This is a genomic window from Pseudomonas sp. W2Aug9 (genome assembly GCF_023127755.1).
GTDB classification, from domain to species: Bacteria; Pseudomonadota; Gammaproteobacteria; order Pseudomonadales; family Pseudomonadaceae; genus Aquipseudomonas; species Aquipseudomonas synxantha_A.
Genome location: NZ_SPKL01000006.1, coordinates 185,498 through 233,991, shown reverse-complemented (window position 1 = coordinate 233,991; position 48,494 = coordinate 185,498). Strand labels below are relative to the sequence as shown.

The following is a 48,494-nucleotide window of genomic DNA, read 5'->3' as shown; positions in this document are numbered from 1 at the left end:
GCGCGAGCAGGTCAGCGTCGGTGAAACCGTGGTGGTGGCTCAGGAGGGCCCGACCGGCAAGCAGTTGGTGGCCTATGTCGTGCCGCTGGACTCAACACTTCTGGACGACGCAGTCGCTCAATCAAACGGCCGCGAAACCTTGCGTCGCGCGTTGAAATCCCGCTTGCCGGACTACATGGTGCCGACGCACTTGATGTTCCTCGAACGTATGCCGCTGACCCCTAACGGCAAGCTCGATCGCAAGGGCTTGCCGCTGCCGGATGTGAGCCAGATGCAGCAGGTGTATGTGGCACCTCAGAGCGAGTTGGAGCAGAAGATCGCCACCATCTGGGCCGACGTGCTGCGCCTGCCGCAAGTCGGCTTGCATGACAACTTCTTCGAATTGGGTGGCGACTCGATCATTTCGATCCAGGTGGTCAGCCGGGCTCGCCAGGCCGGGGTGCGCTTCACGCCCAAGGATCTGTTCCAGCATCAGACCGTGCAAAGCCTGGCGACCGTCGCCCGGGAAGGCGAGGGCACGGTGCAACTGGACCAGTCGGCACTGACCGGCGAGTTGCTGCTGCTGCCAGTGCAACAAGGCTTCTTTGCCGATGACATTCCCCAGCGTCACCACTGGAACCAGTCTGTGGTGCTGCAACCGCACCAGCCGTTGCAGGCGCCGCTGCTGGTGGCGGCACTGCAGGCGTTGATCGTGCATCACGATGCCTTGCGCAGCACTTTCGTCGAGGGGCCGCAAGGCTGGAGCGCAGCTTACCGCGGCCCCGATCAGCACCAGGCTGAACAGGTGCTGTGGCAAACCACCTTGAACAGCGTCGAGGAGCTGGACGCCCTGGGTGAAGAAGCCCAACGCAGCCTCGACCTGGCTGTCGGACCGTTAGTGCGTGCTGTGTTGGCGCAGTTGGCCGATGGCTCCCAGCGCTTGTTGCTGGTGATCCATCACTTGGTGGTGGACGGTGTGTCGTGGCGCATCCTGCTTGAAGACCTGCAAAGCGCTTACCAGCAACTGGCGCAGGGCGCTCCTGTGGCGTTGCCGGCCAAGACCAGCGCCACCCGCGCCTGGGCCGCACGCTTGCAGACCTATGCCCGTAGCGCTGCGCTGCAACACGAACTGGCCTGGTGGCAGACGCAATTGCAAGGCAGCCCGGTCGGCTTGCCCGGCGCTGATCCACAGGCAAGCTTGAGCAATCAGCTGGCGCTGAGCGTGAGCACGCAGTTGGACGGCACGTATACGCGACGTTTGCTGCAAGACGCGCCGAGTGCCTACCGTACCCAGATCAACGACCTGCTGCTCACCGCCCTGGCGCGGGTGATCACACGCTGGAGCGGCGAGGCTTCGATGTTGATACGGCTGGAAGGCCACGGTCGTGAAGACCTGTTCGATGAGATCGACCTGACCCGCACGGTCGGTTGGTTTACCAGCCTTTACCCATTGCAATTGGTTCCCGCTGACTCCCTGGGTACTTCCCTGAAACACATCAAGGAGCAATTGCGCGCCGTGCCCGACAAGGGCCTGGGGTTTGGCGCATTGCGATACCTGGGCGATACCGAGGCGCAACTGGCGCTGGCGGCCTTGCCACGCCCACGTATTACCTTCAACTACCTGGGGCAGTTTGACGCCAGTTTTGACAATGGCGAACAGCCAGGGCTGTTCACACCGACCGGTGATGCCAGCGGTGCCGAGCAAAGCCAGCAGGCGCCTTTGGGCAACTGGCTGGAGATCAATGGCCAAGTCTTTGGCGGCGAGCTGAAATTGAACTGGAGCTTCAGCCAGGCGATGTTCGATGAGGCGACGGTGCAATGCCTGGCTGATGAATATGCAACTGAACTCAAGGCGCTGATCGACCACTGCTGTGAGTCGACGCACCAGGGCGTGACGCCGTCGGACTTCCCCCTGGCGCGGTTGTCCCAGGCACAGTTGGATGGCCTGGCGCTGAACGTGGCCGAGGTCGAAGACCTGTACCCGTTGTCACCGATGCAGCAAGGCATGTTGTTCCAATCGCTGTACGGCGAAGGCTCGGGTGACTACATCAACCAGATGCGCATTGATGTGCAGGGCCTGGACGTAGCGCGCTTCCACCAGGCATGGCAGGTGGCGGTGGAGCGTCATGAGATCCTGCGCAGCGGTGTTGTCTGGCAGGCGGAGCTTGAGCAGCCTTTGCAGGTGGTCTACAAGCAGGCGCACCTGCCGTTTGTGCAGTTGGATTGGCAAACGCGTGCAGACTGCAACCAGGCTCTTGATGACTTGGCCGAGTCGGCACGGGCCCAGGGCTTTGTGCTGGAGCAGGCGCCGTTGCTGAGCTTGACGGTGGTGCGCACGGGGGTATCGAGCTACCACCTGATCTACACCAATCACCATATCCTGATGGATGGCTGGAGTGGTTCGCAGCTGTTCGGTGAGGTGCTGCAACAGTATGCGGGTGAGGCGCTGCCCGCGCCGACCGGGCGTTATCGTGACTATATCGCCTGGCTGCAGGCGCAGGATAAAGCTGCCAGTCAAGCGTTCTGGAAAGACCAACTGGTCAACCTGCAAGAGCCTACGCGTCTGTCCCGTTCCGCACAGTCTGAGGCGGACGCGGTCCTGGCGGTCAATGGCGAACATCGCTTGAGCCTGGATGCCGCGCAAACCGAACAGCTTAGAACCTTTGCCCAGCGCCACAAGGTGACCCTCAATACCCTGGTGCAAGGCGCCTGGTTGTTGCTGTTGCATCACCACACCGGGCAAGCCACCGTAGCCTTCGGCGCCACGGTGGCAGGGCGTCCGGCGCAACTTCGCGGGATTGAACAGCAGGTCGGATTGTTCATTAACACGCTGCCCGTGGTGGCGACGCCGGATGCGCAGATGTCGGTCAGCCACTGGTTGCAGCAGCTCCAGCAGCAGAACGTTGGCTTGCGTGAGCAAGAACACACGCCGCTGTTCGAGATCCAGCGTTGGGCCGGGCTGGGCGGTGAAGCCCTGTTCGACAGTATCCTGGTGTTTGAAAATTATCCGGTGTCCGAGGCGCTGGAGCAGGGTGCACCGTCGGGGTTGCGGTTTGGTGCAGTGCACAGCCTGGAGCAGACCCACTATCCATTGACCGTGTTGTTGGCCCTCGGCGAGACACTGGGCCTGGAATTCAATTACGCCCGCCAGGTCTTCAGCACCGCGCATATCCAGCGCTTGGCCGAGCACTTCCAGCAGTTGCTGCTGGCCCTGGCCACCGATGGCAGTCAACGTCTTGGCGCGTTGCCGTCACTGGCGCAGGCCGAGCGTCAGTTGGTGGTGCAGGATTGGAATGCCACGGCGGTGGACTACCCGCTCGATCAAGCAGTACACCGCTTGATCGAGGCTCAGGTATTGCGCACGCCGGATGCGCAGGCGTTGGTGTTTGACGGGCAAACCCTGAGTTACAGCGCGTTGAACGCCCGGGCCAATCGGCTGGCGCACCGCTTGATGGCTGCCGGAGTCGGCCCGGATGTGCTGGTGGGCCTGGCGCTGGAGCGCTCGGTGGAAATGGTGGTCGGCCTGTTGGCGGTGCTCAAGGCCGGTGGCGCCTATGTGCCGCTGGACCCGGAATACCCCGGTGACCGCCTGGCCTACATGCTGCAAGACAGTGGCGTACAACTGCTGTTGACCCAGACCCACCTGCTGGCGCAGCTGCCGGTTCCAGCGGGTGTGAACACTCTGGTGCTGGAGCAGGGCGATGCCTGGTTGGAGGCGTTCGGCAGCCACAACCCGGATATTACCGTGCATGGCGAAAACCTCGCCTACGTGATCTACACCTCCGGTTCCACCGGCCAACCCAAGGGCGCCGGCAACCGCCATAACGCACTGACCAACCGCCTGTGCTGGATGCAGCAGGCCTATGGTCTGGACGCCCGCGACAGCGTATTGCAGAAAACCCCGTTCAGCTTTGACGTGTCGGTGTGGGAGTTCTTCTGGCCGTTGATGACCGGCGCCCGCCTGGTGGTGGCGGCGCCGGGGGATCATCGTGACCCTGCCAGGCTGGTGAGCCTGATCAACTCGCAGCAGATCACCACGCTGCATTTCGTGCCGTCCATGCTGCAAGCGTTCTTGCAAGACGCGGCAGTTGCTTCGTGCCAGAGCCTGCAACGCATCGTCTGCAGCGGTGAGGCATTGCCCGCGGACGCCCAGCAACAGGTGTTCGCCAAGTTACCCCACGCCGGGTTGTACAACCTGTACGGTCCCACCGAAGCGGCTATCGATGTGACCCACTGGACTTGTGTCGAGGAAGGCCGCGATGCCGTGCCGATTGGCCGACCGATTGCCAACCTGGGTTGCTACGTGTTGGATGACAATCTGGAGCCGGCACCGGTGGGCGTGTTGGGTGAATTGTACTTGGGCGGTATTGGCTTGGCGCGGGGTTACCATCGCCGCGCGGCACTCACCGCTGAGCGTTTTGTGACTGACCCGTTCGGTAGCGGCACACGTCTGTATCGCACCGGCGACCTGGCGCGTTATCGCGACGATGGCGTGATCGAATATGCCGGGCGCATGGACCATCAGGTCAAACTGCGTGGCCTGCGTATCGAGTTGGGAGAAATCGAAGCGCGCCTGCTGGAGCTCGACAGTGTCCGCGAAGCCGCAGTGCTGGCGGTGGACGGCACGCACCTGGTGGGTTACCTGGTGCTGCAACAGCCGCTTGAGGATTGGAAAGCGGCGGTGGTTGCGTACCTGGCCGCGCAGTTGCCGGACTACATGGTCCCGGCGCAGTGGGTGGTGCTGACGCAGATGCCGCTGAGCCCGAACGGCAAGTTGGACCGTAAGGCACTGCCCAAGCCTGAGGCTCAGAGCGCTGAGCAACACCAGGCACCTGTCACCGAGATCGAGCAGCAGATCGCGGCGATCTGGCGCGAGGTTCTGGAAGTGGAGCGTGTGGGGCTTCGCGACAATTTCTTCGAACTCGGCGGCCATTCGCTGCGGGTGCTGATGCTCAAGGAGCGGATTCGCAAGGTCAGCGGCGTGAACCTGTCCGTCAGCCAATTGATGCTTAACCCCACCGTGGCGGGGCAGGTCAAGTGCTTGCAGGGCGATAGCCGAGCGTCGTTGATCGTCAAGCTTAACCAGCAGACGCAAGGCACGCCGTTGTTCATGTTCCACCCAAGCTTCGGCTCGGTGCATTGCTACACCGCGGTTGCCTTGGCCCTGCGTGAGCAGCGCCCGGTGTACGGGGTGATGTGTCGCGCATTGGCTGAAGAGGGCGCCGCGGTGCCGCATTGGCAGGTGATGGTCGAGGATTACACCGCGCAATTGTTGGCGGCCCAACCCCATGGCGCGTTCCGCCTGGCCGGCTGGTCGTTGGGCGGTAATCTGGCCATGGAAGTGGCCTACGGCCTGGAGCAAGCCGGCCGCGAGGTTGAGTTTGTAGGCTGGATCGACGCTGCGCCGCCGCAGTGGGTCAAACCCTACTGGGATGCTGCGGAGGTCGAGGACGACCTCGAAGTCTCAGCCAATGAGCGCCGTGCCGCCTTGCTGGGGGTGATGTTCCCCGAATTTGCCGAGTCCATCCAGGGTGCCTGGCAGCAATGCCGGCGGGATACCGAGGATGAAGCGCAGCAATGGCTGGGATTCGTGAGCTGGGCTGAACAGACCTTGGGCGAAGCATTTACTGCCGTCAAAGAGGAACTGCTGCGTGGCAATGAGGCGCAGATATCCTGGGACGTTGACCGGGCACTGAGTGAGCGCTTGCTGCAGGCTGACTTCAAGCCGATCAAGGCTCCCATCAGTTGCTGGTGGGCAGCCAAGAGCCGGGCAGGGCGATTCAAGGAAGTGATTGAGCAGCAGATGGCGACGGTGATCAGCCAGGGGCGTATCGAGCGCTCGGTGATGATTGAGACTGATCATGACGGCATCATCGACAGCGCGGTGTTCATCAGCAGTTTGGTGGATGCGATGAGGTAAGCCGCCGCTTTACGAGAAGCCCGGATCCTGTATCCGGGTTTTTTGTGGGTGAGCGGCATAGTCTTTTTGGCTGATGCCGATCAATGAAGCAGCCACAGACTATTTTCGTACGAAAAAAAAACGCCCGGTGAGCGTTCAACTCTCACCGGGCGTGCGGTCGATCAAGGTGTGCGATCAGAAGTCCCAGCGGGTGCTGACCATCACGTTGCGCGGCTCGCCGTAGGCGGCCGAATTATAGAAGCCCACGTTGCTGTAGTAGGACTTGTCGAAGATATTGTTGAAGTTGACGGTGGCCGAAAGGTTCTTGGTGACCTGGTAGCGAGTCATCAAGTCCACCAACCAGTAGGATTCCTGGGTGATGTCCTGATCTTGCTTGAGCGGCTCGTTCCAGATTGAGTTCCAGCCCTTGGTCTGCCAGCGTACCCCGCCACCGATGGTGAACTTGTCCAGGTCGCCCTTGAGCTTGTAGGTGGTATTCAGGTTGACCTGATGCTCGGGCTCGAAGGTAGAGAGCTTCTTGTCGTCTTCGTCTCGTACGATCTTGTGGGTGTAGCCACCCTGCAGTTGCCAGCCTGGGCTCAACTCACCGGAGATCTCTGCTTCATATCCCTTGGTGACGGCTTTGGAGCCCTTGAACGCCCAGTTTTGCGGGGCTGGTACTTGGTTGTTATAGGCATCGTCCGAGATCGGGCGGTTGGTCTCATGCACTTCGAAGTAAGCGATGCTGGTGTTGAGGCGGCCGTCGAAAAACTCGCCTTTCAGGCCCAACTCGTAGTTCTGTCCTTCGTCCGGTTCCAGCAGTTTTTCGTTGCGGTCCTTATAGGTGCTTTCCTGGGGTTGGAAAATATCGGTGTAGCTGGCGTATACCGAGAAGTTGTCGTTGAGGTCGTAGATCACGCCGGCGTAGGGAATAAAGCGACCCGTTTCCTTGTAGGAAGGATTGTTGCCGGTGACGTGATAGTTGGCCACGCGCCCACCCAGGATCACGTTCAGGTCGTCTATCACGTTAAAGCGTGCGGTCAGGTAGTAGCCGGTCTGGCGGATGGTGTCATCGATGTGCTGTTGGGCCGGGCCGTAGATCGGCTTGGCGATATGGCCGTTCCAGTTATAGAAGTCGACCTTGTTACCGCCTGGCCATTCCGGCGTCCAGTAGCCCTTGCCTTGCCAGCGCGAGGTGCCGATGGAGCCACCCACCACCAGTTCATGTTCGCGGCCAAACAGGCTGAACGGCCCGGTGGCGTAGAGGTCAGCCGAGGTGCTCTTGGTCTCTCCGGTGTATTTCTGGCCATTAATCTCGGCGGTGCCATCGGCTGCTGGCTGGACGAATTGAATCGAACCCAGGTCGGCATGGTAGCTGTTGATCTTGTGGTCTAGCTGGAATTTGGTGACCCAGCCGTCACCCATGTCATGTTCGAGCATGGCGAAGGCGGTACGGGTGTTCTGCTCCCAGGAACTCCAGGTGGTGCCGTTGTTATACGAGCGGGGCATCTTGTTGATGCTGCCGTTGGAGTTGACCAACGGGAAGGACCCGGACCAGCTCGACCCCTGCGGAATGTTGTCCTGGTAATCGAAGCCCACCGTCAGCATGGTGTCCGGGGAGAGGTCGAATTCGGTGATGCCGTAGTAGGTCTCGGTCTTGCGCGAGTAGTGGTCCATGAAGGACTTTTTGTCCTGGTATGCCGCCACCGCACGCCCACGGACATTGCCGCTGTCGGTCAACGGGCCGCTGACATCCACTTCGCTGCGGTAGTTGTCCCAGGAGCCCGCGCCCAGTTGGACGTGGCCCTTGAAATCCGAGGTGGGTTTCTTGCGGATCAGGTTGATGGTAGCGCCCAATGAGCCCGCGCCATTGAGCAGGCCCGTGGCCCCCTTGAGGATTTCGACACGATCATAGATCGCCATGTCGCTGAGGGTGTTGCCCGCCGAATAACCAACGTTGCGCACGGTGGACGGGATACCGTCGTACTGGAAACTGTTGACCGAAAAACCACGAGAGTAGTAGTTGGTGCGGTCGGAGTCATAGGCTGACACGGTGATGCCCGGGGTGTGGCGCATCACGTCATCCATGTTGTTGAGGCCGAAGTCCTCGATGTGCTGGCGGGTGACCACGGTGATCGACTGCGGCGTTTGCCGCGGCGTCAGGGTCAGGCGCGTAGCCGTGGCAATGGTACCCGGCGTGTAGGAACCGGAACCTTCGGTGATGTTGCCCAAGTAGTTGGCGGTCACCTCAGTGGGGCTCAGCTCCAGCCCGCCACCGCTGCTGGCGGCGGCAACGGTCAAGGTATTGCCATTGAGGCTATAGGTGGTCTGGCTGCCAGCCAGCAACGCGTCAATGGCCTGCTGCGGCTGCATCTTGCCCTTGACGGCGCGGCTGTTCTTGCCCTGTACATCGCCCGGGCTGTACAGCACTTGCACATTGGTCTGGCGGCCAAATTCCTGCAGTGCGCTCCCCAGCGACTGTGCAGGAATATTCAGCTCGATCTCCTGGGCTTGCACATAACCTGCAATTGGCATCGACACAGCCAGCGCCAGGGTACTCGGCAAGAGGTTGATGTTCAGGGCCCGGCGCATGGATAGCGCTTTGCTCAGGGGGCTGAGACCGAGTCGTGCTGGCATGGATGCTTTCTCTTCTGTGTTTTAAGTGGGCAATTATAAGTGTTTATTGAGGTTAGTTCTCATTACCACTAGTGAGACGTTCCTACTTCGCAAAACCGGAAAAAATATTCCGATGCATCATGCAGGCTCCATTTCATGCACCACCTGGCCGGCGCGCAGGCGCACCAATTGGTCGGCAATGTCGAAATAACGGTCGTCATGGCTGATCACGATGATGGTCTTGCCCAGGCGTTTGAGGTCCGGCAGTAGCTCGGTGTAGAAGATGCGGCGAAAGGCCGGGTCCTGGTCGGCGGCCCATTCGTCGAACACCAGTACCGGGCGCTCCTCCAGCCAGGCATTGACCAGGGCCAGGCGTTTGCGCTGGCCGGTGGACAGGTCGGTGGTGCTGAACACACCATCCTTGACGCTGACCTTGTGGGCGATTTCCAGGCGTTCCAGGTATTTGGTCGCGCTGTCCAGGGACTGGGCTGCGCTGCCTTGTACCAAATCGTCGAACAGGTAGTAGTCAGAAAACACCGTAGTGAACAACTGCCGATAATCGTCGCGTTCAGGGTCGGTCACCGCTGTGCCGTTGAGCACAATCTCGCCAGCCTGAGGCGGATACAGGCCCAGCAGCAGCTTGATCAAGGTGGTCTTGCCGCTACCGTTTTCGCCGACGATAAATACGATATCGCCTTGCTTGATGCTGAGGTTGATCGGCCCCAGATGGAACGGCTGGCTGCCTTCTACCGCTGGTGGGCTGTAGCTGACGCCACGCAGTTCAAGGCTGTTGACCAGCGGCTTTGGCGCTTCACTGTCGTCCATCAACAAGTGGGGCTCTGGCGAAGAAAAACGCTCCGACAGTTCGCTGATGCGCCCAAAGGCAATCTTGGCCTTGCCCACGACCGGCAAGTAACCCAGCAGGTGCTCCAGCGGCCCCTTCATGTACAACAGCACCAGCACGAAGCCAGTAATCACCGTAGGGTCGGGGTTGGGGTTGTACGCCTGCATCGCCAAAGCCAGGCCGATGACCACGAAGAACAGCATCGAGCCGAAGGTCTTGGCCAGAATATAAATATTGACCGAGCGCACCTGGATGTCGCTGATGCGGTCAGCGGTTTCCTGGATGCGATGGGTGTTCATGCGAAACCGCCGCGGGCGGTGCATGCGCAATTCCTTCGCGCCGGAGGCAATCGCATTGTAATAGCGCTGCAATTCATCCTCGTGGCTGCGTGCCAGGTCGAAGCCCTGGATGCCTTTGCCGCCGGCAATGAACTGCACGGCGCTACCGACAATGATCGCGACCACCATCATCAGAAACATCGGCACCGACAGGTAAGCCAGGTAACCGAGGCAACCCAGGGTAACGGTGGCGGCGATGGCCAGGGGCGTGAAGGCAAAGGAAAAATCGCTGATGGTGTCCACGTCGTGGGTCAGCACTGGGATCAGGCGGTGGGAGCGATACTGCTCGATCTGCCCGATCGGAGCTGACAGCACCTTTTCACCCAGGTCCTTGCGCAGGGCGGCAATGATCCGTTGCCCGACATAGTTGGTGCCGATGTCGGAAATGATCGAACTGATAAGCGCCACCACGCACAAGGCGGCAAAGGTCAGGACCACGCCCTGTGTCATGCCGCCCTCGGAATGCAGAGCATTGTTGATGGTTGCCAGCAGCAGGGTGATGGCCAGGCCGCCGACCATACCGAGGGCGACGGAGACCGTCACAATGGTGCGAAAGGGCCGGAGCAATGCGAGCAAACCTTTGAAGGCGCCGCGCTTGGGGTCGGTCATAAATACTTCCCGGGAAATGAAAAAGAGGGGGCTGGGCACACAGACCCTTACCCATGACAAACGAAGCATCGGCGTGACTATTTAGCTCGGTGCGCCAGGCGGTGGCAGTGAGCGATAAATTGCCTGGGGCCTGGTTCGTTCTTGTTGTGTAGGCGCACGCGTATCGACGCTGTGCATGGCCCTTTCAGCGAGAGCGAAACAAATGACGAAGAAGAACCTGGTGTATGTCTGGTCCCTGAGAAATGCCGCTGCCGACAAGGCCGGGCAGCCGGTGGCCTACAAGGACCACGAGCGCTACATGAAGTCGGTGCTGGAGTTTCTGGTGGGCTCGCTCAACGACACGCCGCTGGGCGAGGTCTACAACCTGGTGGGCGTGGTGTATGACGACGATGAGCAAAACCCGCGTGACCAGCAGTTGGTCGCGGACTATGGCTTCTCCTGCAAGCCGGGCCGCCAGTGGTTGTACCCGGCGGATTTGCGCGTGCAGGGCAAGTTGGTCAATGACCTGCTGCTGAGCGTGCCATCCACCTATCGCCGGCTGCCACGGGGCAGCGCCGAACATATCGCCGGCAAGCAGGATTTCGAGCGGCGCCTGCATGACACCCTGGTGGAGTTGAAGGCCGACATCGTGGTGCTTGACGGTTTGCTGGTGATTCTTGATGAGTTGGTGCGTCCGGGGGCGCCGTTTGCCCGTCGCATCATGAATATCCACCCGGGCATCACCCGCATCGAATCGCCTTACGAGCGCCGTGGGGCCTATGCCACCTGGAATGCGTTGTACGGTGCGCGTGGGCAAGTGGTTGTAGATTGGGCGACCAGGCAGACCCAGCCGTGCGAGCCGCTGTACCTGACTGGGGCATCGTTCCATTACGTGGATAACGGTATCGACTCCGGTGAAGTGTTCCACGACGTGCTCAAGACAGAGATTTCGCCTGAGGACACTATCCTCGAACTGCGCTGGAACAACTTCAATAACAGCCTGTTCCCGGCGCTGCACGAAGGCTTGGAGCTGTTGGCCAAACAAGGCTGAGTACAATCTTGCTGATGCATGGGAACTAAATGTGGGAGGGGGCTTGCTCCCGATGAGGGCATGTCAGTCAATGCATGGGTGACTGACACACCGCTATCGGGAGCAAGCCCCCTCCCACAATTTAGAGCTCGCGCACGACCCGAAACCCAATCCAGTCCCCGCGCGTCTGCGGATAGATGTTGTTGCGGTTGCCCGAACGTGAAAACACCGGCGCCTCGCCCCAGTCATTGCCGCGAATCTGGTAAGCCTCACAGTTCGGCTCCACCCACGCACTGCCATCAGTCGGTGCGCCGATGTAGTTCGGGTGCTCGCAATCGGCTACCCGCTCATACACATTGCCGTGCATGTCATACATCCCGAACGCATTCGGCGGGTAGCTGCCGACCGGCGACGAATAGCTATAGCCGTCCGCCGGGCCGTAGGTGTTGGCGTGCTTGGCGATGCTGTAGCCCTTGCCCTCGTCGAACGGAAAGGGGAACGGTCCGGTGGTACCGGCGCGCGCGGCGTATTCACGCTGGGCTTCGCTGACCATGTGGTACGTGTGTCCGGTCTTCTTCGACAACCAACTCACGTATTGCTTGATGTCGTCCATGTCCATGCACACTGCCGGCTGGCGTGGGCCCTGGGGGTAGCGCGGCTTGCTGGCGATACATTCGCGGCCGGGGCGGTCGTCGCCGTTGGCGATCTTCACGCCGGTCTGGCGCACGTAACTGTCCCATTCGCCGGCGGTGATGTGGAAACGGCTCATGGCGAACGGCTTGGCGAAGGTCACCTCATGCATCGGGCCTTCATCGGGCTCGCGCCCCACTTCATCGTCCGGGGTGCCCATGGTGAAGGTGCCGGCGGGCAGCACCACCATCTCGGGGCAGTCCTTGCAGTCCTTGAAGACCTTGCCCGGCTGCGGGGCGGCAGCCTGGGCCAGGTTGGGCAGCAGGGCGCTACACAGGGCGGTGAGCGCCAGGGCGGTCAGGGGTTTGAGTCGGGATGGAGTCATGTGGGCATCTCGTTCAAAGGGAAAAAGGTCATAACCGCTGGCTCAGCAAGGTCATGAAGCGCTGGATCTCGGCCGAGTTGTTGAGCAGGCCGGGCGAGGTACGAATGACCGGGCCGACGTCACGGTCTACCGCGTCCACCACCACGCGGTTTTTCATCAGGTGGGCCGCGACTGCATCGCTGTCCTGGCCCTTGACCCGAAAGAAGGTGAAGCCCGCCGACAGCTCGGGGCTGCGTGGTGTGACCAGTTCGATCTGCGAGTGAGCCAGCAACTGGTCTTTCAGTTCGGTATTGAGCGCATGGATGCGTGCCTGTACCGGCGCCTTGCCCAACTGCAGGTGCAACTTGAAGGCTTCGTCGGCGGCCCAGCGATGTTCGAAGGCGTGGTAGCCGCCGGGTGTCATGGTCGTGGCGAAGTCCTTGTCTTCCGAGAAGGTCGGTATCATCGGTGTGACGTATTTGTTTTCGGTCTCGCGGGCGCACACCAGGCCGGTGCCGCGCGGGCCGAACATCCACTTGTGGGTGCCTGATATAAAGAAGTCGCAGTGCATGTCCGGGAAGTCGAGGTTCTCGACGCCGAAGCCGTGCACGCCGTCGACCACATAGAGAATGCGGTCCGGCTCGTCGCGGTTGCGGTTGTGTTCGTCCACCAGCTTGCCGATCTCGCCGATGGGCAATTTCACGCCGCTGCCCGACTGCACCCACGTCATGCCCAATACGCGAGTGTTGGGGCGGATATTGCGCTGGATATTGCTCAGCACCTCATCGACCGATACCTGATTGGCGTTTTCGAACAGGCGTATTTTACGAACCTGGGTCTGCTCCTTGCGCACTCTGAAATCCAGGCTGAACTCGGTGGCATAGTGCTCGTGCACGGTGGTGAGGATTTCCTGGTCGGCGCGCACCTTGATCCCGCCGTAAATCATCGCCAGCCCTTCGGACGTGCTACCGGTGAGGGCGATCTGTGCGGGTTTGGCTTTCAAATAGCGGCCGGCCCACTCGCGTACCTGGCCTTCGCGCTTCCAGGTCTCCTGCAGGTCCCAGTCCATGGCCAGCCCGGGGTTGCGATCGATCTGCTGGCGGTAGCGTTCAATGGCTTCGCGCACCGGCTTGGGGTGCGAGGCCACCAGGAAGTTGGAAAAGTGCAGGTAGTCCGGGTCCTGGTTGAACAGCTGTTTGAGTCCCGTCCATGGGTTGTTTGCAGTGGCTGCCAGTGCCTCGGGCAGCAGTGCGGCGCCCAGTGGCAGGCTCGCGGCAAAGACGCCGGCCTGCTTGAGAAATGTACGGCGGTCGGTCATGGACTTACTTCGTGCTGGTTAGCGATTGGCCAATGGTTTGGCGGCTTTTTGTACCTGGTCCCACACCCGCAGGAAGTTGCCGCCCCACAGTTTGGCAATATCGGCTTCGGAGTAGCCGCGCTGGATCAATTCGGCGGTGACGTTGCGCACTTCGCCAACGTTCTCCCAGCCCTGCAAGCCGCCGCCGTCGTTGAAGTCCGAGGCGATGCCGACGTGATCGATGCCGATCTTGCGCACGGTGTAGTCGATGGCGTCTCCCAGGTCCTTGAGGGTGGCCTTGGGTTCTTCTTCAAGGATGGCGTACAGCGCGCCGGCATACTCGCCGAAGCGTTGCTCGGGCCAGGCGGCAATGATTGCATCGCCGGGCATCAAGGCCATGGCCAGGTTGGGCAGTGGTGGCAGGTCGAAGCGTGCGCGCAGGGTGTTGAGCTTGTCCTGGGTCGGCTGGCTCAAGGGGCGCAGGTACGCGGGGAAGCCCACCACCTGCACCACGCCGCCGCTGTTCTTGATCAGTTGCAGTTCTTTGTCGCTGAGGTTGCGCGGGATATCCACCGACGCCCGAGGCGCCGAGTGGGATGCCACTATCGGCGTGCGGCTCAACTGCGCGACTTGTTCCAGGGCCTTGGTCGACATCTGCGACACATCGATGATCACGCCCAGGTCATTCAGGCGATGCACCGCCTGCCGGCCGATCGGCGACAGGCCTTCAAGGGCGTCGGGCGAGTCATTGAAAAACGGCAGCGGGCGCGAAGAGTCGGACCAGGCGTTGTTGCCGATGTAGCTGAACCCGAACATGCGCATGCCGCGTGCAGCCCACAGGTCCAGCTGGTTGAGGTCGTTGCCCAGCGGGTAGGCGTTGAGCATGCTGATAAAGATCGCGAACTTGCCTTCGCCGTGCAGGCGCCGCATATCGTCCGGGGTGTAGGCGATGCCCACCTGGTTGGGAAAGTCGCGCACCATGCCGGAGATGATCTTGTAGCGCACCTCCTGTTCGTGGCGGGCCTCTTCGACAAAACCGTCGGTGGGCTTGTGCGGGGCGTTCGCGCCGTTCCAGATTTCCGGCCAGCCGAAGATCGTCAGTGCGGCACCCGACAATCGGCCCCGCGCCGCCTTGGCCAGGTCGAACTGGCCGCTGCCATCCTTGTCGGCTTCATTGCCTGCCGTACCGAAATCCAGGGGCAGGGTGATGTGGCTGTCGAACGACAACAGGCGATCCTGCATTTCATTGGCCTGCTTGATCACCTCCAGCGGGTATCCGGCGTTGCCCTTGAACCATTGGTCCCAGACCAGAAAGCCGGCCCCGGCGCCGATAGCCAGGGCCAACGGCAGGCCGATATACAACGCCTTTTTCGAACGTGATTTTGTCATTGCCATCTCAGTCAGTTGCGGCCTTTGCTATCAGGGAAGAACGAGCGCTGACGGGGGAAATTTAGGCGGCGCTGGCGCGACGGTAAATTTCAGCGGGCTGCAAACGTTCTAGCTCTGATCAAGCTGTTTCCTAAGGTAGCCAATGACAATCTCTCGACGTGGGTTCATCGCAGGCCTGGCGCTGACCGGCGCGGCCGTGCCGGCGGCCTTTTATGCCCATCGCGAGCTGACGCGGGAAGAAGAATTCCCCATCACCCCCGGCGAAGCCACGGTGGACCTGGCCGACACCCAGGGCCAGCACCTGGCGAACACCCTGCGCGGCGTCTGGAGCCTGCGCCTGGCAGGGCGCGATGCCGGCCTTGCGGGTTTGCCGTTACACGGCCTGGAGCTGCTGCTCGACATCGCCCCTCGTGGCCGTGGGCTGCGGGGTTACCTGGATACCGCCGAGAACCTGCGTGCCGACGGCGAGCCACGCTATCGAGTCTTGGGCGACCTGCTGACGGGCGAGAGCGCCGTGCTCTATTGGCGGTTGATCGACCGCGACTCAGTCGGCGGTGTGCCGGCCTATGAGTTCAAGATGACCCTGGATGAAGTCTGGGCTGCCTTCGGCAATGCCGGCAGCGCCACGCTCAGCGGGCAAATCCTCGACCTCGATCGCCCCCTGGCGTTGATCGAGCGCGACAATCGTTTCATCGCGCACAAACAGCTGTTCCCCGAGGCTCGACAACGCATCGGTCTGAATCCCACGCTGCTGGCCTGGCTGGTTTCTCCCGAACATCGCCTGTTTCACCAACTGTGGCACGCCACGCGTGACCAGTGGCACAAGCTCTCCGAAGAAAAACGCGAGGCCCTGCGTGGCATCGGCTGGCAACCGGGGCCCCGTGGCCAGGAGCGCGATGCCCGCGGCAAACGCAAGGATCGCAATGGCTCGGGCATCGACTTCTTCTTCATGCACCGGCATATGCTCGGTACTGCGCGCTCCATGCAAGACCTGCCGTCGTGGCCGCAATTCCCCGCGCCGCAACCGGCGCTGGAGCGTGATCGCCTGGGCTTTGTGCGCTACTTCGACAACCACGACGGCTTCGCGCTGCCGCCCTGTTGGTCGGCGCCGGACGACGCCGACTACACCCAGTGGGTCAGTGATATCAAGACGGCCGAGACCTACCACAGCAACTTCCAGGTCTGGGAATCCCAGTACCGCGACCCGCGCTACCTGGCCAAGTTGACACTGGGCCAGTTGGGCTCGGAGATGGAACTGGGCCTGCACGACTGGCTGCACATGCGGTGGGCCTCGGTGCCCCGCGACCCGTCCAACGGCGCACCTGTGCCGTTCGCCCGTGACCCAGCAGACTTCTCGGCACGCTGGTATGCGCCTGAGAATGACTTCCTTGGCGATCCGTTTTCATCCCACGTCAATCCGGTGTTCTGGCACTTCCACGGCTGGATCGATGACCGCATCGAAGACTGGTTCCGCGCCCACGAGCGCTTCAATCCGGGCGAAGTGCGTCGCCTTGAAGTCAACGGTGTGGCCTGGTTTGCGCCGGGGCGTTGGGTTGAAGTGGGCGACCCCTGGCTGGGCCCGGACACCCACGGTTGCAGCACCACGCCGGGCTTGCAGCAGGGTCGCTCGATGGAAATGGACCCGGAAATCATGAAACTGGCCCTGCGTATTACCTTCGGCGCCGATGAGGACCTGCTCAAGGGGTTGTTCAAACGCGTACCGCGGCGGCCTTGGTATGCGCGGCATTTGAAGGTCAAGCGCGAGACATGACTGCGCGGTAGACCTTGACACCTTCAGGTCCGTACGCAACGATCAACTCAATTTTAATAAATTGAGTTTCGGCCATGGCTAAGATCCAGAAACCGGTTGATTTCGAGGTGTTATTAAAACGCCACGGCCTGGAAATTTTCGAGCTGGCTCGCACTTTCAAGGCGATCGACGACAAAGGTAGGTATTTGCACTGGGATGAGTTTCGCCGTTATCCCGCACCGGGCCTCAACAAAGAGGCAGCGTGGGCCGCTATCAAAATGTCCCGTGCGTGTGCGAGCAAAACCTTGGAGCTGCGCAGTGAATGCGGCAGGCCTTTTTTCCTGTACACCACTGATTTTTGCGACGCGGTGATTCATGCCGTGGAGTCAGTCACGTCCAGGCTAGGAGGGGCGACTGCTTCCTCTCCTCAATACCGCGACAACACTCAGTATCTGGTCGATTCATTGATGATGGAGGAGGCAATCTCCAGTGCCCAGTTGGAAGGCGCTGCTACCACTCGCAAGATCGCCAAGGACATGTTGGCCAAGGAGCGCACGCCGCAGAATGACGATGAGCGGATGATCCTGAACAACTATCATCTGATGAAGCGGGCCAAATACAGCAAGGATGCAAACCTCTCTATCGCGCTGATCTGCGAGTTTCACGGCATCGCTACGGCGGGGATTGAAGAGGGCGACGTTCATTCTGGGCAGCTTAGAATCGCTGACGATATTTTTGTGGGCGGGGCTGCGGGAGAAGTCGTTCACCAACCTCCTCAGGCAGCGCTGCTGCCGGACAGGCTCGAAGCGCTTTGCCGGTTTGCAAATGACCGACATGACGGCCAAGCCGGCAGGCATTTTATCCATCCCGTGGTGAAGGCGATCATCCTGCACTTCATGCTCGGTTATGAGCACCCATTCAGGGACGGCAACGGGCGCACTGCGCGGTGTTTATTTTACTGGTTCATGCTCAAAAGCGGTTACTGGCCCTTTGAGTACATCTCCATCAGCACACTGCTCAAGGAGGCACCCATGCAATATGGGCGCTCATATGTTCATACGGAAACCGACGCTTTTGATTTGACCTATTTCGTCATTTATCAATTAAGGGTTATCGAGCGCGCCATTAACGAATTCATGGCGTACTTTGAAAGCAAACGTAAAGAAGCCGTGGAACTGATGGGCTGGCTGGGTACGCTTGGATTGCAGGCTGAGCTGAATTACCGACAAGGGCATTTCTTGAAAAAAGTGCTCCACAACCCTGGGCGCATCTTTACGCCCAAGGAACTCACGCACGACTATGACATTTCGGAAAACACCGCACGCAAGGACCTGGAGAGGCTGGCCGGCATGAAGGTGCTGTTCAAAGTGCAGGAAGGCAAGAGTTTCTTGTACGTTGCCAGAGAGGATGGTCAAGCCAACTTGAAGAAGCTGAAGCCGAAAAGCTAGGGTTTTTCAATCTTGCTCCTCTGCCCGCAGTTGCGCACTCATCTGATCGCAACTGCGCGCCCAGTCGCTGAGCCATTGGGGCATAGGCGGCGAAGTCTCTTCCAGACCCAGTTCGCGCACGAAATCCGACGGCGGCACGTTGCCCTTGGCGCCGCGGAACACTCCACGGATCACCACCACGCCAATCACTCGGCCATGGCTGACGAAGCGGTGCTCCATCAGGCTCCACTTGTGGTCCCAGCCGAGCATTCGGGTGTGCACTTCAAATACCTCGAACAGCTTCAACTCGCGGCGAAACTTGCCCCAGGTATCGCCTACGATCGGCACTGCCTTGTGGCGCAGCGCTACGCGAAAGGCACCCGTGCGCAACACAAAATCCATGCGCGCCACATCTGCCAGGGTGAAATAACGACCATTGGTGACATGCCGGTTCAGATCCAGGTCCAACGGCCAAACCCTCATGCGCACCACCGTAATGGCCAGGCCGTGGACCGGTTTGCGCCAGGGGCGACGCAACAGCATGTGCAGTAATCGAAACCAGAGATTCATGAAAAGACGCCAGACAGTTGAACAATGACCGCACTGTAAAGGCGAGGAATCGGATAAGGTAGGTGCGCAAATGACTTATTTCATGCGAAAAGCGCAAACTGGTTTTTAAATGCACATTACCTTGCTTCTGGCTGACCGATGTTCCGCTGCCAATGCCACCCTTGCCATGGAAGTACTCAGTGCGGCCAACCTGTTTGCGGATAGCCCGTGCTTTGAGGTGGTGCTGGCTTCCCTGGATGGGCAGGCGGTGGTGACATGGGGCGGCCAGCGCCTGGAGGTGGATTGCAGCGTGGCGCAGGTGGCCCGGACCGACCTGGTATTGATCCCAGGCTTTCTGTTTACCCTCAAGGAAGTCTTGCCGACGTTTGCCGCTTACGGCCCTTGGTTGCGTGAGCAGCATGGTCGTGGCGCAGTGCTGGCCTCGATGTGCACGGCCGCGTTTCTCTTGGCCGAAACGGGCCTGTTGCAGGGCTTGCGCGCCACCACCCATTGGGCGTTTACCGAGTTCTTCCGTCGTCGCTATGCCCAGGTCTGTCTGGATGAGGGGCAGATCCTCTGCGAAGAGAACCGCTTGATTACCTGCGGTGGCGCCACGGCGGCGATGGATTTGATGCTGCACCTGATCCGCCGCTTCGGCTCTGCGGAACTGGCTTATACCTGCGGCAAATATTTGCTGATCGATACCGGGCGCACCGAACAGTCGGTGTATGCCATGTGGTCGTTGCCCAAAAGCCACGGGGATAGCGAGATTCTGCGCGTACAGCACTGGTTGGAGCAGCACTTTACCGAGTCATTGGTGATCGACGAGGTGGCCCGGCGCTTCGGCTTTGGCGTGCGTAATTTCAAGCGCCGCTTCAAGGACGCCACCGGTCATACGCCAATCGGCTACCTGCAAACCCTGCGTCTGGAACGGGCCAAGCAGATGCTTGAGTCAACGCGCATGACGCTCGACAGCATTACCTATGCCGTTGGCTATGAAGACAGCAATTCGTTTCGGCGCCTGTTTCAGCAGCGGGTGGGTATGTTGCCGGCGGCGTATCGCAAGAAATTCCTGATCGTCCAGGGCTGACTCAAACGTGGAAGGGGCGGTGCGACGATTCGACTTCCCCCGGAGGCGACCTGACAGCCGAGCAAATCGCAGACGAAAAAAAACCGGCTGATCAGGCCGGTTTGGGGGCTCCCGCAAACAGCGCGGGGTTATACGTGGGAGCTCAGCAGACGCTCGGCACCACCTTCGGCCAAGCCACGTTCCTGCAAGCGGTCAGCACCACCTTCGGCCAGACCACGTTCCTGCAAGCGGTCAGCACCGCCTTCGGCCAGGCCACGTTCCTGCAAGCGATCGGCACCGCCTTCGGCCAGGCCGCGTTCCTGCAAGCGGTCAGCACCGCCTTCGGCCAGACCGCGTTCCTGCAAGCGGTCAGCACCGCCTTCGGCCAGACCACGTTCCTGCAAGCGATCCGCGCCGCCTTCGGCAACACGGGTTTCTATCAGCCGGTCGGCACCGCCTTCAGCGACTACCGGGTGGGCAAAAGCGTTTGCAGCGAGTACCGAGAAAGCGAGGCTAAGCAGGATTTGGCGTTTCATGATGGTGTGCTCCGAGTGCTTTAGTTGGGTGCCGTTTGGCATGGGTTTGATGTTACGCGCTGCATGTTTTAAGAGAACTTCATTGCGCTGATGGTGACTATCGATGCCAGCGATGGTCCCGCTTACGGGGCCATCACCGTGACCGTCATGGCATCTGCGGCAGTTCGTTGGGGCGCAGGTCAAACACCAGCACTTCGGCGTCCTCGCCATGGCTCAGGCGGATCTGGCGCTCGTCGCGCACTCGCACACCGTCGCCTTCCTGCAAGCGCTGGCCATTGAGTTCAACGCTGCCGCGTGCCACATGGACGTAGGCGTAGCGATCCGGTGCCAGCTCCAGGCGGGTGCTTTCGTCAGCGTCGAACAGCCCGGCATACACCCGTGCGTCCTGGCGCACTTTCAGCGAACCGTTGGCGCCGTCCGGCGAGATGATCAACTGCAAGCGCCCACGTTTTTGCGCTTCACTGAAGTGCTCCTGCTGATAGCGTGGCTTGGCGCCGGCTTCGTTGGGCACGATCCAGATTTGCAGGAAATGCACACCAAGGCGCTGGCTGTGGTTGAACTCGCTGTGGGCCACGCCGCTGCCGGCGCTCATCAGTTGCACATCGCCGGGGCGAATCACCGAACCGGTGCCCAGGGTGTCCTTGTGTTCCAGTGCGCCTTCAAGCACATAGGAGAAGATCTCCATGTCGCGGTGGGGGTGCTGGCCGAAGCCTTTACCCGCGGCGACACGGTCATCATTGATCACCAGCAGGTCGGAAAATCCCTGCTCCTTGGGGTTCCAGTAGTTGGCGAAAGAGAAGGTGTGGAACGACTTCAACCAACCGTGATTGGCGGCGCCGCGTTCGGAAGCTTTGCGAAGGGTCAGCATGGTCCAGTCCTCAAGTGAGCGCAGGCTGCGAGATGCAGGGCGCTTGCGTTGAGAAGAAGGTTAATGGTTAACAAAAGATTGATTAAGAAGGTGGAAATAGAATTACTGTCAACTTCAGGTTGACAGTAAAAGTCGTGCCATAATGCCCGTCGCACTCCTTCTCGATGGACATTTCCCGCTTATGAAAACCGTGGCCATGGCGCTGTTCCCGGACTTCCTGCTGCTCGACATGGCCGGGCCGCTTGAAGTGTTTTCGATTGCCAACCGCTATCTGCCGGCGGCCGATCACTACCAGATCCTGACCATTGGCACGGAGCCTGGTCCGTTGCGGGCATCCAATGGTGTGGTGGTCCAGACCGATCTACTGTTGGAACAGGCCCAGGCGGCTTATGACCTGCTGCTGGTGCCGGGTGGCCCAGGTGCCTATAACGAGTGCCATCCCGCGTTGCTGCCTTGGCTGAAGGCCGCCGCGCCGCGTGCCCGGCGCTTCGGCTCGATCTGCACCGGGGCCTTTGTGCTCGGACATGCAGGTTTGCTCGACGCGCACCGCGTGACCACCCACTGGCACTACACCGAGCGCTTGATCAAGGCTTTTCCCAAGGCCATCGTCGAGACCGACCGCATCTACTTGCAGGACGGGCGCCTGATTACCTCCGGCGGCGTCACTGCGGGTATCGACCTGGCCCTGTCGGTGGTTGCCCAGGACCATGGCAAGCAAGTGGCGGTGGATGTGGCCAAAGTCTTGCTGGTGGTGATGAAGCGCCAGGGTGGCCAGGCCCAGTTCAGCCCCATGACGGCTGCGGTAGCGCCCCAGGAAACCGCGATCACCCGCGTGCAGAACCACGTGCTGGCGCATCTTGATCAGCCGTTTACCATCGAGTCCATGGCCGAACTGGCCGGCATGAGTGCACGCCATTTTGCGCGACTGTTCGCCAAGGACGTGCAGATGACGCCCATGGCGTTCTTGCAGGGCGCGCGCATCGACCGTGCCCGGCAACTGCTGGAAACCACCGACCTGCCGCTCAAGACCGTGGCGTTCCACGCAGGCTTTGGCAGCGTGCGGCATATGCGCTTTCTGTTCAGTGAAAAACTGGGCCTGAACCCGACCCAATACCGACAACAGTTCAGTTAACGACACAATGTCCGTCTGAGGCACTCGATTGTCCGTATCGCTCCCCGTGCCAGCATTGTCCTGTCATCGGTAGCTGGCAAGATAGGGCCGAGCCCATGGAAAAGGATGCGCAGGCACTCAAGCACGGGTGTTTCAGCGCAGTTACGGACATGCAAGATTCTGCGACGCTGAGCTTCGGCCCCTACACCTTTCATCGGCAACAGCGCCTGGTCAGCAAGTCTGGCTGGCCGGTGCCGTTGGGCGGGCGTGCGTTGGATATTCTTACGGTACTGCTGGAAGCGCCGGGGCAGTTCATCAGCAAGGCCACCTTGATCGAACGGGTCTGGCCCAACAGCGTCGTCGAAGACAATAACCTGCGCGTGCATATTGCCGCGTTGCGCCGGGCGCTGGACGGACGACGCCTGATCCTCAATCACCCCCAGCGTGGTTATTGCTTCATTGGCCCCGTGCAAGCCACTGTGCCGACGCTGCCGGCCGCGCATAACCTGGCTGCCCGGCTCAGCCCGGTGTTCGGTCGCGAAGAGCTGGTGAGCCTGCTGGCGCGGCGCTTGTCCGGGCAACGCTTGCTGACCCTCATCGGTGTGGCCGGCGTCGGCAAAAGTACGCTGGCCCTGGTCCTGGCCGAACGCGTGTTGTCGCGCTATCGCGACGGGGTGTGGTGGCTCGACCTGACCCAGATGCAAACCCTTGGCGAACTGCTTGCCAGCGTTGCCACGGTCATGCAGTTCAAGCCCACTGACAGCCTCGATGAGGTGTCTCGCCAGTTGGCCTCGCGCCAACTGCTACTGGTGCTCGACGGTGCCGACCTGTTGCTCGGCGCCTGTCGAAAGCTGGTGCGCACACTGCGCGAAAGAGCGCCCGAGGTGAGTATCCTGATCAGCAGCCGCGAACCCTTGCTGGCGCCCGGCGAGTGGGTGTTGCGTGTACCTGCGCTGGCACTGCCTTCACTGTCGGTGTGCCGCAGTATCGAGCAGGCCATGGCGTGGCCCGCAGTGCAGCTGTTTGTCGCCCGCGCCCGCGCCAGCCAGCAGGATTTTGTATTGCGGCCGCAGGACCTGGCGCCGTTGCGCGATATTTGTCGACGCTTGGACGGTATCCCATTGGCCCTCGAACTGGCGGCCGCCCAGGTCGATGCGCTGGGCATCGGCGCAGTGCAGCAGCAGTTGCGCAGCGGCCTGCAGGGGCTGACGCGCGGTCGCCGCACAGCGGTAGAGCACCATCGCTCAATCACCGCTGCCCTGGATTGGAGCTACGAGCGTCTGAGCCTGCCGCAGTGCTGGCTGTTCTTGCAGTTGGGCTTGTTCAAGATGGCGGTGAGCTTGCCCACGTTGAGTGAGATGGTACGCGGTACCGAGCTTGAGCACGCCGACCTGTCCTATCTGTTGGCGCGTCTGGTCAATACCTCGCTGCTGGTCATCGAGCCTGGGCTTGGCCCGCGGCGCTACCGGTTGCTCAACTGCGTGCGCAGCTATGCTTTGGCACAATTGCGTGATCCGGACCAGGTGCAGCGGTTGCAGCAAGGTTATGGAGACTGCCTGGATGTGTGTTCAGGCCGGCCGTTTGTCTTGCAACTGGTCGAGCAGGCCGCGCACGCGCATTAAGTCCTGGGTGGCGAAGCCTTCGGTAAATTGCGCGTGGATCGGGCTCAGCAGGTTCCTGGCAGCCAGGCTGCGCCCTTGCTGTTGCCACAGTTGCGCCAGGGAGTGCGCACATCGCAGCTCCCAGGCGAGCGCGCCTTGCTGGCGCGCCAGGCCAAGGGCCTGGAGCAAGAGGGCTTCAGCGACGCGCATATCACCTTGACGCGCCAACTGTTCGGCGCGCACCCGCAGAATTTCCGCGGCGCACCAGCCGGCAGCGCCACTGTGTGCCCTTTCGATGGCGGCCGCGTCGGCTTCACGGGAGCCGAGTGTGATCAAGGTATCCTCGATCAGTCCCAGACCCTGCAAATGGTTGTCACCCAGGATGCCGGCGTAATGCCCGGCCCAGGTCTGGAACAGTTGCACTGAATGCTTGTGGGATTGCTCCAGCAGCAGCGTTTGCAACGCGTGTGCGTCGTCTTCGGCGCCGTTGTAGCGGGCGATTACCACGCTGGCCAACGCCAGGGTGTAGCAAATCGATGTGCCGTGATTGATCTGCAGCGCCAGCTCCAGCGCCTGGCTGGCGGTGCGCCAGGCGCGCTCGGGAAAGCCTTGTAGCCACAGAATTCTCGCCAAGATGGTCAGGGACGCGACGTTTTGGTCGTACTGCACGCCCACGCCATGGGCGAAGCGGTTCACGTGGCCACTGTGGGTCATGCGCTGCAGCACCTGCTCGGCATGGTGACGAGCAAGCGGCTGATTGCCCATGTAGTGCTGGCCCAGCGCGCGCAAGCGTTGGACGCTGAGGCCCAGCAGCGGTTCGGTGCGCGGGTCGAGGCGCTCGAACTGTACGCTTTGCTCCAGCGCCTCGGCATAGCGTCCGGCACACAGGTTCACGGCCATATGGCCTGAGACCGCACGCAACTGGCCGGCCAGGTCCTGATTCATTTCGGCCAGACGTGCGGCACCCACGAAGGCTGCGACGGTCTGGGGCGCGGGGCCCAAGGCATGGTACGAAAGACTGCCCAAAGCCAACTGCAATTGCAGGGTCAATTGGGTGCAAGGGGCCTTGACCTGATCAATCAGCGCCAGCGCCTTGTGCACATAACCGCCGTGCTCGCGCAGTAACGACAGCTCCTGCCACAGCGGCATCGCACTGACCGTCAGGCGAATGGCCAACAGGTGCTCGTTTTCCTCGGTAAAGCTCCAGTCGAGTGCGGCGCGCACGTCCTCGCGCAGCGGTGCGTAACGGTCGAGCCAGGGCTGCGTGGCGATCAGTTCCCAGTCGCCTTGCGCCTGTTCCATCAGCGCCAGGCACCTGGCGGCGTGGCGTTCGCGAGTGGCGTGCAGCTCGCCGGCCTGGCTGAGCTTTTCCAGGGCATAGGTGCGGGTAATATCCAGCAGGCGATAAACCATCTCGTCATCGCTGGCTTCCACGTTCAACAGCGACTTGGCCACCAGTTGCGTGATGGAGCCCAGCACCTGGGAAGGGGCAATGTTTTCCCCGGCGATCACCGCCGCCGCGCTGACCAGGCTGAAACCACCGCGAAACACCGCGAGCCGGCGCAGGCAGATTTTTTCGCATTCGGTGAGCAGGTCAAAACTCCAGTCGAGCGTAGCTCGCAGGGTTTGCTGGCGGGGCAGGGCACTGCGTCGCCCGCGGGTCAGCAGACGGAAGTTGTCCTCCATCTGCACCAGCAGCCCCTGCAAGCCAAAGCGTTCGATCTGCGCGGCGACCAGTTCGATCGCCAGGGGAATGCCGTCCAGGCGCTGACAAATATCGATTGCCAACGGCAGTTCGGCTTCGCTGAGGGCAAAGCTGTCCTGATGAGACATCGCCCGCTCGATCAGCAACTGCATGGCCGGGTAACCCAGGGCCTGGGCACGGTTGCCGGTGGCGGGCGGGCAGGCCAGCGGTTCGAGGCGTTGTACATGTTCACCCTCGGCGCGCAGGGCTTCGCGGCTGGTGCTGAGAATGTGCAGGTGCGGCGCATGGCGCAACAGGGTTTCGCTGATCAGGGCAATGTCGTCGAGCAGGTGTTCGCAATTATCGATCACCAGCAGCATCTGGCGCGCCTGCAGGCTGCGGGCGAAGCTGACCAGTGGCGCATTTTCGCCGGGAGTGAGGCCGAGCAGGGCGGCGAGATTGGGCAGGATCATCGATGCGGCGCTCAGCGGCGCCAGGTCCAGCAGATGAATCCCATCGCGGTAATGCCCGATCAGCAATTCGGCGACACGCAGGGCCACGGTGGTCTTGCCGATGCCACCGGCGCCGGTCAGGGTGATGAAGCGTTGCTGCGGCAGTTGCTGCACCAGCGCGTCGATCAGGGCCTGGCGGCCGATCATTCGCGTGCGTCGCAGCGGCAGGTTATGGCGCGGGCGCTGGGGGGCGCCGTCAGTGGGTAGCGTCATCGGTTCGATGCTCAGTGGCGCAACAAAGCTGTAGCCGCGCTGGGCGACTGTGACGATATAGCGCTGCCCGGCCTGGCCGTCACCCAGCGCCTTGCGCAACGCCGCCATGTGTACCCGCAGGTTGCCGTCTTCCACCACGCTTGTGGGCCAGACCCGCGCGATCAGCTCCTGCTTGCTCACCACATTGCCGGCTTGCTCCAGCAGGATCAGCAGGATATCCACCGCCCGCCGCCCCAGGCGCAACGGGCGACCAGCCTCCAGCACCAGGCGCTGGCGCGGGTGGATGCAGTAGGGGCCGAAGTGCACGGCCTGGTCGCTCAGGTCTGTCATGGTTGCCCAGGTTATGGAGTAGGGGTTGGGCCAGCATATTCCAGCTGCGTCACGACCACTAGGCGGCGATCACGTCAGGTTTGGGACGCGAGTGGTGATTTCGCCAGGTCATCGGGTTCACACCTTCGCTGCGCGTGAACATATGGCAGAAGTGCGCCTGGTCGCAGAATCCGCATTCCAGGCTGATTTGCGTGAGGCTCAAGGACGAACCGGTGATCAATTCCTTGGCCCGCAGAATCCGCTGCTGGCGAATCCATTCCTGGGGCGACACCCCGGTGGTGCATTTGAAGGCGCGGGAGAAATGGCTGCGCGACAAGGCGCAGGCCTGGGCCAGGTCGGCGATGGCCAGGCTTTCGCCGAGATTGGCGAGGATCAATTGCTTGGCGATGCGCTCGCGCCGGGGGCACAGGCCACCGGTGGCGGACAAACGAGGGGCATATTGCTCAAGTCGGGCCATGACAAATATCCGCAGTCGATGGGAGCGTTCCCGTGAATGGATGCAGTGTAGACGCGGCTTATCTTGTTGCCGGGCCGCCTGGCTGACGAGTTAATCGTTGTTAATTTCGCCAGGTGCCGTCGCATAAAAGACAGCACGGCTATGCAATCGCAGGCGTGCGGGGCATGCTTTGCTTGCCCTCTGCAAATTGTCTGGATACCGCCATGAACCGCAACGACCTGCGTCGCGTCGATATGAACCTGCTGGTGATTTTCGAGGCCCTGATGTTCGAAAAAAACCTGACCCGGGTTGCCGAGAAGCTCTTCATGGGCCAACCGGCGGTCAGCGCGGCGCTGGGCCGTCTGCGCGATTTGTTCGACGACCCGTTGTTGCTGCGCAACGGTCGCGGCATGGAGCCCACGCCACGTGCGGTGGCAATACTCAAGGAGCTGCAACCGGCCATGGACACCATCTCCGGCGCCGTCAGCCGCGCCAAGGATTTCGACCCTTCCACCAGTTGCGCGGTGTTTCGCATTGGCCTGTCTGATGACGCCGAGTTCGGGCTGTTTCCCGCGTTGCTCAGCCAATTGCGCGAGGAGGCCCCGGGCATCATCGTGGTGGTGCGCCGGGCCAATTACCTGTTGATGTCATCGCTGCTGGCCAGCGGCGAAATTTCGGTCGGGGTGAGCTACACCACCGAACTGCCGGCCAATGCCAAGCGCAAGAAACTGCGGGATATTCCCTGCAAGGTGTTGCGCGGGGATGACGGTGAGGCGCCGCTGAGTCTGGATGACTACTGCGCCAGGCCCCATGCAATGGTGTCGTTTTCAGGGGACTTGAGCGGCAATATCGATTTGGACCTGGCGCGCATCGGTCGCTCGCGGCGGGTGGTGCTGGCGGTGCCGCAGTTCAGCGGGTTGCGCGCGTTGCTGGCGGGTACACAGATCATCGCGACCGTGCCGGACTACGCAGCGTGCGCGTTGACCGAAGGCACCCGCTTGCGGGCCGAGGATCCGCCGTTTGCGATTGATGCGGCGGAGCTGTCGATGGTCTGGAGCGGGGTGCATGACAATGACCCGGCGGAGCGCTGGCTACGCGGGCGGATTGCCGAGCATATGGCGGCGAGCTGACTGCCAAGTGACTGTCGGTGATCTCCTCCCACAGAAACCCAGACAGCACATACATCCAATTCCCAGTACCCCCCGGCCCGGCAAACTCCTCCCATCGCTCAATCCTGCGGGGGAGTCACCCAATCATGGACCCAACACCTAAAACCAGCTCTGACGAAGTCGTCACGCTGGTCGTCAAGCACCGGGTCAAGCCCGGCCGTGAAACCGAGTACGAAGCCTGGCTACGCCGCATCGTGCGTATCGCTGGCGAACGCCCCGGCCACCTGGGCGTCGACGTGGTGCGCAGCCAGCAAAACGGCACGGCCCTGTTCACCTGCGTATTGCGCTATAGCTCCACCGATGCCCTGGAACTGTGGCTCGACTCCCCGCAACGCCAGGCCCTGATCGACGAAGCCGCGCCGATGCTGGCTGACGGCGATCAGACTGAAATCGGCGGCGCCAATGAGTTCTGGTTCGCCCCTCAGGCCGACGGCGCCGCCAAGCCGCCGCGCTGGAAGCAGGCGGTGGTCAGCCTGCTTGTGATCCTGCCGCAAACCTTGCTGCTGCCCTTTATCTGGGGGCCGATCCTGCGGCTGCATCCGTTTTTGTCCAACTACGTGGTCTCGACCTTTTTGGTCACCCTCACCATCGTGCTGTTGGTGGTGTACCTGCTGATGCCGGCAGCCACCCGCTTGTTCGCTCCCTGGCTTGAAGCCTCTGTAAAGGAAACCCTATGAACGCCGATCTGATTCTGTTCAATGGCCAGTTCCACACCGTGGACCGGGAAAACCCACGCGCCAGCGCCGTCGCCATTCGCGACGGGCGCTTCGTCGCTGTCGGCACTGACGGCGAGGCCATGGCCCTGCGCGGCAACGGCACCCAGGTGATCGACCTCAAGGGCCGCACCGTCATCCCCGGCCTCAACGACTCGCACCTGCACCTGATCCGTGGCGGGCTGAACTACAACCTCGAACTGCGCTGGGAGGGCGTGCCGTCCCTGGCCGATGCCTTGCGCATGCTCAAGGACCAGGCCGATCGTACGCCGACACCGCAATGGGTACGCGTGGTCGGCGGCTGGAACGAATTCCAGTTCGCCGAAAAACGTATGCCCACCCTGGAAGAACTCAACCAGGCCGCGCCGGATACCCCGGTGTTCGTGCTGCACCTGTACGACCGCGCCTTGCTCAACCGTGCGGCGCTGCGCGTGGCCGGCTACACCAAGGACACGCCGAACCCACCGGGCGGCGAGATCGTACGTGACAGCAACGGCAACCCCACCGGGATGCTGGTGGCGCGGCCCAACGCGATGATTTTGTATTCGACCTTGGCCAAAGGCCCAAAACTGCCGCTGGAATACCAGGTCAACTCCACCCGCCAATTCATGCGCGAACTCAATCGCCTGGGCCTGACCAGCGCTATAGATGCCGGCGGTGGTTTCCAGAACTACCCGGACGATTACGCGGTGATCGAGCAACTGGCCAAGGACCAGCAGTTGACGGTGCGCATCGCCTACAACCTGTTCACCCAAAAGCCCAAGGAAGAACTCAGCGACTTCAAGAACTGGACCGGCAGCGTCACCCTGCATCAGGGTGACGACTACCTGCGCCACAACGGTGCCGGGGAGATGCTGGTGTTCTCCGCTGCGGACTTCGAAGACTTCCTCGAACCACGTCCGGACCTGCCGCTGACCATGGAACAGGAGCTGGAACCGGTGGTGCGCCACCTGGTGGAACAGCGCTGGCCGTTCCGCCTGCACGCCACTTACGACGAATCCATCTCGCGTATGCTCGACGTGTTCGAGAAGGTCAACCGTGACATTCCGTTCAATGGCCTGCCGTGGTTCTTCGACCATGCCGAAACCATCACCCCGAAAAACATCGAACGGGTGCGCGCCCTCGGCGGTGGTATTGCGATCCAGGATCGCATGGCGTTCCAGGGTGAGTACTTTGTCGAGCGCTATGGCGCCAAGGCCGCCGAAGCCACGCCACCGATCAAACGCATGTTGGCCGAAGGCGTGCCGGTAGGGGCGGGCACCGATGCCACGCGGGTCTCCAGCTATAACCCCTGGACCTCGTTGTACTGGATGGTCAGCGGGCGCACGGTCGGCGGTCTGGAGCTGCACGCCGAGGGCTTGCCGCGCCTTACCGCGCTGGAATTGTTTACCCACGGCAGCGCCTGGTTCTCGTCCGAGCAGGGCAAGAAAGGCCAGATCAAGGTCGGTCAGTTGGCCGATGTCGCAGCGCTGTCGGCGGACTTTTTCAGTGTCGATGAAGAGGCCATCAAGTGGATCGAGTCGGTACTCACCGTGGTCGGCGGCAAGGTCGTCTACGGCACTGGCGACTTCGAAGATTACGCACCGCCGCGCGTGCCGGTGCTGCCGGACTGGTCGCCGGTGGCCAAGGTGCCGGGGCACTGGCGCCCGACTTCGCCGATGCAGGCGCAGGTACATCAGTGCAGCGGCCCGTGCGGCGTACACGCCCACAGCCATGAAAAAGCCCGTCTTTCCAGCGTGCCGGTCAGCGACTTCCAGGGCTTCTGGGGTGCGTTTGGCTGCTCATGCTTTGCCTTTTAATCCAGAAACCCAAGGAGTTACCCCATGACTTACAAGCGCTTGAACAAAGATGACGCCGTTGTCCTGCTGGTCGATCACCAGACCGGTCTGATCTCCCTGGTGCAGGATTTTTCCCCCAACGAATTCAAGAACAACGTGCTGGCCCTGGCCGATGTAGCCAAGTTCTTCAACCTGCCGACCATCCTGACCACTAGCTTTGAAAGCGGCCCCAACGGCCCACTGGTTCCGGAACTCAAGGCACTGTTCCCGGACGCGCCGTACATCGCTCGCCCTGGCCAGATCAACGCCTGGGACAACGAAGAGTTCGTCAAGGCCGTCAAGGCCACCGGCCGCAAGCAGATCATCATTGCTGGTGTGGTGACGGATGTGTGCGTTGCCTTCCCGACCCTGTGCGCCCTGGCCGAAGGCTTCGAAGTGTTTGTGGTCACTGACGCCTCCGGCACCTTCAACGAGACCGTGCAACAAGCTGCCTGGGCACGTATGACCGCCGCCGGTGCGCAACTGGTGAACTGGTTCTCGGTGGCCTGCGAGCTGCAAGTGGACTGGCGCAACGACATGGAAGGCCTGGCCAACCTGCTGTCGCCGCGCATCCCCAACTACCGCAATCTGATGAACAGCTACTCGGCGTTTACTGCCAAATAACCGGTTCTCGAAACTTGTAGGTAATCCCTGTGGGAGGGGGCTTGCTCCCGATAGCGGTGAGTCAGATATGGATTAATTGACTGACCCACCGCTATCGGGAGCAAGCCCCCTCCCACATCAGGTTTGTGGTGTGCCTCTTAACCCGCTATAAAACAGCCCATCGTCCACCGAGTAGCGACAATGAACCCCTTCGAAGACATGCGCCTGTTCTGTCAGGTCATGGAGTCCGGCAGTTTCACCGCCGCCGCCGAGCAACTGGGCCTGTCCAAGCAATTTGTCAGCCGCCGCCTGATCCAGCTGGAAGAACGCCTGGGCGTGCGCCTGCTCAATCGCTCCACGCGGCGCCTGGATGTCACGCCACTGGGCCAGAGTTACTACGAATCCGCCTTGCGCCTGCTCAGTGATGTCGAGCAGGTGGAGCAGGGCATTGCCGGGCAGAACAGCGAACCGCGCGGCACGATTCGCCTCAGTGCGCCGCTTTCGTTTGCCATGGCGCACTTGGGTTGCCTGCTGCCGCTGTTCCTGCAGCGCTATCCCGACGTGTCGGTGGAGGTTGATCTCAGCGACCGCCCGGTAGACCTGATCGGCGAAGGCTACGACTTGGTGCTGCGGATCGGCACCCTGGAAGATTCCACCTTGATCGCCCGCCGTATCGCCAGCATCCCGAGGGTGTATTGCGCCAGCCCCGATTACCTGGCTTTGCGCGGCACGCCGCAAAAACCTGACGATCTTGCCGACCACGACTGCCTGCCCTACGGTCACGGCCGCCAGGTGCAATGGCGTTTCAAGGGCAAGCTGCAAGCGCTGAATGTGAGCGGGCGCATGCGGGTCAACAACGGCGATTTGCTGCGTGACACCGCCATTGCCGGGCTGGGGGTTACCTACCTGCCGACGTTCATAGTCGGCGAGGCATTGAAGGACGGTCGCCTGGTCAGCGTATTGGACGAGTTCGCGCCCGAAGCCCTGACGTTGTCGGCGGTGTACCCCCAGCACCGGCAGAGTTCACGGCCGGTACAGGCGTTGGTCGAGTTCCTGCGTGAACGCCTGGCTGGCGGTTGCTGATACGTGTGGGAGCAGGCAAGCCAGCTCCTGTAATTTGAATAGCGTCAGGCGTTTGCAACGTTGGTTAATTCAAGGCCCGCCACATACCGCTCCAGATTCGCCAGGAACGTATCCGCAATCTCCTCCTTGCTGTTGGTAGAGATCGCCGACGTATGCGGCGACAACCGCACCCTGGGATGGGTATACAGCGGATGCCCGTCCGGCAACGGCTCCGGCTCGGTCACGTCGAGCGATGCCAGCCCGATCTGCCCGTTATCCAGCGCCTCCAGCAGCGCCTCCTGATCCAGCAAGCCACCGCGTGCGATGTTGATCAGGTGCAGCCCCGGCTTGGCGCTGCCCAGTACGTCACGGTTGATAACGTGCCGCGTTGCCTCGGTCAGTGGTGCCGCCACCACCAGGTGGTCGGCGCGGGCGAACAGGTCGTGGATGTCAGTGGCGGCCTCCACGCCGGCGCTGAACGGAGCCTGGCTCTGACGCAGCGCGATCACTTTGAGGCCAAGGCCCAGGGCTTTTTGCGCCAGGCTTTCGCCAATCGCCCCAAAGCCCAAGATACCCAGGGTGGTACCTTTGAGCGGGCGCAGGGCGGTGAAATTCCACTGCGAGTCTTTCACCCAGATGTCCGGCAGGTGTTTGGCGGCGGCAAAGATTGCTGCCAGGGCGAATTCGGCCAGGTTGTCGGCCGCGCTGCCCTTGGACGTGCTCACAGGCGGGCCGTTGAACAGCCACTGCGGGTAGAAGTCGATGCCCGATGACACCAGGTGCACCCATTGCGCGCCGTAGGGCCAGCCCGGTGGGGGCGTGTCGGGGGCGATATAGCCGCGCACATTGATCGGGCGCAACAGCAGGATATTGGCCTGGGGTGGCAGGTCGTTCGGCGCACCCACCGGCACACCGATCACCTGAGCTTGGGGGTGCAGCGGCGCCAGTCGTTCGCGAATGACCTGGTTGAAGTCTTCGTCCAACTGGCTGGCAATTATCACGTGGCTCATGGGCGCTCCTTCTGGTGTTGGGTAAACACGGCTCTGCCGACACCTTGCAGCACGGCGTCGTTTTGTGGGGTATGCACGCGGCTGCACAGCACATCGCGGTAATGCCGTTGCAGTGGGCTATGGCGTGACAAGCCTGGGTTGCCCGAGGCTTCGATGGCCAGCTCGACGGCGCGGATCGCGTTACCGGTCACCAGGTATTTCAATTGTGCGGCGTTGGCGGTCGGCGTGTGGCCTTGAGCGGCAGCCTCAAGCAGGCTGCGATTGGCGAACAGCAAGGTGTCGATATGGCCGACGGTTTCCTGAAAGCGCGGCAAAGTGGACAGCGCAGCACCCAGGTTGGATGGCTTGCGCTCTTGCAGCCAATTCACCAACCAGTCCCGCGCCGCCTGGGCCACCGCGTCGTAAACCGACGACAGCAGCACCGACATCCACAGCAAGCCTTCGCCATCCAGCTCCGGCTGCGGCGCGCTAAAGGGGCTGACGCTGACGGCGTGGTCCAGTGGCACCAGTACGTTGTCGAGCACCACCTCGTGGCTGCAAGTGGCGCGCATACCCAGGTGATCCCAGGTGTCGATGATGCTCACGCCGGGGCTGTCCTTGGCCACCAGCCAGGCGCCCACCAGCGGGTCTGCGTCGTCGCTGCGCGCCCATACGCTGAACCAGCTCAAACCATGGCTGCCGGTGGAGTAGAGTTTGCGCCCGCTGATACGCCAGCCGTCAACGGTGCGCACGGCGGTGGTGGCGGGCAAACCGCCCCGGGCCGGTGTGCCCAGGTCCGGCTCGACGCGCAGGGCATTGATCAGCGCACCGTTGCGCACCGCGTCCTCGGCGACGCGTACGCGCAGGTGCCGGGGCCAGGTTTTGCTGTCTTGCAGGCGGGCGTGTTGCAGGTACTGCATCACCAGGATCAGCGCGGTGGATGGCTCGCCCTTGGCGACGGCGCTGATGGCCTTGCGCGCCTGTGCCAGGCTGGCACCGCCGCCGCCGAGGGCGCTGGGGACGGTGAGGGCGACCAGGCCGTGTTGGTGCAACAGGTTGAAGTTGGCGTGGGGGAAGGCGCCGCTTTCGTCATAGACATGAGCGGTCCCGGCCAGTTCGGCGCTGAGGCGGGTGAGCGTGGTGTCGAAATCGACGACGTCTACAGCGCGTAGAGACGAGTGAGTCATCAGCATGTACTCGGTCAAGTGTGGGAGGGTGTCTAGCCTTGAGCGGGGCTCGCACTGCATCCCTCTTTAGCGCGAGGCCTGGTCGAGGGTGGCACGCTTGGCGTTAAAGCTTGGGTCGAAGCCTTGGGAGACATCGATGCGATTGGGCAGCAGTCCCTCTTTTACATACGTGTCGGCGGTGGCTTGCAGGCCGCTGATCACCGCGTCGTCAATCGCGACCGGCGACAGGTGAGTGTCCTTGGCCACTTCGATATGCACGGCCAGCGGCAAGCCGGTGATCCTGGCCTGGGCGGCGGCATACTCATCGGGGTGCGCGTTGGCCCAAGCGTAGGCGCGGTCAACCCGTGCGACAAAGTCGTCCAGTTGCGCGCGCTTGTCGGCAATGGCCTGGCCGGTCGCAGCGAAGTACAGGTGATTGCTCAGCAGGTGTTTACCGCTGACCAGCACGCGAGCGTTGCTCTGTGAGGTGACCACGGTGGTGTACGGGTCCCAGGTGGCCCAGGCGTCTGCAGTGCCGTTGTCCAGCACCAGCCGCGATTCGGCAGGCAGCAGGAATATGAACTGCACATCCTGAGTGCTCAGGCCCGCATCGTTCAGGGCCCTGATCGCCAGGTAATGCCCGATGGAGCCGCGCCCGGTGACGATTTTTTTGCCTTTGAGATCGGACGCGGTCTTGATCGGCGAGTCCTTGGGCACCAGCAGTGCGGTGGTGTTACGCCCTTGTGCATGGATGATGCTGATCACTTTGAGCGATGCGCCGGCGCCCAGGGCGAACACATAAGGAGCGTCACCGAGGGCGCCGACATCAACGGCGCCGGCATTCAGCGCTTCGCCCAAGGGCGAGGCCGAGGGGAATTCCGACCACTTGATTTCGTAGGGCACGTTGCGGGTTTCGCCAGAGGCTTGCAGCAGCGCCTTGATCGTGGATTTCTGGTTGGCCACGCGCAGCGGTTGCAGGTCGGCAGCCTGTACGCTGGACAGCAGGCCGAGGGCCAGGGCGGCGCCCAGTAGCAGGTGTTTGAAAGGGATGGCGTACAGCATGGGACACACTCCAGGCGTTGGATAAGGGGGATACCTCCACCTGGAGAAGGGGTCGGATAGGCGAAAACGATGCAGCAGCAGGTCAGATCACGTAGAAACCATGGGTGCCGTCGCGGGCCAGTTGCTCGACCAGGCCGAACTCCCAATCCAGGTAAGCCTGCATGGCTTCCCGTGGGTTGTCGGTGCCTTCGTAGGGGCGACGGTAGCGGTCGATACGCGGTGAGGCGAGGTGGGTTTCGCCTTCCTCCAGGGGCAGTTGCGCGGCGATCCAGGCGGCAGTGCCGTCCTGCAACACGAACACCTGCTGGCCGGTCAGCGCTTGCACCTCGGCCACCGCCAGGCGTGCCAATTGGCTGCTGCCGCAGGTCAATACGTAGCGCTGGGCACGCGGCACCTTGGCCAGGGCCTGGGGCAGTTGCGCACGCAGCACCCACCAGGCACCGGGGATATGGCGTTTGACGTAATTGGCGCTCGCGGTGAAGTCCAGCACCACGGTGTCACCATGGCCCAGCCAGTCGGCGAGGGTGTGCGGGCTGATCAGTTCGGCCTGGGGTGGCGCAGGCACTGGCGCGACCCACCCGCCGCGTTCGCTGAAGTGCTCGGCTTGCAGATCATCCAGCACGTGCACTTGCCAACCCAACTGAGCCAGCCAGGAGGCGGACATATTGGCACGCACGCCGTCATCATCGACCAGCACCAGGCGCGCACCGCGGACGCTGGCGACATGATCGGTCTCCTGCACCAGTTGCCCGCCGGGTGTGGCGCGTGCCCCGGGCAGGTGCCCGGCTTCGAATTCTTCCGGGGTGCGCACATCGAACAGGTAGGTGGTGCGCGTCGTGTCCTGCTGCCAGTGGTGTAGATCGCCAAGGGTGGCGCGGCCGACACGGGCCTTGTCGGCAACGCGGCGTGCAGCCTCGGCGGCGGGTTGGCGATGTTCCTCTGGCGTTGGCGCGAAGCGGCGGGCTTGGCTGTGGGCAAGTGTTTGCCCGGCCAGGGTCCAGCCGATGGTGCCGTTGCGTAGCGCCGCGACCGGGTTGGGAAGGCCGGCATTGATCAACGACTGGGTACCGATAATGCTGCGGGTGCGCCCGGCGCAGTTGACGATAATGCGCGTGGCCGGGTCTGGCGCCAGTTCGCGGGCGCGCAAGACCAGCTCGGCACCCGGCACGCTGATACCGGTTGGAATACTCATGGTCTGGTATTCGTCGAAACGGCGGGCATCGAGCACCACCACATCGGCCTGGCTGTCGAGCAGGGCCTGGACTTCTTCGGCGGCCAGGGATGGCGTGTGGCGCTGGCTTTCCACCAGCTCGCCAAAGGCTTTGCTCGGCACGTTGACGTCGATAAACAGCTCGCCACCCGCGCGGCGCCACCCGTCCAGTCCCCCCTCAAGCAGGCTGACCTGGGTGTAGCCCAGCTCAAGTAGACGTTCGGCAGCGCGGCTGGCCAGCCCTTCACCGTTGTCATACAGGGTGACCTGGGTATCGCGGCGTGGAATGCGTGCGTACACCTCCAGTTCCAGCTTGGACAGCGGGATATTGGCGGCGAACAACGGGTGGGACTCGGCAAACGGCGCTTCTTCACGCACGTCGATCAACGCCAGCTCCTCACGGTCCAACAGGGCCTGACGAATCTGGGCAAAGCTGCGGGTCGATACGGTGGTCATAGGGCAGGGCTCTTTTCTTTGGACAGGTCCCAGATGTTCGGGAGCGTGGCGTTGGAATAACCGGAGATAAACAATTTTTCGCTGCCGTCGGGCTGGTACACCGCACGGCGTACCGCACCGATATTAGCGCCGTATACATGGATGCTGATGGATACCTGATCGCGGTGGGCATTGCTGACCTGATGGATATCGCCGATCTTGGGCGATACCGCCTCGACCTGGCCCGGCAGCAGCTGGACGGGTGAGCCTTGCGCCACCAGGCTGCCGTCGGGCGCACGAGCAAAGCCCTGGGAAAACTCAGCGCCCCGCAACATGCCGATCAGCCCCCACACCCGATGGTCATGAATCGGCGTGCTTTGCCCTGGCCCCCACACAAAACTGACCAGGCTGAAACGCTGGCGCGAATCGGCATGCAGCAAAAATTGCTGATAGCGCTCGGGATCGGGCTGGGCGAACTCGTCGGGGAGCCAGTCATCATGGCTGACCAGTTGCGCCAGCAGCTTGCCGCCGCGGTGCAGCAGGTCGCCTTCACGTGGGTTGGCGTCGATCAATTCCGCCAGGGCGCCTATGAAGGCTCTGAGTCTTTCGGGGTGTCGGGCCTGGGGCATGACCATTCCATCGTGCTGTTGTGATGGGTTTATATAAGCATAATGTTTATAGTTAATATGCTATTTTTTAATGATTAGCTTATAGCCACAGGTAATTTAGAACCGCCGTGAATAGCGTTAGACGTTATCGATCCCAAGGCGGGCTATCCAGAGCGGTGCGCGACAACTATGCTTCACGCACATCTTAATGACTGATCTCTATGTGCGACCCAAATGAAAATTGACGATATCGATGCCTTTGTCGAAGTGATTCGTTGCCAGTCCATCAGCCATGCCGCCGAGTCGTTGCAACTGACCCAGCCGGCTATTACCCGCCGTGTGCAGAACTTTGAGCAGGCGCTGGGGGTGGAGCTGTTCGACCGCAACACCAAACCCCTCAAGCCGACGCTGATCGGCACCCGCGTCTATGAACAATGCCGGCTGATCCTGCGCGAGATGGATGCCCTGCGCGAACTGGTGGCCACCGATGCACCGCCCACCGGCGTGTTACGCCTGGGCGTTCCGCAAACCATTGGCGATGTGGTGTTGCTGGATGCGCTCAAGCACCTGCGCACTGAATACGCCGACCTGCGCGCCCAGGTTGCCACCGGCTGGGGCAGCCAACTGGTCGGCAAGATCGAGCGCGGCGAGCTGGATGCGGCGGTGGCGTTGTTCCCGGCGGGCAAGATTTTCCCGGACAACATTGTCGGCGAGTCCATCGGCAAGATGGAACTGGTGGTGGTCTGTGCCAAGGCGCAGTTGCCGAAGAAGCCGTGCAAGCTGGCGGACGTGTACCAGAACGGCTGGATCCTCAACCCGGATGGTTGCGGCTTCCGTGCCGGGCTGCAACGCACCTTGTCGGACCAGGGCCTGGCGCTGCGGGTCAACCTGGAAACCTTCGGCACCGAGTTGCAACTGGGTCTGGTGGCGGATGGGCTGGGCCTTGGCCTGGTGCCACGTCCGTTGCTGGAACGCAGCGCTCAGCGCGAGCACCTGGCAGTGATGCCGCTCAAGGATTTCAAACCGGTGATGGATTTGTGGCTGATCTATCCGCACTTTCTCGGCAACCTGCAAGGGCCGGTGGATGCGTTCGGGCAATGGGTGGCGGCTTCTTTGCATAAGGTTCGCGAAGTGGCGTGATATGAAAAAAAATAATAATTAGCTTAGATTAAAATGTGCTTTTTATTATTTTTTTGCTTCCCCTAGGCTGGCCTGACGTCCTTAAGGCCATCCAGGAAGTTTTGTCATGAGCAGCGTCACCTCGCTATCGAGTGTTTCCAATACTGTCCGCCAACGTGTTACGCCAGAAGAATGGGAGGTGCGTGTCAAACTGGCCGCCGCCTATCGCCTGGCGGCCCTGTACAAGTGGACCGACCATATCTATACCCATTTCTCGGCCCGTGTGCCGGGGCCCGATGAGCATTTCCTGATTAACGCCTTTGGGCTGTTGTTCGATGAAATCACTGCGTCCAACCTGGTTAAGGTCGATCTGGACGGCACTCTCGTCGATGATCCTACGGGCCTTGGCATCAACTACGCCGGTTATGTGATCCACAGCGCCATTCACGGCGCGCGCCACGATTTGCAAGCGGTGCTGCACACCCATACCCGCGACGGCATTGCCGTGTCGGCGCAGAAAGGCGGCTTGCTGCCGATCTCCCAGCACGCCATTGCGTTCTCGGGGCGCGTGGCCTACCACGGCTATGAAGGCGTGGCCCTGGACCTGGACGAGCGCGAGCGGCTGGTCGCGGATTTGGGCGACAAGAGCGTGATGATCCTGCGTAACCATGGCTTGTTGACGGCGGGTGTCAGCGTCGAGCACGCCTTTCAGCAACTGCAAGGCCTGGAGCGCGCGTGCAATATCCAGATTGCTGCGCAGGCGGCGGGGAATGCCGAGTTGGTTTTCCCGCCCGCAGAGGTGGTAGCCAAGGTCGAGCAGCAGGCCAAGGTGTTCAGCAATGGGGAAGGGCCGGGCGTGGCACGGCATTGGAATGCGCTGGTACGCCAGTTGGAGCGCACTGATACCGACTACAAGAACTGATCCTGAGTGCGCAGCAAATCAAATGTGGGAGGGAGCAAGCCCCCTCCCACATTGTTCTTAAGCCACTTGCTGGGCCTGTTCCCTCTCTGCGACCAACTGGCGGGTGAGGGGAATCAACTTCTTGCCATAGTCGATCGCATCATTGAGCGGATCAAACCCGCGAATCAGGAAAGTGGTAATCCCCAGGTCGTAGTAATCCAACAGTGCCTCTGCAACTTGTTCTGCGGTGCCCACCAACGAAGTGGAGTTGCCCTGTGCCCCGAGCAACCCGGCAATCCCGGTCCACAAACGCTTATCCAGCCGCGACCCCTGCGCCGCCGCCGCCAGCAACCGCCGCGAGCCTTCATTCGGCGGTTCACGGCGCACAAAGCCATTCTTCTCGGCCAGCGCCGTGGCCTGCTGCAGAATTTGCTCGGCACGTTGCCACGCCAGTTCCTCGGTGTCGGCGAGGATCGGCCGCAATGACAGGCTGAAGCGAATCGTGCGCCCATGCTTGGCGGCTTCGGCCCGCACCTGGCTCACCACGTCGCGCACCTGCTCATAGGTTTCACCCCACAGCGCATACACATCCGCATGCTTGCCGGCCACGGCAATCGCCGCCGCTGAAGAGCCGCCGAAATACAGCGGGATATGCGGCTGTTGTGGCGACTTCACCGTGGAGTGCGCGCCTTGCACTTGGTAGTACGTACCGGTGAAGTCGAAGGGATGCTCGCTGGTCCATTCCTGGCGCACCACGCTCAGGTACTCGTCGGTGCGCGCATAGCGTTCATCCTTGCCGATATGACTGCCATCGGCACGCAGTTCGTTGTCATCGCCACCGGTGATGATGTGCACGGCGGTACGCCCTCCGTTGAACACATCCAGCGTGGCGAACTGGCGGGCAGCCAGGGTGGGCTGGGCAAAGCCCGGGCGGTGGGCGATAAGAAATTGCAGTCGGGTGGTGACGCTGGCCGCATGGGCCGCGATCAACGTGCTGTCCGGGCTGTTGGAATGGAATGCCACCAGGGCGCGGTCGAACCCCGCCGTTTCGTGGGCACGGGCGACGCTTTCAACGTAGTCCGGTTGCAGAGTCGGGCCGCTGCGTGGATGGATTTCCGAGGCGTGGTGGCCGCCGATATAGCCGATGAATTCGATGCTCATGGTCAGGTCCTTGTCGAGGTCGGTAAACAAGCCTCCACCGGGCAGGGGGTCGGTCCGTCGCATGAAAGTAGGGCTCACGGGCGAATCTGTAAAATGCCGATTGGTTCTAACCTAATTATAAAATTAAAGAATAATTATGATTGATTATTATAGAAGCTGTTTTTTGGCTTCGATCTCAAATGGAGAGCGTTTATAGATAAGGCCTCTAAAAAACTGTTCTCGGACGTGGCGCATTTCTAATGCCTCGCCTTGGCTCGACAGCGCCTGCAAATGAACTACCTTGAGTGACGAGCCCTCCCAATCGGTACTCAAGTATGCGCACGTTATGGACGCGATATCTGGCGTTGCTGGACAACGACCTGAGCACACAGATCTTCGACAACGTAAAGAACCTGCTGGTGTGCGCGCTGTTGTTCGCAGCGGGGACCAATACGCTGGTGGGGCAACAGGAGTTGTTTATCGGGGTGTTCGCCTCCAACGTCGCCGGTTGGGGGTTGATTATCCTGTCGACGCTGTTGATGTTGCTGAACGTCAGTGACGGCATTCGAAGGCTGGCCAAGTTGCGCTATCACCTGGCGCTACAACTGTTGTTGATCCTGGTGTACGTGGTGGTTGCCGAGCGGGTGGTAGAGATTGTGTGGGGCTTCCGCGCCCATTGACGTATCCTGCGCGCCTGGTTTTTCACTGATTCAAACAAAGATGACAGGACAAGATATGCAGGCGCTGCTCGAGTCGATTCTCGACGAAGTGCGCCCCCTGATCGGCCTCGGCAAAGTGGCCGACTACATCCCTGCGCTGGCCGACGTGCCCGCCGACCAACTGGGCATTGCGGTCTACGGCAACGATGGCGCGGCCTACAGCGCCGGTGATGCCGACACACTGTTCTCGGTGCAAAGCATCTCCAAGGTCTTCAGCCTGGTGCAGGCCATCGATCACGGCGGCGAAAGCATCTGGGAACGCCTGGGCCATGAGCCCTCAGGGCAACCGTTCAACTCCATGGTGCAACTGGAATTCGAACGCGGCCGCCCGCGCAATCCGTTTATCAATGCCGGCGCTCTGGTGATCTGCGACATCAACCAATCGCGCTTTGCGGTGCCGATCTTGTCGATGCGCGACTTTGTACGGCGCTTGTCGGGTAACCCGCAGATCCTGGTCAACAGCGTGGTCGCCGAATCCGAAGCCCAGCACGGTGCGCGCAATGCGGCCATGGCCTACCTGATGAAATCCTTCGGCAACTTCCATAACGATGTGGACGCGGTGCTGCACAGCTACTTCAACTACTGCGCCTTGCAGATGAGCTGCCTGGACCTGGCCCGGGCGTTCAGCTTCCTCGCCAACGAAGGCGTGAGTGCCCACAGTGGCGAGCAGATTTTGACAGCGCGCCAGACCAAGCAGGTCAACTCGATCATGGCCACCAGCGGGCTGTATGACGAGGCGGGCAATTTTGCCTATCGCGTTGGGTTGCCGGGCAAGAGCGGGGTAGGCGGGGGGATCGTCGCGGTGGTACCGGGGCAGTTTACGGTGTGCGTGTGGTCGCCGGAGTTGAACGCGGCAGGGAACTCGCTGGCGGGGATGAAGGCGTTGGAATTGTTGAGTGAGCGGATTGGGTGGTCGGTGTTCTAGGGGCGAGTGGAATGCTGATCAACAGGCGCTATAAAAACACAATGTGGGAGGGGGCTTGCTCCCGATAGCCGTGTGTCAGATATAAATTAATTGACTGACGCACCGCTATCGGGAGCAAGCCCCCTCCCACATTTGCATCTTCAGTGTTCTGGGGAGTGGTGTACGGCCTGGCTTTATGCGGCGGGGCAGGCTTCACCAAGACTTTGTCTACCAGCAACTGCGCGCCTTCAGCATCCGGCAGATGCCCAGCGTTCATCCAGGCTGCCTGCGTCATCCTTGACGATCTTCGCGAGCAAACTCGCTCCTGCAGGAATCTAGCGACGTGGCTTTTTGAGGCGCGGCACAATCATGCCCACCTCACGCCTGTAGCGTCGATACCGCTCACCAAACAGCTGCACCAGATCCCTTTCTTCGAAACGGGCACCCACGAACAAATAAACCGACATCCCCAGCGCAAACAACAGATGGCCTGCCGTCATATGCGGGGTTGCCCAGAAAGCGATCAAAAATCCCAGGTACATCGGGTGACGCACGACACGGTAGAACAGCGGCGTTTTAAATATCGCCGCCTTTTGTGGGGTGTTTCGCCAATGATCAACGGCCTGTTTTAACCCGAACAGCTCGAAGTGACTGATCAGGAAGGTTGCCAGCAACACCATGCCCCAGCCCAGCCAGAACACACCTGACAACAGTGCCTTGGCCCAAGCCGCTTCAACCTCCCAGACGGTGTATGGAATGGGTTGCCACAGCCAGAACATCAACCCAAGCACCAGGCTGCTGAGCAGCACATAGGTGGAACGTTCAGCCACGGGGGGAATGAGTGTGGTCATTGTGTTCTTGAAGCTTCTACGTGCCATGAGGCTATGCTGGGCAGCGAACAGAATCATCAGCAGGCCGTTACTCAGCGCTGCAAGCGGCCAGTTGACAGGTTGCCCATCGTTAATGGCTTTGGGCACCAGCACGCTACCAGTGAAGCCTATAAGGTATAAAAACACGGTCAGGAAAATCAGATAGCAGGCAATGCTGTAGAGCAGCCAGGCCAGATGTACCGTGAGGTCGTTGGTTTGTTTTTGCGGACTCATGACGATTCCTTTCGCACATGGTGAGGGGATAAGTGAGTCAGACTAGTGGAATTTGTGCGGCCCTTAACCTGTGAGAATTGACAGTTGCTTAGATGGATTGGCGATTATCTTGCGTGGATTGTGGTGTGCTTGCCCAAACAAAAAATGCGCCCCTGGGGGCGCATTTTTTGTCAGTCAGCAATCACCTATTCAGGCAATCGCATCCCAAGCCCGATCACCGTTCTCGTCCTTGATCCGAGTCGGTAAGCCCATCACGTCCAGCGCTTTCAGGAACGGCTCAGCCGGCAGTTCCTCGACGTTGGCCATGTGCTTCACATCCCATTCACCACGCGCAACCAGCAGCGCTGCGGCTACCGGTGGTACGCCTGCGGTGTAGGAGATGCCCTGGCTGTCGGTCTCGGCAAAGGCTTCTTCATGGCAGGCCACGTTGTAGATGAACATCTCGCGTGGTTGGCCGCCTTTGGTGCCTTTGACCAGGTCGCCGATGCAGGTCTTGCCGGTGTAGCCCGGGGCAAGCGATGACGGGTCGGGCAGCACGGCCTTGACCACTTTCAACGGCACCACTTCCAGGCCTTCGGCGGTCTTGACCGGTTTTTCCGAGAGCAGGCCGAGGTTTTTCAGCACGGTGAACACGTTGATGTAGTGCTCGCCAAAGCTCATCCAGAACCGCACGTTGGGCACGTCGAGGTTTTTCGACAGCGAGTGCACTTCATCGTGGCCGGTGAGGTAGAGGTTTTGCGAGCCGACTACCGGCAGGTCGTCGGTACGTTTGACTTCGAACATGGTGTTGCTGGTCCACTGGCTGTTCTGCCAGCTCCACACCTGCCCGGTGAATTCGCGGAAGTTGATTTCCGGATCGAAATTGGTGGCGAAGTATTTGCCATGGGAGCCGGCATTGACGTCGAGAATGTCGATCGAATCAATGCGGTCGAAATGCTGTTGCTGCGCCAGCGCGGCGTACGCGTTGACGACACCCGGGTCGAAGCCCACGCCAAGGATGGCGGTGATGTTCTTCTGTTTGCATTCTTCCAGGTGATTCCATTCGTAGTTGCCGTACCACGGCGGGGTCTCGCAGACCTTGCCCGGCTCTTCGTGGATGGCGGTGTCGAGGTAGGCAACGCCCGTGTCGATGCAGGCACGCAGCACCGACATGTTGAGAAACGCGGAACCTACGTTGATGACGATCTGCGACTCGGTCTCGCGGATCAGGGCCTTGGTCGCTTCCACGTCCAGGGCGTTCAGCGCAAAGGCCTGGATATCGGCGGGTGCCTTGAGGCTACCCTTGGCCTTGACGCTGTCGATGATGGCCTGGCATTTGGAGATGTTGCGCGACGCGATAGCAATACGACCGAGTTCGTCGTTGTGCTGCGCGCACTTGTGGGCCACCACCTTGGCGACACCTCCTGCACCAATGATAAGAACGTTCTTTTTCAATTGCTTTATTTCTCCTATATCCGCCAGCTTAGGAAAGGCTGGACAGGTAGTCGTCGTAACCAAATTCACGAACCACCTCGACTGTACCGTCGAGTTGTTTCACTACGATGGACGGCATTTTCAGGCCGTTGAACCAATTTTTCTTGACCATGGTGTAGCCCGCGGTGTCGATGAACGACAGCCGATCGCCGATGGCCAGCGGACGATCAAATTGATACTCGCCGAAGATGTCCCCGGCCAGGCAGGATTTGCCGCACACCATGTAGGTATGTTCGCCCTCGCTCGGCGCCAGCTTGGCGTTGAGGCGATAGATCAGCAGGTCCAGCAGGTGGGCTTCGATGGAGCTGTCTACCACGGCGAGGTTCTTGCCGTTGTAGAGGGTGTCGAGCACGGTGACTTCCAGGGAGGCGCTATTAGTGATCGCTGCTTCGCCGGGTTCCAGGTACACCTGCACGCCGTACTTCTCGGAAAACGCCTTCAAGCGCGCGCAGAACGCGTCCAGCGCATAGCCTTCACCGGTGAAATGGATGCCGCCGCCGAGGCTGACCCACTTGACCTTGTGCAGCAGCTCACCGAAGCGTTCCTCGATGGTGCCGAGCATCTTGTCGAACAGGTTGAAGTCGCCGTTCTCGCAGTTGTTGTGGAACATGAAGCCGGAGATCTGATCGATCACGGCATCGATCTTCACCGGGTCCCACTCGCCCAGGCGGCTGAACGGGCGCGCAGGGTCGGCCAGCAGGTAATCGGAGCTGCTCACCTGCGGGTTTACGCGCAGGCCACGGGTCTTGCCTTCGCTGCGCTCGGCAAAGCGCTGCAGCTGGCTGATGGAGTTGAAGATGATCTTGTCGCAGTTCTCGAGCATCTCTTCGATTTCATCGTCGGCCCAGGCCACGCTGTAGGCGTGCGCTTCACCTTCGAACTTCTGGCGACCGAGCTTCAACTCGTACAGCGACGACGAGGTGGTGCCGTCCATGTATTGCTGCATCAAGTCGAACACCGACCAAGTGGCAAAACACTTGAGCGCCAGCAGAGCCTTGGCGCCGGACTGCTCGCGCACGTAGGCAATCTTCTGCATGTTGACCAGAAGCTTCTGTTTATCGATGAGGTAGTACGGCGTTTTGATCATTTTTGAGAGCCTGCGGCGGTGCCTGCCAAAAAAGGACACGCATTGTGCCCGCACTTGGGGCAGATCGAAAGGTTAGCGGGCGGAAATTGCACGCTTGCGTTTAAGCATACGGAACGAGTGTGACCGTTCGTTAGGATGACGGTAATAACTGCCAGTGCGGTTATGGGCAATGCGCAGTCGTACGAACATGAATGGATCTTGTGATGATCTAGAATTAAATGAGTTTGTCTCACTATTGCCGACTGCCGACAATGAGCGCCATAAACATCGACATTGGAGCTTTACGTCATGGCAGTCGCTCATTCCCTCGGATTTCCGCGCATTGGACGCGATCGTGAACTGAAAAAAGCGCAGGAAGCGTTCTGGAAAGGCGAGCTCGACGAAGCCGGCCTGCGCGCCGTTGGCCGTGACCTGCGCAAGACCCATTGGGCGCTGCAAAAACAGGCTGGTATTGAACTGCTGCCTGCTGGTGATTTCGCCTGGTACGACCAGGTGCTGACTCACTCGCTGATGTTTGGCGTGATCCCCGAGCGTTTCCGCCCGGCCGATGGCCACGCCACGTTGCACACCTTGTTCGCCATGGCTCGCGGCGTCAGTGACAACTGCTGCGGCGGTGCTCACGCCCAGGAGATGACCAAGTGGTTTGATACCAACTATCACTATTTGGTGCCGGAGTTCAGCGCCGATCAGCAGTTCCACCTGGGTTGGGATCAACTGTTCGAAGAGGTCAAGGAAGCCCGTGACCTGGGCCACACCGTCAAGCCTGTCGTCATTGGCCCACTGACCTACCTGTGGCTGGGCAAGGCCAAGGGCGACGCTTTTGACAAGCTTGATCTGCTTGAGCGCTTGCTGCCGCTGTACGGGCAGATCTTCCAGCGCCTGGCGGACCTGGGCGTTGAGTGGGTGCAGATTGATGAGCCGATCCTGGTGCTCGACTTGCCGCAGGATTGGAAGAACGCGTTTGAGCGTGCCTATAACCTGATCCAGCGGGACCCGCTGAAAAAACTGGTGGCTACCTACTTCGGTGGCCTGGAAGAAAATCTCGGCCTGGCGGCCAACTTGCCGGTGGATGGCCTGCACATCGATCTGGTGAGAGCACCGGAACAGTACCCGACCATCCTGGATCGCTTACCGGCCTATAAGGTGTTGTCCCTGGGCGTGGTCAATGGCCGCAACGTGTGGCGTTGCGACCTGGAGAAGGCCCTGGCCACGTTGCAGCATGCCCATGAGAAGCTCGGCGATCGCCTGTGGGTCGCGCCGTCCTGCTCGTTATTGCACAGCCCGGTCGACCTGGGCCGTGAAGACAAGTTGGATGCCGAGTTGAAAAGCTGGCTGGCCTTTGCCGTGCAAAAGTGCGAAGAAGTGGCGCTGCTGGCCCAGGCTGTCGACCAGCCCGAGGCACCCGCTGTACTTGCCGCCCTGGCTGAAAGCCGTGCCGTACAGGTTGCTCGCCAGGCATCGACACGGATCCACAAGCCTGCCGTACAAGCCCGCGTCGCCGCCATCACCGAGCAGGACAGCCAGCGCCAATCGCCGTTTGCCCAGCGTATCGAGAAGCAGCGCGCCGGCCTGAACCTGCCACTGTTGCCGACCACCACCATCGGTTCGTTCCCGCAGACCGCGTCGATCCGCCTGGCGCGCCAGTCGTACAAGGCTGGCAAGTTGAGCGAAGCCGAATACGTCGAAGCCATGCACAGCGAGATCAAGCACGCTGTCCAGGTGCAGGAAAACCTCGGCCTGGATGTGCTGGTGCACGGTGAGGCCGAGCGTAACGACATGGTCGAGTACTTCGCCGAACAACTGGATGGCTACGCGTTCACTCGTTTCGGCTGGGTGCAGAGCTACGGTTCTCGTTGCGTGAAGCCGGCAGTGATCTTCGGTGACCTGAGCCGACCGAAAGCCATGACCGTGGAGTGGATCCGCTACGCCCAGGGGCTGACCGACAAGGTATTGAAGGGCATATTGACCGGCCCGGTAACGATGCTGATGTGGTCGTTCCCGCGGGAAGATGTGAGCCGCGAAGTGCAGGCCCGGCAACTGGCCCTGGCGATTCGTGACGAAGTGGTGGACCTGGAAGCCGCCGGCATCAAGATCGTGCAGATTGACGAAGCCGCGTTCCGCGAAGGGTTGCCGTTACGCCAGGCGCAGTGGCAA

The 48,494-nt window shown here is 61.1% G+C and carries 36 protein-coding genes (1 of these 36 cut by a window edge); 17 read left to right on the top strand and 19 right to left on the bottom strand.

The features are described 5' to 3' along the window. Nucleotides 1–5,899, top strand: a 5,899-nt coding sequence (locus E3O56_RS04105) for a non-ribosomal peptide synthetase (RefSeq protein WP_248127907.1), incomplete at its 5' end; no start/stop codon positions are given. 174 nt (nucleotides 5,900–6,073) lie between these two features. Here E3O56_RS04105 and E3O56_RS04100 read toward each other — a convergent pair. Both E3O56_RS04100 and E3O56_RS04095 read right to left on the bottom strand, forming a co-directional pair. Beyond that, nucleotides 6,074–8,515, bottom strand: a complete 2,442-nt coding sequence (locus tag E3O56_RS04100; protein ID WP_032876307.1) for a TonB-dependent siderophore receptor — start codon at nucleotides 8,513–8,515, stop codon at nucleotides 6,074–6,076. Between the two features lie 117 nt (nucleotides 8,516–8,632). Beyond that, nucleotides 8,633–10,285 (bottom strand): cyclic peptide export ABC transporter, encoded by a 1,653-nt coding sequence (locus E3O56_RS04095; protein ID WP_005787638.1) that lies wholly within the window; start codon nucleotides 10,283–10,285, stop codon nucleotides 8,633–8,635. Between the two features lie 202 nt (nucleotides 10,286–10,487). On the opposite strand from E3O56_RS04095, the gene E3O56_RS04090 reads away from it, so the two are divergent. Next, nucleotides 10,488–11,315: a N(5)-hydroxyornithine transformylase PvdF gene (locus E3O56_RS04090; RefSeq protein WP_248127906.1), complete on the top strand. Its 828-nt coding sequence runs from the start codon at nucleotides 10,488–10,490 to the stop codon at nucleotides 11,313–11,315. Nucleotides 11,316–11,436: 121 nt separating this feature from the next. Here E3O56_RS04090 and E3O56_RS04085 read toward each other — a convergent pair whose 3' ends face one another. The 3 genes from E3O56_RS04085 to pvdM are packed head-to-tail and all read right to left on the bottom strand — an operon-like array spanning nucleotide 11,437 to nucleotide 14,974. Beyond that, nucleotides 11,437–12,309, bottom strand: coding sequence for a formylglycine-generating enzyme family protein (locus tag E3O56_RS04085; RefSeq protein ID WP_248127905.1), 873 nt, complete (start codon nucleotides 12,307–12,309; stop codon nucleotides 11,437–11,439). A gap of 28 nt (nucleotides 12,310–12,337) precedes the next feature. Then, the gene (locus E3O56_RS04080; protein WP_078821106.1) at nucleotides 12,338–13,606 is read right to left on the bottom strand and encodes an aminotransferase class V-fold PLP-dependent enzyme; all 1,269 of its coding nucleotides are present in this window, start codon (nucleotides 13,604–13,606) and stop codon (nucleotides 12,338–12,340) included. An 18-nt stretch (nucleotides 13,607–13,624) separates the two neighbouring features. Next, nucleotides 13,625–14,974, bottom strand: a complete 1,350-nt coding sequence (gene pvdM / locus E3O56_RS04075; RefSeq protein ID WP_248127904.1) for a dipeptidase — start codon at nucleotides 14,972–14,974, stop codon at nucleotides 13,625–13,627. A 142-nt stretch (nucleotides 14,975–15,116) separates the two neighbouring features. On the opposite strand from pvdM, the gene E3O56_RS04070 reads away from it, so the two are divergent. Further along, nucleotides 15,117–16,745 carry a hypothetical protein gene (locus E3O56_RS04070; protein WP_032876290.1) on the top strand — a complete coding sequence of 543 codons (1,629 nt, stop codon included), beginning with the start codon at nucleotides 15,117–15,119 and terminating at the stop codon, nucleotides 16,743–16,745. A gap of 74 nt (nucleotides 16,746–16,819) precedes the next feature. Further along, nucleotides 16,820–18,172 carry a Fic family protein gene (locus tag E3O56_RS04065; protein ID WP_248127903.1) on the top strand — a complete coding sequence of 451 codons (1,353 nt, stop codon included), beginning with the start codon at nucleotides 16,820–16,822 and terminating at the stop codon, nucleotides 18,170–18,172. 6 nt (nucleotides 18,173–18,178) lie between these two features. Here E3O56_RS04065 and E3O56_RS04060 read toward each other — a convergent pair whose 3' ends face one another. Then, nucleotides 18,179–18,721: an acyl-CoA thioesterase gene (locus tag E3O56_RS04060; protein WP_032876284.1), complete on the bottom strand. Its 543-nt coding sequence runs from the start codon at nucleotides 18,719–18,721 to the stop codon at nucleotides 18,179–18,181. A gap of 109 nt (nucleotides 18,722–18,830) precedes the next feature. Here E3O56_RS04060 and E3O56_RS04055 point away from each other — a divergent pair, with 109 nt between their 5' ends. Continuing rightward, nucleotides 18,831–19,790, top strand: coding sequence for a helix-turn-helix domain-containing protein (locus E3O56_RS04055; RefSeq protein ID WP_005787652.1), 960 nt, complete (start codon nucleotides 18,831–18,833; stop codon nucleotides 19,788–19,790). A gap of 128 nt (nucleotides 19,791–19,918) precedes the next feature. Here the strand turns inward: E3O56_RS04055 and E3O56_RS26845 are convergent, their stop codons facing one another. Together E3O56_RS26845 and E3O56_RS04045 are read right to left on the bottom strand one after the other, a co-directional pair. After that, nucleotides 19,919–20,305, bottom strand: coding sequence for a hypothetical protein (locus E3O56_RS26845; RefSeq protein WP_348984258.1), 387 nt, complete (start codon nucleotides 20,303–20,305; stop codon nucleotides 19,919–19,921). Between the two features lie 145 nt (nucleotides 20,306–20,450). Beyond that, nucleotides 20,451–21,173 carry a pirin family protein gene (locus tag E3O56_RS04045; protein ID WP_005787654.1) on the bottom strand — a complete coding sequence of 241 codons (723 nt, stop codon included), beginning with the start codon at nucleotides 21,171–21,173 and terminating at the stop codon, nucleotides 20,451–20,453. Nucleotides 21,174–21,354: 181 nt separating this feature from the next. Between E3O56_RS04045 and E3O56_RS04040 the strand changes: the two genes are divergently transcribed. Both E3O56_RS04040 and E3O56_RS04035 read left to right on the top strand, forming a co-directional pair. Further along, complete coding sequence (locus tag E3O56_RS04040) at nucleotides 21,355–22,305, top strand: GlxA family transcriptional regulator (RefSeq protein WP_032876275.1); 951 nt, start codon at nucleotides 21,355–21,357, stop codon at nucleotides 22,303–22,305. A gap of 95 nt (nucleotides 22,306–22,400) precedes the next feature. Next, nucleotides 22,401–23,906 (top strand): winged helix-turn-helix domain-containing protein, encoded by a 1,506-nt coding sequence (locus tag E3O56_RS04035; RefSeq protein WP_248127901.1) that lies wholly within the window; start codon nucleotides 22,401–22,403, stop codon nucleotides 23,904–23,906. Here E3O56_RS04035 and E3O56_RS04030 read toward each other — a convergent pair. Next, nucleotides 23,853–26,624: a winged helix-turn-helix domain-containing protein gene (locus E3O56_RS04030; protein WP_103734405.1), complete on the bottom strand. Its 2,772-nt coding sequence runs from the start codon at nucleotides 26,622–26,624 to the stop codon at nucleotides 23,853–23,855. The genes E3O56_RS04035 and E3O56_RS04030 overlap by 54 nt on opposite strands. 58 nt (nucleotides 26,625–26,682) lie before the next feature. Beyond that, nucleotides 26,683–27,081 (bottom strand): AraC family transcriptional regulator, encoded by a 399-nt coding sequence (locus tag E3O56_RS04025; protein ID WP_103734404.1) that lies wholly within the window; start codon nucleotides 27,079–27,081, stop codon nucleotides 26,683–26,685. A gap of 203 nt (nucleotides 27,082–27,284) precedes the next feature. Here E3O56_RS04025 and E3O56_RS04020 point away from each other — a divergent pair, with 203 nt between their 5' ends. From E3O56_RS04020 to E3O56_RS04000, 5 genes are all read left to right on the top strand, one after another. Continuing rightward, a complete protein-coding gene (locus tag E3O56_RS04020; RefSeq protein ID WP_032876265.1) occupies nucleotides 27,285–28,190 on the top strand; it encodes a LysR family transcriptional regulator in 906 nt (301 codons plus the stop codon). A gap of 125 nt (nucleotides 28,191–28,315) precedes the next feature. Next, on the top strand, nucleotides 28,316–28,906 hold the full coding sequence (locus E3O56_RS04015) for an antibiotic biosynthesis monooxygenase (RefSeq protein WP_032876263.1): 591 nt from the start codon (nucleotides 28,316–28,318) through the stop codon (nucleotides 28,904–28,906). Continuing rightward, nucleotides 28,903–30,741, top strand: a complete 1,839-nt coding sequence (locus E3O56_RS04010) for an amidohydrolase (RefSeq protein WP_103734402.1) — start codon at nucleotides 28,903–28,905, stop codon at nucleotides 30,739–30,741. The genes E3O56_RS04015 and E3O56_RS04010 overlap by 4 nt, the downstream gene beginning before the upstream one ends. A gap of 24 nt (nucleotides 30,742–30,765) precedes the next feature. Then, complete coding sequence (ycaC, locus tag E3O56_RS04005; RefSeq protein WP_005787666.1) at nucleotides 30,766–31,383, top strand: isochorismate family cysteine hydrolase YcaC; 618 nt, start codon at nucleotides 30,766–30,768, stop codon at nucleotides 31,381–31,383. A 180-nt stretch (nucleotides 31,384–31,563) separates the two neighbouring features. Continuing rightward, nucleotides 31,564–32,445 (top strand): LysR family transcriptional regulator, encoded by an 882-nt coding sequence (locus tag E3O56_RS04000; RefSeq protein ID WP_005787668.1) that lies wholly within the window; start codon nucleotides 31,564–31,566, stop codon nucleotides 32,443–32,445. Between the two features lie 44 nt (nucleotides 32,446–32,489). On the opposite strand, the gene E3O56_RS03995 is transcribed toward E3O56_RS04000, so the two are convergent. From E3O56_RS03995 to E3O56_RS03975, 5 genes are all read right to left on the bottom strand, one after another. Continuing rightward, nucleotides 32,490–33,434, bottom strand: coding sequence for a D-isomer specific 2-hydroxyacid dehydrogenase family protein (locus E3O56_RS03995; RefSeq protein WP_248127900.1), 945 nt, complete (start codon nucleotides 33,432–33,434; stop codon nucleotides 32,490–32,492). Continuing rightward, nucleotides 33,431–34,600, bottom strand: a complete 1,170-nt coding sequence (locus tag E3O56_RS03990; protein WP_248127899.1) for an acyl-CoA dehydrogenase family protein — start codon at nucleotides 34,598–34,600, stop codon at nucleotides 33,431–33,433. Before E3O56_RS03990 ends, E3O56_RS03995 begins: the two co-directional genes overlap by 4 nt. Before the next feature lie 66 nt (nucleotides 34,601–34,666). Further along, the gene (locus tag E3O56_RS03985; RefSeq protein ID WP_248127898.1) at nucleotides 34,667–35,641 is read right to left on the bottom strand and encodes an ABC transporter substrate-binding protein; all 975 of its coding nucleotides are present in this window, start codon (nucleotides 35,639–35,641) and stop codon (nucleotides 34,667–34,669) included. Between the two features lie 82 nt (nucleotides 35,642–35,723). After that, on the bottom strand, nucleotides 35,724–37,307 hold the full coding sequence (locus tag E3O56_RS03980; RefSeq protein ID WP_103734399.1) for a rhodanese-related sulfurtransferase: 1,584 nt from the start codon (nucleotides 37,305–37,307) through the stop codon (nucleotides 35,724–35,726). Beyond that, nucleotides 37,304–37,915 (bottom strand): cysteine dioxygenase, encoded by a 612-nt coding sequence (locus tag E3O56_RS03975; protein ID WP_078821119.1) that lies wholly within the window; start codon nucleotides 37,913–37,915, stop codon nucleotides 37,304–37,306. Before E3O56_RS03975 ends, E3O56_RS03980 begins: the two co-directional genes overlap by 4 nt. 213 nt (nucleotides 37,916–38,128) lie before the next feature. Here E3O56_RS03975 and E3O56_RS03970 point away from each other — a divergent pair, with 213 nt between their 5' ends. After that, nucleotides 38,129–39,034, top strand: coding sequence for a LysR family transcriptional regulator (locus E3O56_RS03970; RefSeq protein ID WP_078821120.1), 906 nt, complete (start codon nucleotides 38,129–38,131; stop codon nucleotides 39,032–39,034). A 106-nt stretch (nucleotides 39,035–39,140) separates the two neighbouring features. After that, nucleotides 39,141–39,935, top strand: coding sequence for a class II aldolase/adducin family protein (locus E3O56_RS03965; protein ID WP_005787679.1), 795 nt, complete (start codon nucleotides 39,141–39,143; stop codon nucleotides 39,933–39,935). A gap of 57 nt (nucleotides 39,936–39,992) precedes the next feature. Here E3O56_RS03965 and E3O56_RS03960 read toward each other — a convergent pair whose 3' ends face one another. Then, nucleotides 39,993–41,075: an LLM class flavin-dependent oxidoreductase gene (locus E3O56_RS03960; RefSeq protein WP_248127911.1), complete on the bottom strand. Its 1,083-nt coding sequence runs from the start codon at nucleotides 41,073–41,075 to the stop codon at nucleotides 39,993–39,995. A 314-nt stretch (nucleotides 41,076–41,389) separates the two neighbouring features. Between E3O56_RS03960 and E3O56_RS03955 the strand changes: the two genes are divergently transcribed. Both E3O56_RS03955 and glsB read left to right on the top strand, forming a co-directional pair. Continuing rightward, nucleotides 41,390–41,734 (top strand): hypothetical protein, encoded by a 345-nt coding sequence (locus E3O56_RS03955; RefSeq protein WP_032876239.1) that lies wholly within the window; start codon nucleotides 41,390–41,392, stop codon nucleotides 41,732–41,734. Nucleotides 41,735–41,789: 55 nt separating this feature from the next. Continuing rightward, complete coding sequence (gene glsB / locus E3O56_RS03950; RefSeq protein ID WP_248127897.1) at nucleotides 41,790–42,698, top strand: glutaminase B; 909 nt, start codon at nucleotides 41,790–41,792, stop codon at nucleotides 42,696–42,698. 314 nt (nucleotides 42,699–43,012) lie between these two features. Here glsB and mddA read toward each other — a convergent pair whose 3' ends face one another. The 3 genes from mddA to E3O56_RS03935 all read right to left on the bottom strand — a co-directional run bounded on the left by mddA (nucleotide 43,013) and on the right by E3O56_RS03935 (nucleotide 46,340). Continuing rightward, nucleotides 43,013–43,780, bottom strand: coding sequence for a methanethiol S-methyltransferase (gene mddA, locus E3O56_RS03945; protein WP_078821123.1), 768 nt, complete (start codon nucleotides 43,778–43,780; stop codon nucleotides 43,013–43,015). A 189-nt stretch (nucleotides 43,781–43,969) separates the two neighbouring features. Further along, nucleotides 43,970–45,214 (bottom strand): saccharopine dehydrogenase family protein, encoded by a 1,245-nt coding sequence (locus E3O56_RS03940; RefSeq protein WP_216091234.1) that lies wholly within the window; start codon nucleotides 45,212–45,214, stop codon nucleotides 43,970–43,972. A 28-nt stretch (nucleotides 45,215–45,242) separates the two neighbouring features. Continuing rightward, the gene (locus tag E3O56_RS03935; RefSeq protein ID WP_032876228.1) at nucleotides 45,243–46,340 is read right to left on the bottom strand and encodes a carboxynorspermidine decarboxylase; all 1,098 of its coding nucleotides are present in this window, start codon (nucleotides 46,338–46,340) and stop codon (nucleotides 45,243–45,245) included. 288 nt (nucleotides 46,341–46,628) lie between these two features. On the opposite strand from E3O56_RS03935, the gene metE reads away from it, so the two are divergent. Next, nucleotides 46,629–48,494: the 5' portion of a 5-methyltetrahydropteroyltriglutamate--homocysteine S-methyltransferase gene (metE, locus tag E3O56_RS03930; RefSeq protein ID WP_248127896.1), read on the top strand. 423 nt of this gene lie beyond the right edge of the window; only the first 1,866 of its 2,289 coding nucleotides appear in the window; the start codon lies at nucleotides 46,629–46,631; its stop codon lies off the right edge, out of view.

What these genes read in the sequence shown, in the direction of transcription:
- E3O56_RS03935 (WP_032876228.1), bottom strand. Translation starts at nt 46,340, where the DNA reads ATGATCAAAACGCCGTACTACCTCATCGATAAACAGAAGCTTCTGGTC.
- E3O56_RS03970 (WP_078821120.1), top strand. Translation starts at nt 38,129, where the DNA reads ATGAAAATTGACGATATCGATGCCTTTGTCGAAGTGATTCGTTGCCAG.
- E3O56_RS04060 (WP_032876284.1), bottom strand. Translation starts at nt 18,721, where the DNA reads ATGAATCTCTGGTTTCGATTACTGCACATGCTGTTGCGTCGCCCCTGG.
- E3O56_RS03990 (WP_248127899.1), bottom strand. Translation starts at nt 34,600, where the DNA reads ATGACTCACTCGTCTCTACGCGCTGTAGACGTCGTCGATTTCGACACC.
- pvdM (WP_248127904.1), bottom strand. Translation starts at nt 14,974, where the DNA reads ATGACAAAATCACGTTCGAAAAAGGCGTTGTATATCGGCCTGCCGTTG.
- E3O56_RS04040 (WP_032876275.1), top strand. Translation starts at nt 21,355, where the DNA reads ATGAAAACCGTGGCCATGGCGCTGTTCCCGGACTTCCTGCTGCTCGAC.
- E3O56_RS04025 (WP_103734404.1), bottom strand. Translation starts at nt 27,081, where the DNA reads ATGGCCCGACTTGAGCAATATGCCCCTCGTTTGTCCGCCACCGGTGGC.
- E3O56_RS04070 (WP_032876290.1), top strand. Translation starts at nt 15,117, where the DNA reads ATGACAATCTCTCGACGTGGGTTCATCGCAGGCCTGGCGCTGACCGGC.
- E3O56_RS03995 (WP_248127900.1), bottom strand. Translation starts at nt 33,434, where the DNA reads ATGAGCCACGTGATAATTGCCAGCCAGTTGGACGAAGACTTCAACCAG.
- E3O56_RS04085 (WP_248127905.1), bottom strand. Translation starts at nt 12,309, where the DNA reads ATGACTCCATCCCGACTCAAACCCCTGACCGCCCTGGCGCTCACCGCC.
- E3O56_RS26845 (WP_348984258.1), bottom strand. Translation starts at nt 20,305, where the DNA reads ATGAAACGCCAAATCCTGCTTAGCCTCGCTTTCTCGGTACTCGCTGCA.
- E3O56_RS03960 (WP_248127911.1), bottom strand. Translation starts at nt 41,075, where the DNA reads ATGAGCATCGAATTCATCGGCTATATCGGCGGCCACCACGCCTCGGAA.
- E3O56_RS03985 (WP_248127898.1), bottom strand. Translation starts at nt 35,641, where the DNA reads ATGCTGTACGCCATCCCTTTCAAACACCTGCTACTGGGCGCCGCCCTG.
- E3O56_RS03975 (WP_078821119.1), bottom strand. Translation starts at nt 37,915, where the DNA reads ATGCCCCAGGCCCGACACCCCGAAAGACTCAGAGCCTTCATAGGCGCC.
- E3O56_RS03965 (WP_005787679.1), top strand. Translation starts at nt 39,141, where the DNA reads ATGAGCAGCGTCACCTCGCTATCGAGTGTTTCCAATACTGTCCGCCAA.
- E3O56_RS04100 (WP_032876307.1), bottom strand. Translation starts at nt 8,515, where the DNA reads ATGCCAGCACGACTCGGTCTCAGCCCCCTGAGCAAAGCGCTATCCATG.
- E3O56_RS04035 (WP_248127901.1), top strand. Translation starts at nt 22,401, where the DNA reads ATGGAAAAGGATGCGCAGGCACTCAAGCACGGGTGTTTCAGCGCAGTT.
- E3O56_RS04010 (WP_103734402.1), top strand. Translation starts at nt 28,903, where the DNA reads ATGAACGCCGATCTGATTCTGTTCAATGGCCAGTTCCACACCGTGGAC.
- E3O56_RS04065 (WP_248127903.1), top strand. Translation starts at nt 16,820, where the DNA reads ATGGCTAAGATCCAGAAACCGGTTGATTTCGAGGTGTTATTAAAACGC.
- E3O56_RS04015 (WP_032876263.1), top strand. Translation starts at nt 28,316, where the DNA reads ATGGACCCAACACCTAAAACCAGCTCTGACGAAGTCGTCACGCTGGTC.
- ycaC (WP_005787666.1), top strand. Translation starts at nt 30,766, where the DNA reads ATGACTTACAAGCGCTTGAACAAAGATGACGCCGTTGTCCTGCTGGTC.
- E3O56_RS04090 (WP_248127906.1), top strand. Translation starts at nt 10,488, where the DNA reads ATGACGAAGAAGAACCTGGTGTATGTCTGGTCCCTGAGAAATGCCGCT.
- E3O56_RS04000 (WP_005787668.1), top strand. Translation starts at nt 31,564, where the DNA reads ATGAACCCCTTCGAAGACATGCGCCTGTTCTGTCAGGTCATGGAGTCC.
- glsB (WP_248127897.1), top strand. Translation starts at nt 41,790, where the DNA reads ATGCAGGCGCTGCTCGAGTCGATTCTCGACGAAGTGCGCCCCCTGATC.
- E3O56_RS04080 (WP_078821106.1), bottom strand. Translation starts at nt 13,606, where the DNA reads ATGACCGACCGCCGTACATTTCTCAAGCAGGCCGGCGTCTTTGCCGCG.
- E3O56_RS04055 (WP_005787652.1), top strand. Translation starts at nt 18,831, where the DNA reads ATGCACATTACCTTGCTTCTGGCTGACCGATGTTCCGCTGCCAATGCC.
- E3O56_RS04030 (WP_103734405.1), bottom strand. Translation starts at nt 26,624, where the DNA reads ATGACAGACCTGAGCGACCAGGCCGTGCACTTCGGCCCCTACTGCATC.
- E3O56_RS03955 (WP_032876239.1), top strand. Translation starts at nt 41,390, where the DNA reads ATGCGCACGTTATGGACGCGATATCTGGCGTTGCTGGACAACGACCTG.
- E3O56_RS03980 (WP_103734399.1), bottom strand. Translation starts at nt 37,307, where the DNA reads ATGACCACCGTATCGACCCGCAGCTTTGCCCAGATTCGTCAGGCCCTG.
- E3O56_RS04045 (WP_005787654.1), bottom strand. Translation starts at nt 21,173, where the DNA reads ATGCTGACCCTTCGCAAAGCTTCCGAACGCGGCGCCGCCAATCACGGT.
- mddA (WP_078821123.1), bottom strand. Translation starts at nt 43,780, where the DNA reads ATGAGTCCGCAAAAACAAACCAACGACCTCACGGTACATCTGGCCTGG.
- E3O56_RS04095 (WP_005787638.1), bottom strand. Translation starts at nt 10,285, where the DNA reads ATGACCGACCCCAAGCGCGGCGCCTTCAAAGGTTTGCTCGCATTGCTC.
- E3O56_RS04020 (WP_032876265.1), top strand. Translation starts at nt 27,285, where the DNA reads ATGAACCGCAACGACCTGCGTCGCGTCGATATGAACCTGCTGGTGATT.